This is a genomic window from Mammaliicoccus sp. K-M42, assembly GCF_022386375.1.
Taxonomy (GTDB): Bacteria; Bacillota; Bacilli; order Staphylococcales; family Staphylococcaceae; genus Mammaliicoccus; species Mammaliicoccus fleurettii.
Map to the genome: position 1 here is coordinate 57,672 of NZ_JAJNIS010000003.1, position 57,671 is coordinate 115,342.

Annotated in this window: 53 protein-coding genes and 1 pseudogene (1 of these 54 only partly in view); 17 read left to right on the forward strand and 37 right to left on the reverse strand. The window is 31.3% G+C overall.

Going from position 1 to position 57,671, the window contains the following annotated elements:
* The 4 genes from LQ668_RS03040 to modA all read right to left on the reverse strand — a co-directional run.
* Nucleotides 1-2,309, reverse strand: partial view of a nitrate reductase subunit alpha gene (locus LQ668_RS03040; protein ID WP_239738064.1) — the 5' portion only. 1,363 nt of this gene lie to the left of the window's left edge; only the first 2,309 of its 3,672 coding nucleotides appear in the window; the start codon lies at nt 2,307-2,309; the stop codon falls past the left edge of the window.
* Nucleotides 2,310-2,852: 543 nt separating this feature from the next.
* The gene (locus LQ668_RS03045) at nt 2,853-3,452 is read right to left on the reverse strand and encodes an ATP-binding cassette domain-containing protein (RefSeq protein WP_078356993.1); all 600 of its coding nucleotides are present in this window, start codon (nt 3,450-3,452) and stop codon (nt 2,853-2,855) included.
* A 6-nt stretch (nt 3,453-3,458) separates the two neighbouring features.
* Nucleotides 3,459-4,127, reverse strand: coding sequence for a molybdate ABC transporter permease subunit (modB, locus tag LQ668_RS03050; protein WP_107509234.1), 669 nt, complete (start codon nt 4,125-4,127; stop codon nt 3,459-3,461).
* Nucleotides 4,128-4,138: 11 nt separating this feature from the next.
* Nucleotides 4,139-4,906 carry a molybdate ABC transporter substrate-binding protein gene (gene modA / locus LQ668_RS03055; RefSeq protein WP_078356995.1) on the reverse strand — a complete coding sequence of 256 codons (768 nt, stop codon included), beginning with the start codon at nt 4,904-4,906 and terminating at the stop codon, nt 4,139-4,141.
* 263 nt (nt 4,907-5,169) lie between these two features.
* Here modA and fdhD point away from each other — a divergent pair, with 263 nt between their 5' ends.
* Nucleotides 5,170-5,970 (forward strand): formate dehydrogenase accessory sulfurtransferase FdhD, encoded by an 801-nt coding sequence (gene fdhD, locus LQ668_RS03060; RefSeq protein ID WP_107510153.1) that lies wholly within the window; start codon nt 5,170-5,172, stop codon nt 5,968-5,970.
* A gap of 92 nt (nt 5,971-6,062) precedes the next feature.
* On the opposite strand, the gene LQ668_RS03065 is transcribed toward fdhD, so the two are convergent.
* From LQ668_RS03065 to LQ668_RS03085, 5 genes are all read right to left on the reverse strand, one after another.
* Nucleotides 6,063-6,809 (reverse strand): GNAT family N-acetyltransferase, encoded by a 747-nt coding sequence (locus LQ668_RS03065; RefSeq protein ID WP_078356997.1) that lies wholly within the window; start codon nt 6,807-6,809, stop codon nt 6,063-6,065.
* Between the two features lie 14 nt (nt 6,810-6,823).
* Nucleotides 6,824-7,375 (reverse strand): biotin transporter BioY, encoded by a 552-nt coding sequence (locus tag LQ668_RS03070; protein ID WP_078356998.1) that lies wholly within the window; start codon nt 7,373-7,375, stop codon nt 6,824-6,826.
* Between the two features lie 71 nt (nt 7,376-7,446).
* Complete coding sequence (locus LQ668_RS03075) at nt 7,447-8,307, reverse strand: ROK family protein (protein WP_115337166.1); 861 nt, start codon at nt 8,305-8,307, stop codon at nt 7,447-7,449.
* A 9-nt stretch (nt 8,308-8,316) separates the two neighbouring features.
* Nucleotides 8,317-8,982: a FadR/GntR family transcriptional regulator gene (locus tag LQ668_RS03080; protein WP_239775898.1), complete on the reverse strand. Its 666-nt coding sequence runs from the start codon at nt 8,980-8,982 to the stop codon at nt 8,317-8,319.
* Entirely contained in the window at nt 8,955-9,638 is a 684-nt protein-coding gene (locus LQ668_RS03085) for a FadR/GntR family transcriptional regulator (protein WP_218702852.1), read from the reverse strand. Before LQ668_RS03085 ends, LQ668_RS03080 begins: the two co-directional genes overlap by 28 nt.
* Nucleotides 9,639-9,790: 152 nt before the next feature.
* Between LQ668_RS03085 and LQ668_RS03090 the strand changes: the two genes are divergently transcribed.
* Entirely contained in the window at nt 9,791-10,660 is an 870-nt protein-coding gene (locus LQ668_RS03090) for an N-acetylneuraminate lyase (RefSeq protein WP_078357002.1), read from the forward strand.
* A gap of 30 nt (nt 10,661-10,690) precedes the next feature.
* On the forward strand, nt 10,691-12,199 hold the full coding sequence (locus tag LQ668_RS03095; RefSeq protein ID WP_078357003.1) for a sodium:solute symporter family protein: 1,509 nt from the start codon (nt 10,691-10,693) through the stop codon (nt 12,197-12,199).
* 577 nt (nt 12,200-12,776) lie between these two features.
* Here the strand turns inward: LQ668_RS03095 and LQ668_RS03100 are convergent.
* Together LQ668_RS03100 and LQ668_RS03105 are read right to left on the reverse strand one after the other, a co-directional pair.
* Nucleotides 12,777-13,712: an ABC transporter substrate-binding protein gene (locus LQ668_RS03100; protein ID WP_107510010.1), complete on the reverse strand. Its 936-nt coding sequence runs from the start codon at nt 13,710-13,712 to the stop codon at nt 12,777-12,779.
* Between the two features lie 173 nt (nt 13,713-13,885).
* The gene (locus LQ668_RS03105; protein ID WP_078357005.1) at nt 13,886-14,257 is read right to left on the reverse strand and encodes a YbaN family protein; all 372 of its coding nucleotides are present in this window, start codon (nt 14,255-14,257) and stop codon (nt 13,886-13,888) included.
* A gap of 145 nt (nt 14,258-14,402) precedes the next feature.
* Between LQ668_RS03105 and LQ668_RS03110 the strand changes: the two genes are divergently transcribed.
* A complete protein-coding gene (locus tag LQ668_RS03110) occupies nt 14,403-15,341 on the forward strand; it encodes a DMT family transporter (protein ID WP_078357006.1) in 939 nt (312 codons plus the stop codon).
* A 49-nt stretch (nt 15,342-15,390) separates the two neighbouring features.
* Here the strand turns inward: LQ668_RS03110 and LQ668_RS03115 are convergent, their stop codons facing one another.
* The 16 genes and pseudogenes from LQ668_RS03115 to LQ668_RS03185 all read right to left on the reverse strand — a co-directional run bounded on the left by LQ668_RS03115 (nt 15,391) and on the right by LQ668_RS03185 (nt 29,436).
* Nucleotides 15,391-16,560: an acyl-CoA dehydrogenase family protein gene (locus LQ668_RS03115; RefSeq protein WP_218702850.1), complete on the reverse strand. Its 1,170-nt coding sequence runs from the start codon at nt 16,558-16,560 to the stop codon at nt 15,391-15,393.
* Nucleotides 16,561-16,749: 189 nt separating this feature from the next.
* The gene (locus LQ668_RS03120; protein WP_078357008.1) at nt 16,750-18,141 is read right to left on the reverse strand and encodes an L-cystine transporter; all 1,392 of its coding nucleotides are present in this window, start codon (nt 18,139-18,141) and stop codon (nt 16,750-16,752) included.
* Between the two features lie 258 nt (nt 18,142-18,399).
* The gene (locus LQ668_RS03125; RefSeq protein ID WP_107510008.1) at nt 18,400-19,068 is read right to left on the reverse strand and encodes an ABC transporter ATP-binding protein; all 669 of its coding nucleotides are present in this window, start codon (nt 19,066-19,068) and stop codon (nt 18,400-18,402) included.
* Nucleotides 19,069-19,079: 11 nt separating this feature from the next.
* A complete protein-coding gene (locus LQ668_RS03130; RefSeq protein WP_218702849.1) occupies nt 19,080-20,000 on the reverse strand; it encodes an ABC transporter permease in 921 nt (306 codons plus the stop codon).
* Complete coding sequence (locus LQ668_RS03135) at nt 19,997-21,163, reverse strand: ABC transporter permease (protein WP_218702848.1); 1,167 nt, start codon at nt 21,161-21,163, stop codon at nt 19,997-19,999. Before LQ668_RS03135 ends, LQ668_RS03130 begins: the two co-directional genes overlap by 4 nt.
* Nucleotides 21,164-21,182: 19 nt before the next feature.
* Nucleotides 21,183-22,682 carry a DUF6583 family protein gene (locus LQ668_RS03140; RefSeq protein WP_078357012.1) on the reverse strand — a complete coding sequence of 500 codons (1,500 nt, stop codon included), beginning with the start codon at nt 22,680-22,682 and terminating at the stop codon, nt 21,183-21,185.
* Nucleotides 22,683-22,762: 80 nt separating this feature from the next.
* Nucleotides 22,763-23,371 carry a C39 family peptidase gene (locus tag LQ668_RS03145; RefSeq protein ID WP_078357013.1) on the reverse strand — a complete coding sequence of 203 codons (609 nt, stop codon included), beginning with the start codon at nt 23,369-23,371 and terminating at the stop codon, nt 22,763-22,765.
* 82 nt (nt 23,372-23,453) lie between these two features.
* Nucleotides 23,454-23,810: a transcriptional regulator, SarA/Rot family gene (locus LQ668_RS03150; RefSeq protein WP_239775899.1), complete on the reverse strand. Its 357-nt coding sequence runs from the start codon at nt 23,808-23,810 to the stop codon at nt 23,454-23,456.
* A gap of 340 nt (nt 23,811-24,150) precedes the next feature.
* Nucleotides 24,151-24,504, reverse strand: a complete 354-nt coding sequence (locus LQ668_RS03155) for a hypothetical protein (RefSeq protein ID WP_088368994.1) — start codon at nt 24,502-24,504, stop codon at nt 24,151-24,153.
* Nucleotides 24,504-25,556 (reverse strand): LLM class flavin-dependent oxidoreductase, encoded by a 1,053-nt coding sequence (locus tag LQ668_RS03160; protein ID WP_218703067.1) that lies wholly within the window; start codon nt 25,554-25,556, stop codon nt 24,504-24,506. The genes LQ668_RS03155 and LQ668_RS03160 overlap by 1 nt, the downstream gene beginning before the upstream one ends.
* Before the next feature lie 129 nt (nt 25,557-25,685).
* Complete coding sequence (locus LQ668_RS03165) at nt 25,686-26,051, reverse strand: hypothetical protein (protein ID WP_107510004.1); 366 nt, start codon at nt 26,049-26,051, stop codon at nt 25,686-25,688.
* A 25-nt stretch (nt 26,052-26,076) separates the two neighbouring features.
* On the reverse strand, nt 26,077-26,625 hold the full coding sequence (locus LQ668_RS03170; RefSeq protein ID WP_078357018.1) for a tubby C-terminal domain-like protein: 549 nt from the start codon (nt 26,623-26,625) through the stop codon (nt 26,077-26,079).
* Between the two features lie 33 nt (nt 26,626-26,658).
* On the reverse strand, nt 26,659-27,072 hold the full coding sequence (locus LQ668_RS03175) for a transcriptional regulator, SarA/Rot family (RefSeq protein ID WP_218703068.1): 414 nt from the start codon (nt 27,070-27,072) through the stop codon (nt 26,659-26,661).
* A gap of 33 nt (nt 27,073-27,105) precedes the next feature.
* Nucleotides 27,106-27,219, reverse strand: a pseudogene (locus tag LQ668_RS12460) (transcriptional regulator, SarA/Rot family); the annotation flags it as partial.
* A gap of 21 nt (nt 27,220-27,240) precedes the next feature.
* Complete coding sequence (locus LQ668_RS03180) at nt 27,241-27,405, reverse strand: hypothetical protein (protein WP_218703069.1); 165 nt, start codon at nt 27,403-27,405, stop codon at nt 27,241-27,243.
* A 12-nt stretch (nt 27,406-27,417) separates the two neighbouring features.
* Nucleotides 27,418-29,436: a helix-turn-helix domain-containing protein gene (locus LQ668_RS03185; protein ID WP_239775900.1), complete on the reverse strand. Its 2,019-nt coding sequence runs from the start codon at nt 29,434-29,436 to the stop codon at nt 27,418-27,420.
* A gap of 489 nt (nt 29,437-29,925) precedes the next feature.
* Here LQ668_RS03185 and LQ668_RS03190 point away from each other — a divergent pair, with 489 nt between their 5' ends.
* On the forward strand, nt 29,926-30,720 hold the full coding sequence (locus LQ668_RS03190) for a CHAP domain-containing protein (RefSeq protein ID WP_107509915.1): 795 nt from the start codon (nt 29,926-29,928) through the stop codon (nt 30,718-30,720).
* Between the two features lie 42 nt (nt 30,721-30,762).
* Here the strand turns inward: LQ668_RS03190 and nhaC are convergent, their stop codons facing one another.
* Nucleotides 30,763-32,157, reverse strand: a complete 1,395-nt coding sequence (nhaC, locus tag LQ668_RS03195) for a Na+/H+ antiporter NhaC (protein WP_078357023.1) — start codon at nt 32,155-32,157, stop codon at nt 30,763-30,765.
* Nucleotides 32,158-32,533: 376 nt separating this feature from the next.
* On the opposite strand from nhaC, the gene LQ668_RS03200 reads away from it, so the two are divergent.
* From LQ668_RS03200 to LQ668_RS03210, 3 genes are all read left to right on the forward strand, one after another.
* On the forward strand, nt 32,534-33,091 hold the full coding sequence (locus LQ668_RS03200; protein ID WP_239775901.1) for a CHAP domain-containing protein: 558 nt from the start codon (nt 32,534-32,536) through the stop codon (nt 33,089-33,091).
* 495 nt (nt 33,092-33,586) lie between these two features.
* The gene (locus LQ668_RS03205; RefSeq protein ID WP_218703074.1) at nt 33,587-33,985 is read left to right on the forward strand and encodes a DUF4870 domain-containing protein; all 399 of its coding nucleotides are present in this window, start codon (nt 33,587-33,589) and stop codon (nt 33,983-33,985) included.
* A 239-nt stretch (nt 33,986-34,224) separates the two neighbouring features.
* A complete protein-coding gene (locus tag LQ668_RS03210; RefSeq protein WP_078357095.1) occupies nt 34,225-35,514 on the forward strand; it encodes a cation:dicarboxylate symporter family transporter in 1,290 nt (429 codons plus the stop codon).
* Nucleotides 35,515-35,558: 44 nt separating this feature from the next.
* Here LQ668_RS03210 and gmpC read toward each other — a convergent pair whose 3' ends face one another.
* The 3 genes from gmpC to LQ668_RS03225 are packed head-to-tail and all read right to left on the reverse strand — an operon-like array spanning nt 35,559 to nt 38,117.
* Nucleotides 35,559-36,401, reverse strand: a complete 843-nt coding sequence (gene gmpC, locus LQ668_RS03215) for a dipeptide ABC transporter glycylmethionine-binding lipoprotein (RefSeq protein ID WP_078357026.1) — start codon at nt 36,399-36,401, stop codon at nt 35,559-35,561.
* Between the two features lie 37 nt (nt 36,402-36,438).
* Complete coding sequence (locus LQ668_RS03220; protein ID WP_078357027.1) at nt 36,439-37,098, reverse strand: methionine ABC transporter permease; 660 nt, start codon at nt 37,096-37,098, stop codon at nt 36,439-36,441.
* A complete protein-coding gene (locus tag LQ668_RS03225; protein WP_078357028.1) occupies nt 37,098-38,117 on the reverse strand; it encodes a methionine ABC transporter ATP-binding protein in 1,020 nt (339 codons plus the stop codon). The genes LQ668_RS03220 and LQ668_RS03225 overlap by 1 nt, the downstream gene beginning before the upstream one ends.
* Nucleotides 38,118-38,378: 261 nt before the next feature.
* Here LQ668_RS03225 and LQ668_RS03230 point away from each other — a divergent pair, with 261 nt between their 5' ends.
* Together LQ668_RS03230 and LQ668_RS03235 are read left to right on the forward strand one after the other, a co-directional pair.
* Entirely contained in the window at nt 38,379-38,690 is a 312-nt protein-coding gene (locus LQ668_RS03230) for a DUF485 domain-containing protein (RefSeq protein ID WP_218703076.1), read from the forward strand.
* Complete coding sequence (locus LQ668_RS03235) at nt 38,687-40,234, forward strand: solute symporter family protein (RefSeq protein ID WP_078357030.1); 1,548 nt, start codon at nt 38,687-38,689, stop codon at nt 40,232-40,234. Before LQ668_RS03230 ends, LQ668_RS03235 begins: the two co-directional genes overlap by 4 nt.
* 652 nt (nt 40,235-40,886) lie before the next feature.
* Here the strand turns inward: LQ668_RS03235 and LQ668_RS03240 are convergent.
* The 4 genes from LQ668_RS03240 to fdhF all read right to left on the reverse strand — a co-directional run bounded on the left by LQ668_RS03240 (nt 40,887) and on the right by fdhF (nt 46,647).
* On the reverse strand, nt 40,887-42,014 hold the full coding sequence (locus LQ668_RS03240; RefSeq protein ID WP_078357031.1) for an FAD-dependent monooxygenase: 1,128 nt from the start codon (nt 42,012-42,014) through the stop codon (nt 40,887-40,889).
* A 316-nt stretch (nt 42,015-42,330) separates the two neighbouring features.
* Complete coding sequence (locus LQ668_RS03245) at nt 42,331-43,098, reverse strand: N-acetylglucosaminidase (RefSeq protein ID WP_218702966.1); 768 nt, start codon at nt 43,096-43,098, stop codon at nt 42,331-42,333.
* A 139-nt stretch (nt 43,099-43,237) separates the two neighbouring features.
* Nucleotides 43,238-43,708 (reverse strand): helical membrane plugin domain-containing protein, encoded by a 471-nt coding sequence (locus tag LQ668_RS03250; protein WP_107509908.1) that lies wholly within the window; start codon nt 43,706-43,708, stop codon nt 43,238-43,240.
* Nucleotides 43,708-46,647 carry a formate dehydrogenase subunit alpha gene (fdhF, locus tag LQ668_RS03255; RefSeq protein ID WP_218702965.1) on the reverse strand — a complete coding sequence of 980 codons (2,940 nt, stop codon included), beginning with the start codon at nt 46,645-46,647 and terminating at the stop codon, nt 43,708-43,710. The genes LQ668_RS03250 and fdhF overlap by 1 nt, the downstream gene beginning before the upstream one ends.
* A 205-nt stretch (nt 46,648-46,852) precedes the next feature.
* Here fdhF and LQ668_RS03260 point away from each other — a divergent pair, with 205 nt between their 5' ends.
* The 5 genes from LQ668_RS03260 (at nt 46,853) to LQ668_RS03280 (ending at nt 52,971) form a co-directional block, all read left to right on the forward strand.
* On the forward strand, nt 46,853-48,298 hold the full coding sequence (locus LQ668_RS03260; RefSeq protein ID WP_119634567.1) for a carbon starvation CstA family protein: 1,446 nt from the start codon (nt 46,853-46,855) through the stop codon (nt 48,296-48,298).
* Between the two features lie 152 nt (nt 48,299-48,450).
* Nucleotides 48,451-49,743: a D-serine ammonia-lyase gene (locus tag LQ668_RS03265; RefSeq protein ID WP_218702964.1), complete on the forward strand. Its 1,293-nt coding sequence runs from the start codon at nt 48,451-48,453 to the stop codon at nt 49,741-49,743.
* Nucleotides 49,744-49,745: 2 nt separating this feature from the next.
* Entirely contained in the window at nt 49,746-50,678 is a 933-nt protein-coding gene (locus tag LQ668_RS03270; protein ID WP_107509904.1) for a DMT family transporter, read from the forward strand.
* Nucleotides 50,679-50,702: 24 nt separating this feature from the next.
* Entirely contained in the window at nt 50,703-51,164 is a 462-nt protein-coding gene (locus LQ668_RS03275; RefSeq protein ID WP_078357038.1) for an NUDIX domain-containing protein, read from the forward strand.
* Nucleotides 51,165-51,498: 334 nt separating this feature from the next.
* Nucleotides 51,499-52,971, forward strand: coding sequence for a catalase (locus tag LQ668_RS03280; protein ID WP_078357039.1), 1,473 nt, complete (start codon nt 51,499-51,501; stop codon nt 52,969-52,971).
* Between the two features lie 312 nt (nt 52,972-53,283).
* Here LQ668_RS03280 and LQ668_RS03285 read toward each other — a convergent pair whose 3' ends face one another.
* Nucleotides 53,284-54,486 carry an MFS transporter gene (locus LQ668_RS03285; RefSeq protein WP_218702963.1) on the reverse strand — a complete coding sequence of 401 codons (1,203 nt, stop codon included), beginning with the start codon at nt 54,484-54,486 and terminating at the stop codon, nt 53,284-53,286.
* Nucleotides 54,479-54,916, reverse strand: a complete 438-nt coding sequence (locus LQ668_RS03290; protein ID WP_107509186.1) for a MarR family winged helix-turn-helix transcriptional regulator — start codon at nt 54,914-54,916, stop codon at nt 54,479-54,481. The genes LQ668_RS03285 and LQ668_RS03290 overlap by 8 nt, the downstream gene beginning before the upstream one ends.
* 165 nt (nt 54,917-55,081) lie before the next feature.
* Between LQ668_RS03290 and LQ668_RS03295 the strand changes: the two genes are divergently transcribed.
* Entirely contained in the window at nt 55,082-56,272 is a 1,191-nt protein-coding gene (locus LQ668_RS03295) for a M20 family metallopeptidase (RefSeq protein WP_218702962.1), read from the forward strand.
* A gap of 115 nt (nt 56,273-56,387) precedes the next feature.
* Nucleotides 56,388-57,623, forward strand: a complete 1,236-nt coding sequence (locus LQ668_RS03300; RefSeq protein WP_078357043.1) for an ammonium transporter — start codon at nt 56,388-56,390, stop codon at nt 57,621-57,623.
* The last annotated feature ends 48 nt before the right edge of the window (nt 57,624-57,671 follow it).

Here is a 57,671-nt window from a genome sequence, read left to right on the forward strand (position 1 = left end):
ACGATATCTGCATATAAAGGTGTAGACGTCATTCTGAAGTCTATAGCGACTAATAAGTCTAACTTACCGTTTGTTTCTTCTCTCCAAATAATTTCTTCTGGCTTTTCTGTTTCATTAGGATTTGCTAACAAACCTGATTTAGCTCCTAATAAATGTTTCATAAAATATTCTTGTCCCTTAGCAGAACTTGAAATTAAATTTGAGCGCCAAACGAATAATGTCTTAGGATGATTTTGTTTAGCATCTGGATCTTCTATAGCAAACTTAGTCTTTTTATTTTTCACTGAATCTACAGCATTTTTAATGATTGTTTCGTTTGAATAATCTCCTGATTCTTTTGCTTCTTCACCAAACAATAAACTATTACAATCAAATTGTGGATATGAAGGCAACCACCCTAATCTTGCAGCCAATACATTGTAATCAGCAGGATGTTGATGTTTGAGTTCGTTAGATAAAGGTGATTGTAATTTATCTACACCTGATTCTTCATATTTCCATTGATCAGTAGCAAAATAGAACCAGCTGGTTGCATTCTGTAATCTAGGAGGACCTTGCCAGTCTTTTGCAAAAGCAATCGTTGACCAACCTTCAATAGGTCTACATTTTTCTTGGCCAACATAGTGTGCCCATCCGCCGCCGTTTACTCCTTGACATCCGCATAACATCACAAGATTTAAAATCGAACGGTATATTGTATCAGAGTTAAACCAATGATTTATTCCAGCACCCATAATAATCATCGAGCGTCCATTAGTATCAATTGCATTTTGAGCAAATTCTCTAGCAACTTGTGTAACAACTGATGATTTAACTCCTGTTATTTTTTCTTGCCATTTAGGAGAATACATTGAATTTTCATCTTCATAACTTGACGCTTCAAGTGGATGATCAAATCTTTTGATACCATATTGACTTGTCATTAAATCATATATAGTCGCTATATAAACTTTTTCTCCATGTTGATTTTCAATTTCTTTAGCTAAAATAGGTCTTTCAAAAATACCATTTCCTGAGTTATCAAAATATGGGAATTGTACAGTCATAATTTTTGAATTATAATCTTTTAACGTTAGAGCTGGATCAATAAATGTGCCATCTTCATTTTCTAAATTTAGATTCCACTTAGCACCTTCTTCATAACGTTGACCCATAGTTCCATTAGGTATCACAAGTTTCTCTGTATTTTCATCATAAACAACAGGTTTCCATTCAGCATGTTCTGTTTCCATACCAATATCACTTGATCTTAAAAATCTACCTGCTTTATAACCATCACCATGTTTTTCTAATTTAATAACAAATGGCATATCTGTATATTGTTTAGAATAATTTATAAACATTTCTTCTTTATTATCTTCGTAATATTCTTGAAGTATTACGTGCGTCATAGCTTGAGCCAATGCTGCATCAGTACCAGGATTTGGTGCTAACCAATTATCAGCAAATTTCACATTTTCCGCATAATCTGGTGCTACTGAAACAACTTTCGTACCTTTATAACGTACTTCAGTCATAAAATGCGCATCAGGTGTTCTTGTTAAAGGAACATTTGAACCCCACATAATAATATATCCAGCGTTATACCAATCACTTGATTCAGGTACATCTGTCTGTTCACCCCAAATTTGTGGAGAGGCTGGAGGTAAATCTGCATACCAATCATAAAAGCTCAACATTTCTCCACCCAATAAAGAGATAAAACGTGCACCAGAGGCATAGCTAATCATAGACATTGCAGGTATAGGTGTAAATCCAGCAATTCTATCTGGCCCAAACTTTTTAATAGTATATATAAGTTGTGCAGCAATAAGTTGTGTGACATCTCTCCAATTAACTCTTACGTGTCCACCTTTACCTCTAGCACTTTTATACATTTCAGCTTTAGTTTCATCTTCTACAATAGATGACCAAGCAACGACAGGATCACCATATTCACTTAAAGCAGCTTTCCATAATTTCCATAGTTTTCCCCTAACATAAGGAAATTTCACACGTAATGGACTATATTCATACCATGAAAAAGAAGCACCACGAGGACATCCCCTAGGTTCGAACTCTGGCATATCAGGTCCACAAGATGGATAATCAATCTGTTGGTTTTCCCAAGTTATAACACCATTTTTCACAAAAACTTTCCATGAACACGAACCCGTACAGTTAACACCATGAGTAGTTCTGACCACTTTGTCATGACTCCAACGCTCTCTATACATCTTTTCCCATTCTCTACTTTTCTCTTCTAAAATCGACCAGTTACCATTAAATTTCTCTGTTGGCTTAAAGAATTTCAAACCTAACTTAGACATAGATAGTACCTCCTAATATTTGCCCTTTATAAACTACTTAAATTGTAATTTTTTTCACAAACTTTTTATATTAGGGGATTACCTATACATTGTTACGAAATCCCTATTGTGTTAGTTATGACATTTTATAAAGAGGGACATAATTCCGAGAAATGCCCGTAAGAACTAGTGTCTAAGGAGCATTATTCGGAATTTTGCCAGTTAGCACAGTCTAAGGAGCATTATTCAGAATTCTGCCAGTTAGATCTTTCTAAGGAGCACTATTCGGAATTCTGCCAGTTAGAACTTTCTAAGGAGCATTATTCAGAATTTTGCCAGTTAGCTCAGTCTAAGGAGCACTATTCGGAATTTTGCTAGTTAGAACTTCCTAAGGAGCACTATTCAGAATTTTGCCAGTTAGCGCAGTCTTAAGGAACACTATTCAGAATTCTGCTAGTTAGCGCAGTCTTAGGAACACTATTTATATTCAAAAATAAAAATCCCCAACCCGAAATATCGTTTCGGATTGGGGGATTTGCTTTATTAGATATATACTGATCTATACTATTTTATTTCAATTACTTCATCTGCTAGAGTTTGAACTTCTTTTTTTGAATGAGACACAAGTATAATTGGAATTTGCCATGTTTTAAATATATATTTTATAAGTTCCATACCTTCTTCTTTAGTTTCATCGTCTAAACTTGAAAATGGCTCGTCTAATAAAAGTAAGTTTGGCTTTACGCTGAGCACTCTACATAATGCAACTCTTTGTGATTCTCCACCTGACAACGTTGATGGATATTGGTTTAAGCAATTTGCTATACGTAAATGATTGATTAACTGCTCTGTTTCTTTATTTGGCGACTTCATATAATGTATATTTTCTTGTACGGTCATATGGGGAAATAGTTGATAATCTTGAAATAAATATCCAATTTTTCTATCTTGAACTTTTATAAGATGTTGTTGGTAGCTTAATTTTTCTTTCTGAATTTCAATATTATATTCTTCCGCTTCTTCTAAACCAGCAATAATGTTTAATAACGTAGATTTACCTATACCTGATTTCCCTACTATGGCATAAATTTTAGGTTCTGTAGATTGGATATTTAATGTGATTGTTCTATTTTTAATTAGCTTTTTTATAAAAATTTTAATCATAAATACCTACTCCCACTTATGACTCTTTTGATTTAATAAATTGAGTGAACTGATTACGCATACCGCAAATGCTATGAGTACAATAACCCATAACCAAGCTTTATGTTCTTCACCAGCTTGTACTAAGAAATATATTTCTAAAGGAAGTGTGTTGGTTAATCCTGGTATGTAACCTGCCACCATAAGTGTTGCACCAAATTCTCCTAATCCTCTAGCAAAGCTCATTACAATTCCTGAGAAGATAGACCGTTTTGATAAAGGTAAGATAATTGTTCTAAATATTTTACCTTCACTCGCTCCCATTGTTCTTGCTGAGTTGAGCATTTTCGGATTAATTGATTGAAAGCCATTTATAACATGTTGATACATTAAAGGTAAACTTACGATCACTGCTGCAATTACTGCACCAACCCATGTAAAAATGACATTAATCTGAAACACATCATCTAAAAACTGTCCAAAAATCTTATTTTTAGAAAATACAATTAATAAAACAAATCCCATAACAGTTGGAGGTAAGACAATTGGTAGCATAATTACACTTTCAATAATTGGTTTTAATTTACCTTTATAGTTGAACATCAATTTAGCCAGAATTATACCTAAGATACATACGATGATTGTACTTATTAATGTTACTTTTATCGATATCCATAATGGCGTTAAATCTGGCATAGTCTTATCCCCTAACCTTCAAAGTGATATGCTTTAAATATTTCTTTTGCTTCTTTAGATTTTAAAAATTCAAACCATGCTTTTGCTTCTTTCTTATCTGTAACAAGTCCTGCTCTATATATAATTGGTTCATCTAATGGTGCATCTGCTAACTTAACTACATTATCTACTTTTTTATCTTTTCCTTTATACATATCAGTAGCATATACAAATCCAGCTTCAGCATTTTCTTTTTGGACGTAATTCAATACTTGTTTTACATCTTTTGCAAATACAAAAGTACTTGTCATACCTTCATATAAATCTTCTTTTTTCATATAATCTATCGCATAACGACCTGCTGGTACACTTTTCGCTTCTCCGATAGCTACTTTATCTGGTGAGCTAACGTCTCTTAATTCTTTAACAGTAGAATTCTTATATTTTATGATAATGAGTTTGTTTTTAGCATAATCATAAACTTTAGAAACTTTATTTTCATCTTGTAGTTTATCAATATCTGAAGTATTGGCAGACATCATAACGTCTACATCTGCTCCAGCTTCTACTTGTTTACGTAAACTACCTGAACCACCATAGTTAAATTTGATATTTGTATTAGGATGTTTTTTGTAAAATTCTTTTTCCAGTGCTTTCGTTACATCAGTTAAACTTGCTGCAGCTGACACAGTTAATGTCTTACTTTCAGATTCCTTTTTAACTTTATCTTGATTAGACTCTGTGTTACAGCCAGCTAATACTAATAATAAAGCTATTACTAACATTAATAATCTTTTCATTATTTTGTTCCTCTCTATAGTAAAGAATGTATAAGCTTAATTTACACCTTTCAATATGTTTATGAAACCCTTGTGTATATTTTTTCACAAATACTCCTTAAAATCTATCTTAATTTTTATAAATAGGCATTTCTCATTGATCTTTAAGGACACTCCCTTACTTTGTTATTATATAAAAATTTGCTAAAAGTTCTTTTTCTTTAACTATCAACCATTTATAAGTAATATTAACTTATCGAGAAATATATAAATGGGGAATATATATGAAAAATAATATGACTTATAATCAACCAATTTTAAAATTTAAAAACAATAAATTTATAGATACAACAGATTGTTACGTAAGTGAATTCCCTCTCACAATCATGATTAATGGCGAAGAGTTTGCTACTATTATTTGTTCACCAAATAATTTAAGAGAACTCGTTATTGGATTTATTGCATCAGAAGGTGTCATCATAAAAAAAGATGAAATTAAACAGATCTTAATAGATGATTCTAAAGGCTTTGCCCACGTAGAACTAACTAAAGAAATCAATCCTGATAATAAAAAGTATACACAACGAATGATTTCCTCTTGTTGTGGTAAAAGTAGAGCGTTTTATTTTAATAACGATGCCGTAACTGCTAAAGTATCTCAATCAAACTTAACCATTAGTCCTGAACAAGTTATAAACATGATGGATAAGCTACATACAGAAAGCAAGATATTCAAAGAAACCGGTGGATTGCACAATGCAGCTATAAGTGATGGACATTATTTTTATGAACACCGTTCTGATATCGGTAGACATAATGCCCTTGATAAGTTATTCGGTTATTGTATAGAACATGATATTCCTATACGAAATAAAGTACTTATATTTAGTGGTCGTATTTCCTCGGAAATATTAATTAAAGCAGCAAAAATTGGTGTAGGTATTATTTTATCAAAATCAGCTCCTACTAGTTTAGCAATTAACTTAGCAGAGGACTTAAATATAACAGCAGTAGGTTTTATTAGAGATGATAGCTTTAATGTTTATAGTCATTCAGAGAGAATCAATACAGATAATCAAGATTGAAAAAGCTTAATATAAGCATATTTTAATCTGTCATCTACTCCCAATATAAAGATTAGAGGCTCGGACAATTCATGTGTCCCAGCCTCTAGTCTTTATTCATATTCTTTAAGCGCTTCATATTGATAACCACTATATATATAACCTTGTTTGACGTACATATCTTTAGCAGTATCTTCACCATCCGCCACTAATATAATTGGCTTTTCTTTAGCAAAGTCTGCAACAAAAGCTTGCATCTTTGTACCTATACCTAACTTTCTATAGGATTCTCTTACAGCAAAGCTATCTAACTCTACATAAGTTTCATGATTCCAAATAAGTAATGTACCAGCTGGTTTACCTTTATAATATGCTAATACTTGAACAGGATTATCTTTATTTAATTGTTCTTTACTGACTTCAATTTTTAAATTTGCATAATCTGTACCGTATTTTTTATCATACTCATAAGAAAGATTTAAAAAATCAACAAGATTATCTTCATTAGTTGTTACAACATCAATATCATTATGATTTTTACTTATAAATTGCTTATCAGTATTAATATATAATTCGATCCAACTATATTCATAACCTGTTTCTTTTAAATACGCTCCTAAAGAATCATCTATCTTATGATTTTCAGGGAAGACAAATTTTAGAAACGGTTGTTCATGTTGATCATGTAATTTTTTTAACATCTGTTCATCTTTTTTGAATGTTTCCAAATCAGGCATGAGTTTGTATACTATTTTATTTGAATCATATTGAATATGCTTATCTAAAGTATGATATTGGATATATCGATCTGTTTCATTCAATACATCTCCATCTGTTACTATATCTATAAATGAAACCATGTTATTTCACCTCGTTAATTATTTCTTAACCTTTTAATTTCCGGTATGTTCTTTAAACTAAATAATAACATAGTTGCTAGTATTGCTTTAACAATATCTCCAGGAAGAAATGTAGCTGCTAATATGTATCTTTTTGAAATTGATATGTTCATAAATTCACCCATGAAAAATCCACCAATTAAGTTTAGTAATATTACCCCGATAATAATATTAACTGTTAATGCATATGCAAATGTTAACTTCTTCCACTTAAAATCTATAAATAAGCCAATTAAAAATGCAACAACTGGGTAACCAAATAAATATCCGGCAGATGGTCCGAAGAATACACCTAAACCACCTCTTCCACCAGATAACAATGGTAGACCTGTAGCAACAAGTAATAAGAATATAACAACACTTGTTGTACCTCTTTTATATCCAAGTAAACAACCTGCCAAAATAATACCAATATTTTGTAATACAATAGGAACTGGCATAAATGGTAGTGGTATTGGTGGTATAAATGCCAATACTGAAATAAATGCTGTAAACATTGCTATCATAACGATATCTTTAGTCTTCAATTTCTTCACTCCTAATATTAGATATCGATATTATACCACATTGTTAACTTCATTTAAATATAGGTTAACGATTAGTTGTAAAATGTTGAGACTGCTCCATACAATGCTGAATCATTACCTTTAGATGTTGTTTCAATAATTGCATGACCATAATTTTCAGGAAGATAATCGTCTATAAACGGTTCAATTAATCCAATTAGTCTTTCTTCTTGTTTAGATATTCCCCCACCAATTAAAATTAGTTCAGGATCAAACATGATTTGAATTTGAGCAATACCTTCCGCAACGTGATTCGCCCATTCTTTTAATATTTTCATAGCTTTTTCATCATTTGCGTGTGCTTTATTAAATAATTTTTCAACAGTAATAACTTCCTTATATTGTTCTTGAATGGAAGTTTTCAATGCTGTAGTTGATCCTCTATCTTCATATGTCTTACCCGTATTTTTATCATATAATAAATACCCGATCTCACATGCTCTATATTGTTTACCTTCTAATAATTTATCCTCGTAATACGCTCCACCAATTCCTGTACCTATCGTTAATAAAAATATAGATTTGACATCAGTATTGTAATCAATTAACTCACCTAATAATGCACTGGAAACATCATTGTTAATCTCAACATTTCCAGCGATATCTGTTAATGCTTTTTTAAAATTAGTACCATTATAGTACGGAATTGTCGGGCCAGCATATGTGATTTCCCCTTTTTTTGAATCTACAACACCAGCAGTAGATATACCAACATCAGGATTATTTAAGTTGAACTCTTGTTTATAAGTTTCGATAATTCTTATAACCTCTTTAACAATGCCTCTATCTTTATTATTTGGGGTCTTTACTTTTTGATAGCTATATAAATTTTGTTCTGAATCAATAACTCCAGCTTTTATAAAAGTGCCTCCAATATCTATTGCAATTTTCATAGTATCCTCCTATTTTGACAAATGTTGTGTCATCAACTCTTTCGCCAATTTAACATCTTTATTTGAGATGGCGTCTACAATTTGTTTATGTGTTTCACTCGTTTTGATATAGTCTATATCTTTCCCTTCTTCTTCAATATGATAGAAATACGATTGTATAACTGAGCTCAGTTGTTCAAATAATATATTGCCTGTTGAATGCAAGATAGATTGATGGAATGCTTTATCGTTTTCATAATGATTTTTTACTTCTTCTTTAACGATAGCTTTCATCTGACTTATATCTTTATCTAATTTAACAATCTCTTCGATAGCAGCACATTCAAATATAATTCTTAAGGAAAGTAAATCTTGTTTTGAACCATTAGCGACTTGAAAGCTAAACAAGAAACCTTCTACTAAACTCGAAACATCTGGTGCTTTAATTAAAGTTCCCCTTCCTTGTACTGTTTCTGTTACACCTGTATGTTCAAGATAACTCAAAGCTTCTCTCACAACTGATCGACTTACGCCATACATTTCTGTAAATGCCCTTTCTGTTGGCAATCGATCTCCTTCAGTTAAACCTTTATCTAAAATATATTGCTTAATTTCTTGTAAGACTTGAGATTTTAAACTTTGAACTTCTATTTTATTTAATTTACTCATCATTTTTGCTCCAATTCTTCTATCCATTCAATAACTCGAGACAGATGCCTATTAATAATTGCATGTGCTAAAGATAAATCTCTTGATTCTATCGCTTGTATAATTTCACCATGCTCTTTATAAGACTTTTCAATATCCTCTTTATCAACAATTTGATTAAACTGATTTTTATCGAAGTACTCTTTAATTACTTTACTCATCGTAATTAAAGTCTGGTTGTCAGTAAATAAAATAATCGTTTCATGAAAGGCAGAATCATATTGAGCTAATTTTTGAGATTGCTCAAGTGCATTATAGTAAATTTCGTTTATATTTCTTAGTTTCGTTGCATCGATTGGAATTTTATTCTCGATAATTAATCGTATCGCACCTAACTCTAATATTTTACGGACTTCTAACAATTCTTTTATTTTGAAGCCATGTACTTTCATATGAGATTCAAACAACATAGATAAATGGTTGTTTTTATCAGTAATGAACATTCCACTTCCTGACTTAACTTGTATAAGCCCACTTTGTTGCAATCGACTAATTGCTTCTCTCACTACAGTTCTACTAACACCAAGTTGCTCGATTAGCATTTTCTCTGAAGGCAGTTTATCTCCATTTTTAAATTGATGTTCAGTTATATATTCTTTTAAATTTTCAACTGCTACATCAACTAACGATGTTCTGTTCATCATGATTTACTACCTCCTCTTTAATAATTTATTTTATCATAATTAACTCTACAAATAATAAAAACGATTGACATACGTAATTGTATTCGCTTACAATATGATTATAAATTGGTCTGACAATATTATCAATATATAAATAAAAAGGAGTTTTTAAAATGAAAGGTTTATATTCTGCTTTACTAGTACCGTTTGATGAAGAGGGAAATATTTTAGAATCTGGTTTAAGACAAATCATCCGTCAAAATATTGAAGAACAAAAAATTGATGGATTATACGTTAATGGTAGTTCTGGAGAGAATTTCTTAATGAATACTACTCAAAAAAAGAAAGTCTTTGAAATCGTTAAAGATGAAGTTGGCAATGAAATAACACTTATTGCTCAAGTTGGTGCAATAGATTTAAATGAATCAATTGAGTTAGGTAAATATGCAACTGAACTTGGTTATGATGCTTTATCTGCAGTGACACCGTTCTATTATCCATTTAGCTTTGAAGAAATTAAATACTATTACAATGCAATAATTGAAGCTACTGGAAACGATATGATTATTTATTCAATACCTGCTTTAACAGGTGTTAACTTATCCATTCAACAATTTGAAGAGTTATTCGAAAATGAAAAAGTTATTGGAATCAAATACACTGCAGCTGATTTCTTCTTATTAGAAAGAATTAGAAAAGCTTTCCCTGATAAACTGATACTTTCTGGATTTGATGAAATGCTTATCCAAGCAGCTGTTTCAGGTGTTGATGGTGCAATTGGATCTACATACAATATTAACGGTCAACGCGCGAGACAAATTTTTAATTTGGCAAAAGAAGGCAAAATCCAAGAAGCATACAAAATTCAACATGAAACAAACGACATTATAGAACAAGTACTTGCATTAGGTATCTATCCAACATTAAAAGCTGTTCTTTCAACTAAAGGAATTGAAGCTGGAGCTGTTAAACGTCCATTAGCACCTCTAGATGATGCTTCATTAGAAAAAGTTAAAGAACTCGTTTCAAAATACAACTTATAATTTATTGATGAACAAAGGGGATGTCATACTATGAATGAAGTAGGTTTTGGTACTGGAAACTGGATAGCATTAATCATTTATTTATTAGCAACATTATTAGTCGGCGTATACTTCACAAAGAGAGCCGGACAAGATACAGAATCATTCTTTAAAGCTAAAGGAAGGATCCCTGCTTGGGCTGTAGGTTTCTCAATATATGCCACTACTTTAAGTGCTATAACATATATGGGAACACCTGAAAGAGCATTCAATACGGATTGGTCTTACGCAGCTGGGAACATAGCTATTATCGCTATCATACCTTTGCTTATATATTTCTATATTCCATTTTTCAGAAAGCTTGATGTTACAACAGCTTATGAATATTTAGAAGCAAGATTTGGTATAGTATTACGTGTCATTGGATCATTAGCATTTACTTTATTTCACATTGGTCGTGTTGCAATCGTTATTTATTTGCCAACACTAGCCATTACATCTGTTTCAGATATTAACCCATATTTAATCGCTGCATTAGTAGGATTATTATGTATGGTCTATACATTTTTGGGTGGTATCGAAGGGGTTATCTGGAGCGATGTTATACAAGGTATTATTTTAATTGGTGGTGCAGTTGCTGTTATCTTCCTTGGTGCATTTCAAATCGATGGAAACTTTGCAACTGTAGCTCAAGAAGCGATGCAAGACAAAAAATTAATTTCTGTAGACAACTGGAAATTCGGAACAGCAGCGGCTGCAATTCCAATTATATTCATTGGTTCTATATTTAATAACTTACATCAATATACTGCCAGTCAAGATATCGTTCAACGTTATCAAACAACAGGTTCAGTATCATCAACAAATAAATCATTATGGACAAATGGGATATTAGCATTTATAACAATTCCTATTTTCTATGGAATGGGAACAGTATTGTATTCCTTCTATAATAATGTATCAACATTACCAGAAGGGTTTAACACATCAGCAATCGTACCATATTTCATACTTACACAAATCCCTCCATTTGTTGGTGGATTATTAATAGCAGCAATATTTGCAGCAGCACAATCAACAATTTCATCAAGTTTGAATTCAATTTCAGCGTGTGTCATTGTCGATTTAAAACAACGTTTTTCTAAAAATAATAACTCTGAACATGATGTATTATTTGCAAGAATCGTTATTATCATTGCAGGTATTTTTGGTACAATAGCTTCATTATATTTAATCAATCAAGAAACAAATGAAACATGGGACTTATTCTTGCTTGTAACAGGATTATTCGGTGTACCGATTGCCGGTGTGTTTGCAGTAGGTATCTTTACTAAAAGAGCAAATTCGTATGGCGTTATTATCGGATTAATCGTAGCAGCAATCGTATCTTACTTTATCGGTAAAACAGAAATCACACCATTTACAGTATCAGTTATTGGTTTCTTCATAGCATTTATCGTAGGATATTTAGCAAGCTTACCATTCTCAAAACATAATAAGAATATCGTAGGTTTAACAATCTATACAATTAACGATCAGTATGTAAAAGACACTAAATAAATTTTTATTAATAAATAGAACAAAACAGAGAAAATCCTAGGGTTTTCTCTGTTTTGTTATTTTCTAATATTGGGAGTAAGAAGAATTGTGCTCCTTAGAAAGCTCTTACTAGCAGAATTCTGAATTGTGCTCCTTAGAGTGCTCTTACTGGCAGAATTCTGAATTGTGCTCCTTAGAAAGTTCTTACTAGCAGAATTCTGAATTGTGCTCCTTAGAAAGTTCTTACTGGCAGAATTCTGAATTGTGCTCCTTAGAAAGTTCTTACTGGCAGAATTCTGAATTGTGCTCCTTAGAAAGCTCTTACTAGCAGAATTCTGAATTGTGCTCCTTAGAAAGTTCTTACTAGCAGAATTCTGAATTGTGCTCCTTAGAAAGCTCTTACTAGCAGAATTCTGAATTGTGCTCCTTAGATTGTTCTTACTAGCAGAATTCTGGATTTTGCTCCTTAGACACTACGTCTTACGGACATTTCTCGGAATTATGTCCCTTACATAATACAAAAACGCGCATTCATTAGGCTTAACTAATGAATGCGCGTTAATTTATTTATAAGCATCTCAATTCTAACTTATATTTTTTATTTATCAGCTTTTTTAAGTAACTGTTCTTTCAAGTATTTACGTTGCATTTCTAATGAATATGGATCGTTATACCAGAATGTTTCTGCATCTATTTCAATTACTTTATCATTTTTAACTGCTGGTATAGATTTCCAAGCTTCTGTTTTTGTGAATTCTGGTTTAGGTTGTTCTTTTGATAAAGGTAAGAATAGATAATCTCCTGAATATTTTTCAATTTCTTCTTGAGATATTTTTTTCCATCCGTCTTTCTTAACATCTTTATCTACACTTTCAGGCATTTTTAAATCAAATGCTTGGTATAATACTTCAGTTCCTCTACCCCAGTTTTCACCATAAGTATATATATCTTTTTCAAATGCTTCTATAACTGAAACTGTTGTATCTTCACCGATTTTTTCTCTAATTTCTTTTCCATCTTTTGCTGTTTCTTTTTTCCATTTTTCTACCCATTCTTTAGCCTTGTCTTCTTTACCTACTAATTTACCAAGTTCTACTTGCATATCTAGGTAATTATGTTTTACGTAATCGTATGGAATTGTTGGTGCTATTTTTTCGTATTTCTTCAAGTTCTTATCTGAATTGTATGTAATGATTAAATCTGGTTTCAATTCTGCTACTTGCTCAACATTGTCTTCACTAACTTTCTTAATGCCTTTGATTCTATCTTTAAGAATTGGTGTTTGATCTGTTGAAGCCGGTACGCCTACTGGTTTAACTCCTAAATGTAATAATCCACCTACATATGATGGTGCCAAAACTACAATACGTTTAGGTTCTTTCGGTATATCTATTTTTTTCCCGTCGTCTAATTTATAACTTACTGTTTCTTTACTTGATTTAGTTTTGCTATTGCTTTCTTTATCATCTGATTTGTTACCACAAGCAGCAACTATCAATGCTAAAGCCATAACTAACGTTAAAAGTTTTCTCATAATTGTCCTCCAATTGATAATGAATATCATTCGCATCTTTGTTTATTATATAACTGTTATTATGTTATAGCAATAACATTTTTCAATTTTTATAAAACTTATTTACTAAAAATTTTCAAAAAAAAATCTATCGTAAAGTTAAGTTACACCGCTTCAACGACAGATAATAAAAATTATTTATTTTTAGCTGGCAATGTTTTAACAAATGTAAATAATACAACTGTTTGGAAAAACAGCATAATGCACAAACCAATTCTTATATATAAATGATCAATCATCCAAATTGAAAAGCCTACTACGATATATACACTTATTAGTAGTTCGAATTTTTTCTTTAATGTATACCCTTTATATTTTTGAAAATCTTCTACATATTCTTTATATACTTTCGTACTTACAAGCCATTTATGGAATCTATCTGAACTTTTTGCAAAGCAAAATACTGCCAATAATATGAATGGTGTTGTTGGTAATAAAGGCATAACTGCACCTATAAAACCTAAAACTGTTGCAATTGTACCTACCGATATTAACACGTACTTCATGTGGTAACCTCTCTTCAAACTGATACCTTCATTATAAGAATGTGGTATCTATAATTGCAAGTAAAAAAATCGCAACTTATTGTTTATTAATATCCCAAATGCTAAAATTAGTTAATTAACATCATTCAGAATTGAGGGACCATAATTGCAAAATAATCAGTTAAAAGGTACCATGCTCGTTATGTTTGGTGCTACATTTTGGGGGTTAGGTGGCACTGTTACAGAGAAACTATTTACTGAATATGGCTTACCTATTTCTTTATTTGTAGCAGAGCGTTTAATTTTGAGTGGCTTTTTCTTATTATTAATTGCTAAATTTATTCAAAAACAGCATTTAACACATATTTTTAAAGTTAAACATTCATTATTACAACTCATCATATATGCATTATTTGGCATGTTAGGGGTACAATACACATTCATGGCTACGATTGATAAGGGAAATGTTGCTATTGCCACACTATTACAGTTTTTAGCGCCAGTTGTTATATTACTTTATTTACTAATAACTAGAAAAAGTAAATTTAGATGGGCAGATATTATTATAATTGTATGTTCTTTATTCGGTACTAGCTTACTTTTAACGAATGGTGATTATTCTACATTATCTGTTCCACCAAATGCAATTGTGTGGGGATTGTTAACAGCTTGTGCTGCTGCTTTTTACACTGTTTACGCAGTGAAATTATTTTTAAATTGGCCATCACTTGTTGTTATTGGCTGGTCAATGTTTATAGGTGGAATTGCGTTATCTTTAATCAACTTAGATTTTTCTTTTCCATGGCATTTACTAGATTTGAGAGGTGCTATTTACTTTGCTTTTGTAATTACTTTCGGAACGATGTTTGCATTTTGGATGTATTTAGAAAGTGTAAAGTATATAAGCCCTCAAACTACTGCATTATTTGGTGTACTTGAACCTGTAACAGCTGTTATTTCTTCTGTTCTTTGGTTAAAGGTTCCATTCGGGATATATCAACTTGCCGGTATGATTGTAATTCTCGCTGTCGTTCTTTATATGTCAATTGGAATGAAACCTAGACGTAAAAAAAGGATAAAAGCACAACAAAATAGTGACTTTTAATAATAAAAAAGACGAAAAATTATCTAATGTTAATTTTTCGTCTTTTTTATTATTGAATGTTATTTCTTTCTTCTCGTGCTTTCTTAGCTAATTTTGTAATAGTGACATCATCCATTGGCGGATTATGTAATCCAGCACGAATATCTCTATAATATCTTTGTAATGGTCTTTCCATTTGTAAGCTTTTCGCACCAACGATTCTCATTGCAATATCTATAATTTTGATTGAATGATTTACGACAACATGTTTAGCTACACCGAGTTCAACATCTATTTGCGCATCAGTTATTGAAGGATTTAAATACTTATCTATCACACTATAAATATAATGTCTTGCTGTAGTAAGCTCTAATTCCATATTTCCGATATTTTGTTGTACTGCTGGAATATCAGCTATAACACCTTCAATACTTCCAGGGCTATATTCATTTGCAAAATCGATTGCATAATCACGCGCCGCTTGACCGATACCTAAATAAACTGCAGGAATATGAAGATTCCACGGATTTATATTATTTCCTCTCGGTCCATTAGCAACTTCTACTAAATATTTTTCATAAATTTTAACATCGTCTAACACTAAATCATGGCTTTCAGTAGCACGCATACCTACCATATTCCAATTTTCAGCAATAGATAAGCCTTCTGTATCTCTAGGAATCAAGAAAAATCCAAGCGCTTCTTTTTCTGGGACATATGCTCCTACTAAAAAGTGTGTTAATCTTTGACTCATTGTAGTAAAAGTTTTAACACCATTTATAATATAATGGTCTCCTTTATGTTCAGCGTTTGTACTTGGTCTCGCACCTCTTGTAGGGCTACCTGTCTCCGCTTCACTTACGGCTCTATTTACAATCGCACCATTCACAACTTCTTTTGCAAATTCGTCTAATAATTCTTTAGTCCATAATTTTTCTTGATAGATTTGGCCAACTACTCCCATATGCCATCCAATTGCTAAAGCTGTTGCACCGTCTATTTTACCTAATGTTTCTTGAAATAATACGACATCTTCTGGAGTTGCACCTTCTCCGCCGTAAGATTTTGGAAGTACAATTTTAGTATATCCTTCTTCAATTAACCAATTAATATTTTCATATGGAAATTCTGAATTTAAATCATTTTTCTCTGCATACTTTTGCAATGATTCTTTATGATCTTCTATTTTATCTATCCATTTTTTCTGGAATTCATTTTTAATAAATAAATCTCTACTCATTGTGTCCACACTCCTTAATAACACTTTATCATTGTACTTAATTGCTTTCAATATTAATCCGACTATATTGATAAGTTTTTAACAAAAGAAAAACTGCCAACTAAATCGGAGACTTTGTCGACAGTTTAAAACAAAGCTGATGATTCATGTGATTATCAGACTTTGCGTTTTATTTTAAGTGATTAAATATTAATAAGACTCCCCTAATTCATTAAAGTCTTGATCATTATATACATCTTCATCTAATTGACCTGTCATTTTAGCAGTTGCTGTACCAGCTAACATGGAATCATTGACATTCAATGCTGTTCTACCCATATCTATAAGTGGTTCAACAGATATTAACACACCTGCTAATGCAATAGGTAAATTCAATGTAGATAGGACAAGTATAGCAGCAAATGTCGCGCCACCACCTACACCGGCTACACCAAATGAACTAATTACAACTACACCTATAACTGATAGGATAAATGGTAAATCTATATCTATACCAACACTTGGTGCAATCATCATTGCTAACATAGCTGGATAAATACCTGCACATCCATTTTGCCCTATAGATAAACCAAATGAGCCGGCAAAGTTTGCTACGCCTTCTGGAACACCTAAACGAGTCGTTTGAGTTTGTACATTTATTGGTAAAGTTCCTGCACTTGATCTAGATGTAAATGCAAACAACAATGCTTCACTTGTCTTTTTAACGTATGTCACAGGGTTCAACCCAACAACTGACACTAATATTAAATGAATAATATACATTGTAATTAATGCGGCATAAGAAGCAAGAACGAACTTACCTAATGTCCATACTGCTTCAAAGTTACTTGTCATTACAGTTTTAGTCATAATCGCTAAAATACCATAAGGCGTTAATCTTAATACAAAAGTAACAATACCCATAACTAATGCATAAATCGCATCAATCCCTCTTTTAAGCAAGCTACCTTTTTCAGGTTCTTTTCTCATTACACGTAAGAAACTAAATCCTACAAATCCTGCGAATATCACTACAGCTATCGTTGAAGTGCCTCTAGCTCCAGTGAAATCTAAAAATGGATTTGCTGGTAATAATTCTATAATTTGGCTTGGTAAATTATTTGCTTCCATATCTTTAGACGTTTGTTCGATTTCTTGTCCACGACTATTTTCTACATCGCCTAAATCAATTTGTGAAGCATCCAAATTGAATAGCATTGCGTATATAATACCTACTAAAGCAGCAATAGCTACTGTTCCTATTAAGAAAGTAAATATCCAAGCTCCAACTTTAGCAAAATTTTGTCCAATCGTTATCTTTGTAAACGCAGATACTATTGAAATAAATATAAGTGGCATTACAATCATTTGTAATAGTTTCACGTAACCAGTACCAACAATATCAAACCAAGACGCTGTTGTTTCAGTAATTTTAGAATCCACACCATATATCAAGTGTAATGCTAAACCAAATACAATACCGATTCCTAAACCGATAAGTACACGTTTAGAGAACTTCACATGTTTCTTTGTTAAATAACCTAATAAACCTATAAATAGTAAGAAAACAATAATATTTATAACAATCCAAAACGTTTCCATTACTTGACCTCCCAATCCTTTTAATTCCGATACATTAAATAAGAATACACGTTAAAAATTTTATTTGCAATACGTTTTTATATTTCTAAATTTTTAGATAATTCATTAAAGACTCACGATTTCTTATCCTTAAATCTGAACTGAAATAATAAATCAAATTTAAGCATACAATTTTAAAATACAAAAAATAAAATACTCCCAATTCGTAATTATGAATTACGGCTTAGGAGTACTTTTCAGAACGTGAGTATATCATATTCAATTATGCAAACTATCTTCAAATTCCCATCCTTTTTCAGATAAAATATTTCGATAAAAAGAATCTTTTCCTATTAGTTTAATTTCATCTGCTAAACTTTCAACTTCATCCAAATGATGCGTAGTCAAAATAATAAGTCTCGATTCTTTTAAACTATTTAATAATTGGTGAATGTCATACCTAGATTTTAAATCTATCCCTACTGTTGGTTCATCTAAAATTAATATACTAGGATTACTTAATAATCCAATTAATAAATTGACCTTCCTTTTCGTCCCACCAGATAGTGCAGAAATTTTAGCTTTTCTTTCAAATAAATTAAGTTTTTCACAATAGTCTTCTATAAGATTAGAAGAAATTGATTGTTTACTAAGCGCTTTAAAAAATTCAATATTTTCATTTACAGTCAGATGCTCAAACAAAGCTATGTCTTGAGGAATATATCCAATTTTTTCTTTAATTTCTCTATTACTTAATCGTTCTCCAAAGTACTTAACTGTACCACCATTTGCTTTTTCTAGAGCAGTTACGATTCTTAAAAGTGTTGATTTACCAGCACCATTTTCACCGAGTAATACAGTTAGTGTCTTGTCTTTAAAAGTCGTATTAAAATTTTGAAAGATTTGTTTATCCTTATAGCTTTTTGATAAATTTTCTATTGTAATCATCAAGACACCTCCTATATTTGGATATATAAATACAGACAACTAATCGCAATTGACCACATAATAGCCATAAATAACTTGTGGCTAAGTGTATTAATTTTAAATAACAATATACTTAAGCCAAACTCATATGCTATAAGGATACATAGTGTTGTTACATAAAATAAAATACTAAGTGACCATGACAGTATTAAACTTACAGACAAAATGATTAAAAATAACAAAATAACATGTGTCATGACATAAAAAGTATATAGCTTTAATTTTGTGCCATTAAACATCATTAATCTGTCTAATGCTGCATTTTGCTTAAGACGTTGATGCAATACCACTTGGCTACAACTCACTATTAATAAAAGTGCAATTATTGCGCCAGCACTAATAGAAACATCCGCATTCTTTTTAACAGCATGGTGCTCCATTTTCGAGTGAGGTGTATCTTTTTTATATTCTTGTTTAATTTTATCCATGCTTACTTTATGGTCAGCTTTTTTTAAGTGATCTTGAATAATAACGGGTATCTGTTGTTTATACAAAGATTTACTAGTAACTTCTAAAGCAATTTCACCAATAAAATCATCTTTATAATATAGCAATAAGGCATCTTTTAATCGATTTTCTTTTAATCTATCATTGAAATCTTTTGGAATTTGTAAACTTACAATTGCTTCTTTCTTTTCAATAAAATCTTCAATATATGCTTCATCTTTCGAAATATGGATCACTTCTAAATACTTTGTTTGTTCTAAATTATGAATCAACTCTTTGGAAGATGCAGATTGATCCATATCTTGAACAGCAATAGGCATTTTGAATAATTTGTTTGATGTTGTTTGAGCCATTAAAACTACAGAAATTGTCAGAACCAATATTAACAGTAATACCACATATTGTTTCCATTGTTTCAAAACAACTAGATTGAACATTGGTTTCATTGGCGATACCTCCAATATATCGAGGTTGTCAGTAAGCCTATCATAATTAAAATATTCCAATAAAACATTGGGTGCAGATCAATAATGTAATTATTTAAAAATAGCTCAAGCAATTGATTATACACAATTGTAAAAGGTAAACTTTCAATCAAACCCCCACTTAAACCTTTTAAATAAATAATAGGAATGATCGCACCTGAAAAAAGCAAAATTACTAACGTTAATCCTATCTTCAATATATAGTTGATTGCATTTCTAAAAGCAATATCTATAAAGATAAATGAACAAGTTAAAAAGAATAAATAATATGACAAGCTCATAATAAGTGCATTTAAATTATACATTTCAAACTCCGGTTTAAGGAATTTAATTATTATCCATAAACCCACTACACTCCATAAAATTGTATAACCTAAACTAAATATACCTCTTACGATTGTGAGCTTTTCATACGAGAAATGGAACATGCTTAATCTTTCTTTCAATGCATCCTTTTGATTCATTTTTAAAATACTAAAAATAGAAAAGAAGAATAAAAATATAGATACAAAATAAATTGAAATCGTATAATAACTTAATGTATCAAATACTTTTACCGGTTCTTCATCAAAAGAACCACTTCTATTTAGCCCTGTAAATAACATATCCGTCATCATTGTTAATAATTCATTCTCTGTAGCATTTGGATAAAGTGAAGCATAAGACATTGCCCCACCCATAGATAACATTAACCGACTGTAAACAGAATCTGTTAGCTGTAATATGATAATACTTTCCACTGATTGTGTATCAAAAGTATTAACTACAATTGGTAACTCTCCATTTTGATAAAAAGCTTTTGTCATTCCGTCCTTAAATATAAAATACCCATCAATTTTCTTTTTTTCTAATAAATTATGTGCTCTTTTCTCATTAAAATGCTTTATTGAAAGATCATTACCTAATGACTGACCATCTCCAATAGCATTTAAAATCAATTTTGTTTCTTTAGACTGATCTTTATCAACTATTCCAATTGTAAAGTTGTCATCTTTTTGATTCATCTGGTTAACACCAATCATAATCGCTAACACAGCTATAAATAACAATAAAATATAGACAATTAAATACCACTTTTTAATTAAAAAAGAGTGGTATATGTTGAACAATTTGATTGTCGACATATTACCACTCCTCTCTTAACTATTGAAGTTCTTTAGCAAGATCTTCACCAATTTTTTCAGTTTTATCTTGCATTTCTTTTGTTAAATCCTCAACTTCTGAATCTGATAAACTATTAAAATCAATTGCGCCATCTTTTTTGAATTTAATGTCTTTTTTCAGTTCAGTATTACCATCCATAATTAACTTGATATTCTCTCCATTAACATCGAAATCGACATTTAATTTTTGCTTTTGCTGATTATTTTTAGTGTCAGTTGTCAAATTATGGTCGTAGTTAAGATCAAACGGTTGACTAGTTGCATCACTGAACGTTAATTTACCTTTGTCAGTACGTTTATCTCCATCTACTTTAGATGTGTTATCTAATTTTGCAGTTGTCTTACTGTATGAATTTTCTTCAATTACTAAATCATATTTATCTTTAATTTCATCACCATCAGTTGATTTACCTTTTAATGAAAGTCCACCATCTTCTCCTGGCATTGAAATTTTGTAATCTACTTGAACACCATCATCAATAACGTTTGTACCTTTGATATTAACTTTTTTATTATCTTGATTTGTAATTGTTAAATCACGTTTTAATATTTCTTTACCATCTACATAAATAATAGAATTGACTTTAGGATATTTTGATTCCTTTTCATCCTTAGCGTCTTTTAGTAAATCATTAATTTCTTTGTCGTAATCTTTGATGTTACCTTGTTTTTCAGCAATATTTTTGATGTCTTCATCTTTTTTAGCTTCTTCAAGCATTGCTACAGTGATTTTTTTAGTATCTTTAGAACTTAATTTCATTGTTAATTTTTTCAATTCTTTTTCATCATCGAAAATTTTAACTTTTTCTTTATCTTTTTTAAAGTTATCATCATCTAACTGATCAACGAACAAATCGCTATAACGTTTAGATATTTTATCAATATCATCTTGAGATATTTGTGAACCAGATAAGATTGTATTTAAATTTAAAGAATCATTTGTGATCTTTTGTCCTTCAGTAGTTTCTAAAGGTTGACCTGATGCTTTTTCAACACCTTTTTTAATTTCATTATTTTTCACTTTGTAAACATCGTTAAATAATGGTGATTCTACATATTGATTATTTTTATCAGCACTCCATTGGAAGTTTCCAATTTTATTATCTGCAATTGTTGGTTCAATACCTAATTTTGAATTTTCTTTTTTAGGATCATGCCCTACATTTAACACTAAATTAGTAGAATCAACTACTGATTTTGGAACACCTAACTGTGAAATTAACGATTCAGGTAGTTCCGCTCCAAATTTTAATGAAGTTTCATATGACTCATCTTGCATTTTTTCTTGAAATTCAGCTTCATTTTCAAATCTATCATTGAAATATTCTTTCCATGATTTTGCAGATTCTTGTTCACTTAATAAGTATGTATTCTTCGGCGTATTTGTTAAAAAGTAATATGTTGCTGCTCCACCAATTCCCACTATTGCAATAAATGCTACTACAATTCCTACTATGAGTAACTTTATTTTAGTAGACATATAAACACCTCTTTTTTTTTATATTTATAATAATATCATAACAAATATTACAACTATATGGCATAATAATTTTTAAATATTTATATTTTTTTGAAAATACACATTTTTCCTGGTTTATTATAACTTTCAATCATTTTATTTTTATTTATTTTGATAATTTGTAATTTTGATGGCCACAATGCTGGAACGACCATTTTATTTTTGATACTTTTCCATAATGGATCTATATAGTAATAATGATTATCGTCAAAGCCTATTAACAATGTAACATGTATATTCGTCACAAACTCTTTTTCTTTATTTCCTAACTTGAATGTTTTATTTATCGGAGTCTGTCCTAAAGTTGTATGATAAATAACAACAGGGTTACCACTTTTAATTATTTTCTCTAAATCTTTAAGTTCTGTTCCAGTGCCATCTACTATATCAGTATCATATCTATTTAAAAATGAGGCTAATACATTAGGAAATATCGTTTGATGGTGACCAAACTTAATAAAAAAATGATTCCCTACATATCCTTTCTTTGGATCATAAGGATGAGTTGGCCAATCTCTCATAATGGTCGTCGCATCAACCTTTTTATTATAGTAATTTAACAACATTGAACAAGAAGTACCTTCACATCCCATCATCATCGGAATAGGAAACAACTGACTTTTAGGTTTTACATTTAATAGTACTTTCATAACAGGACTCCTTATTTATAAATAACTATATAGTATAAATAAAATTAAAGTGCACCATAATGATGCACTTTACACAATAAATTTATAATATTTCGGCTTCGATTTCCATCAATAAATTCTTTATCTTTTTATGTTGTATTTTTGATACTTGGATGGCTACTGTTCGCTCATTTTTATCATTTCTTTTTTTAGAGATAAGACCTTTTTCTTTTAAATTTTGTACTGCTTTTGAAATATAATAAGGCTTGAATTTAGATTGTTTAATAATGTCTTTTACATTATAACAATCTTTCTCTCCTTTATATATATACACAAGTATATATATTTCTTCAAAAGACAATACAAACTCACTCTTAATTTTAGAAAGGTGGTCTTTCGCCTTTTTACTAATAAGTACTAACTCAACAATATTTCTGATTGATACTGATACTGTTTCCATTGCAAGCAACTCCTCAAGTTAAAATAGCTAGTTGTTGAATTGGTATATTGTGCAATCTTTAGAGTCTATAGCATATTTTTCCTTTTCAACACAATGAATTAATAATATTTATTATTTTATAATGAGTTATAAAAATATTCAATAAATTTTCAATAATTGACTTTTCAACATTCATATTTTTAGAATAAATGCTTTAGTATCAAAGGTTAAAGCGTTCAATCTTTAAAATGATTACCTATGTTCAATATTGGTTTTTATTATATTTTAAAAGTTTATTACTTTCCAAATATAAAAAGAGCGTACATTTAAGATCTAAATGTACGCTCTTTTTATATTGCTATTATTTTTTCTTACCAAGTGTATCAACAAAACTTAATGCTGATAAACCTAATAGTGTTAATGCATGTTTAGCACCTTTAAAGCCATGACCAGCTTCATAATGTTTGTATGCAGCTACGCCCATAACTGAACCTACAATAACTGAACCTAATCTAGATAATGATTTGCTGCATGTACTTAAGAATAAGAAAATTGATCCTACTAATTCAAGTCCACCTGCTATTTTCATTGAGTTTCTTGAAAGACCAAATCCTTCTTCAAATTGTTGAGCCATACCGTCATCATCTTTTACTTTTGGTTTACTTGCATCAAAAATTTGTTTACCTACATATACATTTAATAAATATCTTAACATTACTTAATTTCCTCCTTATTTTTCATATATTCATCTACTATCGGTTTTACCTTTTCTCCTAATAGTTGAATAGACTTTAATACTTTTTCATGTGACATTGAACCTACTGGTAAATGTAACATAAATCGATTAACACCAAGATCTTCATGCAGTTTAATAATTTTTGCTGCAACTGTTTCAGGACTACCTACAAACAATGCACCGTGGACAATTTCTTGTTCGAATTTCTCCATTGAATAAGGTGGCCATCCACGTTCTTTACCTAATTGATTAATAACATATGAACTAGATGGATAATATTCTTCTTTAGCTAATTCATCAGTATCGGAAACATAACCCCATGAGTGAGTCGCGATAGGTAATTGTGATGTATCAAAGCCATTAGACTCTGCTACAGCTTTATACATTGCTACATTACGCTTAAAGCGACTTGGCGCACCCCCAATAATAGCATAAGTAATTGGCAATCCCAATTTTCCTGCTCTCATCGATGATTCTGGATTGCCACCTGTAGCTAACCAAATTGGTAATTTATCTTGTACAGCTCTAGGAAACACTTGTAAATTATCAATTGCAGCTCTAGTTTGACCTTGCCAGTTCACTGTTTCATTTTCATTGATTTCTAGTAATAAGTCCAGTTTTTCTTTATAAAGTAAATCGTAATCTTTTAAGTCGTAACCAAATAACGGAAACGATTCTATGAACGATCCTCTACCAGCCATTATTTCTGCTCTACCATTACTTATAGCATCTAATGTAGCAAATCTTTGATATACTCTTACAGGATCATCAGAAGATAATACGGTTACTGCCGAAGATAATCTAATATTACTTGTCTGACTTGCTGCTGCAGCTAGTACAGTAACTGGATCAGAGACCGCATAATCTTCTCTATGGTGCTCGCCTAACCCATATATATCAAGACCAACTTTATCTGCTAGTTTAATTTCTTCAACTACTTGATTTATTCTTTCATGTGCAGAAAATGGTTCTTTCACACCATCAATAGGTGATATTTCAGCAAAAGAGGATAATCCTAATTCGAATTTCATATTCTCACCTCGATATAATTATTATACTAGGTATAATTATAGTACTAAAATAAAAAATGTCAACATTTAAATTCTAAAAAAGTAGCAGTGGTAAAAGCTATTGTCTTTAGCTTTTATCACTGCTACATATTAAATATCATTTTCTAATTCACAAAACCTCATGATTGCAGATTTTAATGGCATTTCTTGTTCATATATTCTAATCTGATCAATTGTTTCAGGATTTAAATAAATATATTTAACTGGTTCATCATTATTAAAAGCAACTATGGCTTCACCATCATCTGTACCTTCAAACATTCTATCTACATCTGAAAAGAACTGACCCAAAATATAAATTAATGCATCACTATATCGTTCTCTATCTCTTTTATATGCTTCTACTTGGCTATCTTGAATATAATATGCATCTACAATGGTCATACCATCTATATTAATAGGTTCATTTTTATTAATATTTTTTAAATGATGTTCTTTTTTAAAAAATTTAAACATCGCCAATATCCCCTATCACAGAAATTTAATTTGATTTACTTCTTTGATATTCTTGATATTCAAAGAATACTTGGAACAACATAATCAACATTGCAGGATGGTATTGGTTACTTATAACATTAATACCATGATTAGAAGCCACTTTAAACCTTTCAGACTTTGTTTCCATAACATCTTTACCATCTTGATCCGTAACTTTAACTGAGCGAGAGATAAATCCAGACTCAAATATTAAAGAATCATTTTTTGTTCCATTAAAAATGATTTTTGGCTTAAATCCAAATCGCGTTTCAAACGTACCTATCTTAGTATCATTTTTAAAAACTTCCCATACGTTTTTAAAAGGCGTCTTAAACTTACCTTCTAATGATCGCTCTTGCAAAACTTTATACGATCCACCGTCAAATTCGATTTTGAAATTATGCTTTTTTCGTCCTAGTAATGCAAATGTTTCTTGTCTACTAGATGTATAGTACAAACTCAAAACAAAAGCTGGATTATTTTGTTCGTCGTAAATTTCAATTGGCTTTGTTGATGCTCCCCAAAAATTTTCCTTAAAATGAAAATGAGTCATAATAGCCTCCAAAATTACACTTATTTAATAACTTCATTTTACCATAGCTAAATTTTGTTCACCATAATTATTGATATACTCTGCTAGCACTTCCTCAATAATTTTGTTTACTTCTAATTCAACATTTTTATAAATATCCACTAATACAACCCTTTCATCTTTTTCATTTCTTTTTTTACTGACATATTTTAATTGAACAAGTGTCTTTATAGATTTGTTAATTTTAACTAAGTCCCATCCAAATTTATTTTTTATATCTTTTAATGTACATGTTCGTTGATTTCTTTGTTGAATAAATAACAAAATCATAAAGTGATCTATATTTATTTTGTATTTATTACTAATGGTATTATGCATTAATGCCATACACGCATTTAATCTCAAAATATAATCTAACAAATTATTTTCTGTAATGTTAAAATCGATTGTCCTTAAATCATTATGCATACTCATTTCTATATGGTGAATTAATTGATTAATTTTGTTTTTGTGACGAGTTTCTACTATTATAAGGACTTTTCTCTCATCGATCTTTGATCTCTCTTTTTTAAAATAGTCCAAGTTATGTAGATATGAAAGAACATGAGTTAACATTGTTTGATTAATAGCAAGTACTTACTTGATTTCTGATGAGTTAAACTCAGTTTTCTTTTTGTTATCATCTATATATTTCAAAACTTTTAAATGGTAAATATTTAATGCATATTCTTTTTTTAAAATTTTCTTCGCTTGAATATTTAAATAATGTAAGTTTAGTAAATTTTTAATTTGTTTTTCCATTGTAATACCACCTTAGTTTATTTTTTGTTTTATATAAATATGCTTAATAACATCTGGAGAAGTATAAAACTGAACAATTAACTTCCCAGTTTCTTTTTTAAAACTTACTTCGGTATCCTTATTGTTACCTTCACTTTCGCTATTTTGATTAATTAAAATTCGATTATTTTTGATAAAGATGTCATGATGTCTATATTCAATTTCACCTAACTTAAAACCATTGATATTTAGCCTTTGATGCAATCTATTAAAAACTTTCATATTTGGGAAAATAATAATTTGATATTCATTAAGATAATGTGTCATCAGTATCAAACCATTGAAGTAAACAATATCTCCTCGCAAACGTTTTAAAGTTAGTATCAATTCAAATAGTTGATACTGACTTTCCTTATTTAATTGTAATTCTTTAATCATGAGATGGCTGCTTTGTGAAGGAATCATACTATCTATCCATGTATCATCAATAATCATTGAAATATTTTGATTAAATTCGATACTCCATTTAAATATTGATATTAGTGACTCAATTCGATTAGGGATTTTAGGTTGATAGAAGATATTTAACGAGGGATTATTTTTCAATATAGATGTTATATCTTTGTCGGAGTCTATTTCATGATGTACTTTACATGCTATTTGGTTTTTGTCACCCATTTTATGAGACATTCGCTTTGCTAAATAGTTGTTTTGTTTGTTAAGTATCAATATCACATTAGATTCTTTTAAGTATTCTTTTATGATTTTAGAAATACGATTATATTGGTGATACGATGCATCGATATAGAATTGAAAACTGCGTTGTCCATAAAAATATGTGCAATCTGTTAAATAATTTAATAATCTCTTAAAAAACATTATAATTTCTTCTAAATTTTCGTTTCTTGTTAAGTTTACCTCGAATGAAATATCAAATTGGTGTTCTAATGAAAAAGAAAACATTTGATGTACAAGTTTATTATTTTCAAAATTCGACTGAAATAGCTCATAAAATAGCTGATTTGAAAATAACAATCCATATAAACCAATTTCCCTTCTCATAGATAACAACTTTGATTGTTGAAAATTATTAGTAAGTGATTCTATATTTCTAATATAAATTAGTAAGTTTGGAGTTGTAATTTTTGAACTTAGTTTATTTTTAAAATTTATATCCATATTGACATAGTCAATATCACTATCTGTTAAATATTTGATCTGTTCATTTAACTGCTCAAAATTTTGAAATAGTGTCGTGTTTTTATTATGAAATGGATAGTATTGATCATTTTCAAGTTGTTTTCTAAATTTCCCTGGGGTAATTCCATATTTATTTTTAAAATGGCCAATAAATCCTGATTCATTTGTAAATCCATTATCATTCGCTATTTCAGATATTAATTTTTTAGAATACATTAAATCAAATGTACTGTAAGATAAACGAATAGCACTTATTAAATCCCAATAACGCATACTCGTTACTTCTACAAGCCTGTCAGAAAACCACCTTACAGATAATAATGATTTTGTCGCTACTTCCCCAATATACAACTTATTTTTATAATTATGATACATATAATCTATAGCTTTATTTATGTCATTAGTCATGCTATATTCAACTGTTTCATCTAACTCTCTATATAAACGTAGTGTCATAACTAACTGGTTAAGATGTTCAAATACTTTATTTCTCTTTTCTTTTTTACGTTTATTATTTAAGTAATTTACAATCAACTTATTCATATAGAATCTGAGCATACTCGAATCAAGTTTATCTTTGTTAATGTAGTACCTTTTATTAAATTGAAAGAAATAATCAAGTTCTACTCTTGATAAACACAAACTTGCAATGACATTTTTCTTAGCCGATAAAATACGGTAATGATCTAAGTCATTTATAATAATGAAGTCTTTCGATTTATATTTTTTAGTTTTACCATTTATAGAAATATTACTACTTCCTTCTATTATATATAGTATTAGTAAACCTATATTAAATTCTGATTGAACATTTAAGGTTTGATAAAATTTCAAATTACAATCAATCAGCATTTTAAACACCTCTATTCAACTTGAAACATCTTTATTTATAAGTAAGGATAATTATAATTCAACAAATAATATTAAAAATACTTTATTCTTGACTTTTTATTATGAAATTTTGTACTTATTTTATTTCCTTAAAAGCTATAACTTTTATATAAATCAAATATAAATAATATTATTAATTAGCAAAGTCAAATATTTTATTATGTCTTAAATATTACAAACGTGTAACAAAGAAATAGACTTTCTTCGATTTTACACCTAGAAACACCGTTGCTACAGCATTTCTTAATCATTGCGAAATGTTCGGAATTATTACATGAAATCATTAGATATTTAAATTAAATTACAAAGCTTTAACATTCAACACAAAGTAATTCATTTCTGATAAAGTAGATTTTGTTGATAAACAGCAGAGAAAAAAACTTATTAGAAAAAAACATAAAACATATACGAAAAAAATATTTTTAAATTATCTAGGAGGATTTACAAATTATGAAAAAATTAGCAACAGCAGCAATCGCAACAGCGGGAATCGCAACATTTATGGCACATGACGCAGACGCAGCAGAAAACAACCAAGGATATAACCCAAACGATCCTTATTCTTATTCTTACAATTATACAATCGACCAACAAGGTAACTACCATTACACTTGGGAAGGTAACTGGAATCCTTCATCTCAATATGGTAACCAAGCTCAACAACAAGTAGCTAACACTACATCATCAAACAATACAGCTTCTTCAAATAACGAAGCAGCTTCAAATACAAATTATTCACAACCAGCATTCAATGCTGCACCAAATGGTGGTGGTTTAGGAGATTCAAATAATTCTTCTTCAAACCAAAATAACGTACATGTTACTACTACACAAGCACCATCATCAAGTAACAATGCAACTACTACATCAAACTCAAGTTCAAACGTTAGCACTACATCTACATCAACTTCACGCCCATCAACTGGCGGAGGAGCTAACTTATACACTTCAGGTCAATGTACTTATTATGCATTCAGCAAACGTCCTGACTTAGGTAGCACTTGGGGTAACGCAAATAACTGGGCTAGCGCAGCAGCTCAATCAGGTTACACTGTAAACAACAAACCAGCTTCAGGTTCAGTTTTACAATCTACAGCTGGTGGATATGGTCACGTAGCTTACGTTGATAAAGTAAACTCTGACGGTTCTATCCAAGTTTCTGAAATGAACTACCAAGGTGTTGGTGTTGTTTCAAGTCGTACTATCTCAGCTTCAGCAGCTGGTTCTTACAACTACATTCACTAAGAATAATATATAAAAAAGAGCAATCATATGATTGCTCTTTTTTTATGCTTTTATTTTTTTAATACCTATACCTGTGATACCATAAAATGCTGCGAAGAATACACATAAATAGCATGGCACTGCCCACCAGAAGAAATCTCCTAACGAAACATGTAATAAATCACGGTAATAAATACCTGATGTCCCCCACGGAATAAATGGTAATACCATCGTTCCACAATCTTCTAATGTTCGAGATAGATTTACACGATCCAACTTTCTCTCATTGTACATATCCATCAATAATACACCAATCATAATAATCACAACTGATGCAACACCGGCAGCAAATACAAGTATTAAACTTCCAGCTATTGTCACTAATATAAGATGTGAATCTTTTGAAACTTTGCTAGATATAGTTGTTAATATAACCTTCAAACTACCAGAAGCTTCAACTATCCCTGCAAATGCATAACCACAAAAAATAGTAACAACTATTTCAGTCATACTCATAATGCCACCACGTTTAACGAGATCTAGCATTGAATTCGATACTTCATTACTTGATAAACTCGTCATACCTATATCGAATCCGTTCATTGTCACATTAAACGCATCAACTATTTCAAATCCATTGTTTATAACACCTACAAACATGGCTACTAAACTTGATAACAACATCATTGGTACTGTTGGTTTTCCAATACTAATACCGGCAACAATAACGATTACTGGTAACCATACCCAAAAATTTAAATTAAAAGCCTCACCTATATTATTTAATAAAATATTCATACGTTTATTTTCAATATTTTCAGAGCTAAATTGCAATCCTGCAATAAACCATACAATTAATCCAATTATTGATGCAGGTATTGTTGTCCACATCATATGTTGAATATGTTTAAATATATTAACTTTAGTTACTAAGGCTGCTAAATTAGTTGTATCAGAAAGTGGTGACATTTTATCTCCAAAAACACCACCAGCTATTACAACACCTGCAACCATACCTGTTGGAATATTCATTTCACTAGCAATTGCAATTAAAGCAATCCCTGCAGTTCCAACCGATCCCCATGCAGTTCCTGTTGCTACAGATGTAACTGCTGTAATAATAAATGCTGTTACTAAAAAATATGTCGGATTAATCAATTCTAATCCATAATAAATTAATGCTGGAACAGTGCCGGAAAACATCCATGTCCCTATTAAAATACCTACTGAAAAAATTATGTATATAGCTGGCATAGCTGTAGCGAGTCTTTTTGTAATGCCATCTTGTAAATCTTCCCATGATAAACCTACTCTAAATGCTATAAAACTCGCGTATACCGCTGCAATAATTAATAATGGTTGAATTGGATAATGCAATATACCAAAACCAACCAATACTACTAGTCCCATTACTACAATACTGGAAATCGCTTCAAACAAAGTAGGTAGTCTCTTCATATAATTCCTCCTCTACTTATAAAAATAGACAAAAACTTCATTTTATATAGTAAAAAAGCAGTTGCAATTTATGCTAACTACTCATCATCAAATTATTAATAACGTAAATATAATATTACAAGAAAATGACAGTCGTTTTCTCACAATTTAACCAAAACCCTATAATGATAATGCTAACCCCATATTACTAGTTGTCATAATTTCTCAAGAATATTACTAAAAGATTGAATAGCATTATGATTAAGTAACAACTGTATGAAAATCAACACAAAGCTAAATTCATCTGTTAAAGTAATATTTGTCGTCGGAAAACGACATAACTAAAACTCAAATTATAAATTAAAACATATACGAAATTCACGGAGGAATATTTAAAATGAAAAAATTAACAACATTAGCAGTACTAACTACGGGATTAGCAACAACAGTTATAGGAAGTGGAGAAGAAGCTTCAGCAGATACTTATAATAACACTCAAGCTTCTCAACAAACTCAAAACTTTAGTTCTAACTATACTAATAACTATAGCCAAAATTACAACACTTCAAACATGAGTCAGTCATTTTCTTCATCAGTAACTCAAACTGCAACTCAAACATCAGGTTCATCAGCTAACTTATACACAGCTGGACAATGTACTTATTATGTATTTGACAAAAAACAAGCTGACGGAGACCCAATCAGTGCAACTTGGGGTAACGCTAACCAATGGGCTTCAAATGCAGCAGCTGACGGCCATACAGTAAACAATACACCTAAAGAAGGTTCAATCTTACAATCATCAGCTGGAGCATTCGGTCACGTAGCTTACGTTGAAAATGTAAACTCAGACGGTAGTATCGAAGTTTCAGAAATGAACTACCAAGGTGAAGGCGTAGTATCATCTCGTACAATCTCAGCATCAGAAGCTGGATCTTACAACTACATTCACTAAAAAATAATGAATTATAATATTATAAACTCTACCAATCCTTTAGATATAATTTAGGATAGGGAGAGTTTTTTTATGTGCGTTTTTATAATGTAGATTTCGGTTATGGTTAGTGGCAGAATTCTGGATTATGCTTCTTAGACTGCGCTTACTGGCAGAATTCTGAATTATGCTCCTTAGATTGTTCTTACTGGCAGAATTCCGAATTGTGCTTCTTAGATTGTTCTTACTGGCAGAATTCTGAATTATGCTCCTTAGACTCTTCTTACTGGCAGAATTCTGAATTATGCTCCTTAGACTCTTCTTACTGGCAGAATTCTGAATTATGCTCCTTAGACTCTTCTTACTGGCAAAATTCTGAATTGTGCTCCTTAGATAGTACTTCTTACGGACATTTCTCGGAATTTTGTACCTAAGCACCACTCTTACCACCATTTTTTATAATTGGCTATTTGCTTTGAAAATTGTATACTTAAATTAATCAAGGAGGGAAAAGTTATGAATAATAATGAACAAAATCCATTTCAACAGTCAACTTTAAATGACGATAATGCTCAATTGCATCAAAATACAAATACTACTGATGATGATAGATTATTCGGTATGTTGATATATCTTACAAGTTTCTTTACATCTCTATTTGGACCACTTATCATATGGTTAATTAAAAGAGATGGTTCACCTTTTGTCGATAGAGTTGGTAAAGATTTCTTAAACTTCTTTATTTCATATACTATTTGGAGTATTGTTGCTGGATTATTATGCTTAATTTTAATTGGCTTTATTTTAATACCTATTTTAACTGTTTTACTATTCGTATTTACGATTATAGGTGCTATGAAGTCTTATAACGGTGAAACTTATTTACCACCGTTTTCAATTAGAATCATAAAGTAATATTTTTAAGAACACTTTTACCCACAAAAGTGTTCTTTTTCTTTTTTAGAGAAAAACTGATTAATTACTATAATAACTAATGATGATAAAATTACGTATACTCTTATACTCAAAAGAGAGTACTAAATTTGTAAATCCCCTTTTCAAACGTTCTTTGTGCACTTCCATAGAAGGAAGGCATAATTTTTTTTGCATTTTAACTACAGTGCTTTAAAGGAGGAGTTTTTTTGGATCAAAAATTGAAAAAACCAAGAAGAAGATATATAAGCTTACCTACACAAATATTAATTGCTTTAATATTAGGTGTTGTTGTAGGTTATTTTTTAAATGGACAAGATCAATTAATTAAATTTATACAACCTGTTGGTGATATATTTTTAAACCTTATTAAAATGATTGTGATACCTATCGTATTCTGTTCACTGGCATTATCAATATCTAATGTTGGTGACATGCATACAGTTGGTAGATATGGTTGGAAGACGATTTTGTATTTCGAAATTATCACTACTATCGCAATTGGATTAGGTATCCTGTTTGGAAACCTGTTTAAACCTGGTTTAGGAATAGACGCAAACAAACTTCCTAAAGGTGATATTTCTAAATATGAACAAACTGCTGATGCAGCAGAGAAATCTACTTATGGGAATCATATGATTGATACTATTGTTGGAATTATCCCTACAAATATATTCGAAGCGTTAACTGCAGGAGAATTACTTCCTATTATTTTCTTTGCTGTATTCTTTGGATTAGCAATAGCAGCTATAGGAGAAAAAGGTCAACCTGTCAAAGATGTTTTAAGTGGTACTTTAGAAGCAGTGTTCTGGATGATACATAGAATTTTAAGATTAGCGCCTTATGGTGTCTTTGCTTTTATTTGTGTAACTATCATGACATTCGGTTTATCTGCGTTAATTCCACTTATAAAATTAATGGCAGTTGTAGTTGGAGCTATGGCTTTCTTTATTATTGTCGTATTAGGAATAGTAGCAAAAATTTGTGGAATTAATATATTCTCTATTATTCGTATATTAAAAGATGATTTATTATTAGCATTCTCTACTTCAAGTTCAGAGACAGTACTTCCATCTGTTATGGAAAAAATGGAAAAGTTCGGTGCACCAAAAGATGTTGTATCATTTGTTGTACCAACTGGATACACGTTTAATTTAGATGGTTCTGCATTATACCAATCAATAGCAGCATTGTTTGTTGCACAGATGTATGGTGTGCATTTAACACTTGTAGAACAATTGATATTAATGTTTACTTTAATGATTACTTCTAAAGGGATGGCAGCAGTTCCTGGTACTTCAATAGTTGTTTTAATCACAACTTTAGGATCTATGGGCCTTAATCCTGAAGGTTTAGCATTAATTATAGGTATAGACAGATTATTAGATATGATGAGAACATGTGTTAATGTTGTCGGCAATGCACTTTCAACAGTCGTTATCTCTAAATGGGAAAATAAATATGACGCTAAAAAAGGACAAGAATATCTTAAAACATTTAAAAAAGCTTAAAAAAAAGATTCGGCTAAGGGGAGCCGAATCTTTTTTATTTTGTTTTATTTTAATGAATCTTGAATTTTTTTAATTTCATCTTGTTTTAAATCTACAATAATTTCTCCATCCTTAGTATCTTCTTTTAAAGCAACTTTAGCTTCTTCAGAATGATATAAGTCCGCTATTTTTTTGTAAGTTTTGTTGTCTTTATCTTTCGTATTTGCTGCAATAAAGTTAATGTATGGTTTAGCTGCATTTGCATCAGGATCTTCTAAGTATATTGGATCTTTCTTAGGATCTAGCCCTGCTTTTGAAGCAACACCATTATTAATGATAGATATATCTACTTCGTCTATTGCTCTTGCTGTTTGTTGAGCATCTACAGCTTTAATATCTAAGTTCTTTTTATTTTCAACAATATCTTTAGGACCTCCATCTAAACCAAAATTCTTATCAAGTTTAATGTACCCTGCTTTTTCGAGTAGCTTTAAAGCTCTAGCTTGGTTTGATACGTCATTTGGAATAACGACTTTAGCTCCGTTCTTCAACTTCTTGATGTCTTTAATTTCTTTAGAATAAATCCCTAATGGCGCAAAGACTGTGGTTCTAATCGGTGTAATATCCGTTCCTTTATTTGCTTTTTCAAATTGATCTAAAAAGGCAAAGTGCTGGAATGAGTTTAAATCAATATCTCCATCAGATAAAGCTTTATTTGGAACATTGTAATCGGAGAATTGTTTGATTTCTATATCTATTCCATCTTCTTTAGCAAGTTCCTTCACTTTATCCCACACTGCTGTATCATTTGAGGCAATGCCAATTGTTACTTTTTTATCGTCTTTTTTGTCTCCACAAGCTGCCAATATCAATACTAATGCCACTATCAATGTTAAAACCTTTTTCATTCAAAGCACTCCTTTAAATTTATGAATAATTAATAACTTAACTTCTTCTAACAAGTCTAGATAACACATTACCTAAAGATTGGATGAGCTGTACCATAATAACTAGTATGATAACTGTAATTATGATAACGATCGTATCAAACCTTTGATAGCCGTATGCAAGTGCTAAATCACCTATACCGCCACCTCCAACAGCTCCTGCCATTGCTGTAGCACCAATCAATCCTATAATTGATGTTGTTAATGCTAAAATCAATGAACCTAAAGCTTCTGGTAATAAAAAATATCTAATTATTTGAATTGGTGATGCCCCCATAGAATGAGCCGCTTCAATAACACCAGCATTTACTTCTAATAATGAATTCTCCACTAGTCTAGCTATGTATGGTGCTACATATATTGTTAATGGTACAATCGCAGCCGATGTACCTATGGATGTACCTACAATTAATTTTGTGAATGGTACGATTGCAATTAATAAAATAATAAAAGGTAAAGATCTAAAAATATTTATAATTGGATTGAGAACATAATAGATAATACTGTTCTCCCAAATACCATTCTTTCTTGTTATAACGAGTAATATACCTAATGGAATACCTATCAAAGCACCAATCACTAAAGATACTGTTACCATATATAACGTTTGATATATCGAATCTAATAATTGGGATGAATCTAATGATGAGCCAAACATTATGCTTCAACCTCCTCAAACTCAATATTTAATTCATTTAAATATTGAAAACTATTTTGAATTGCTTTTTGCTCTCCATTTAAGCGTAATGTTAAATACCCAACTGGAATACCTTGAATATCAGACATTGAGGCAAATAAGACATTAATTTGAACGTGATACTTAGTAATTAAATCATTAATTATAGATTGTGTGACTTGCTCTCCATCTATATATAACTTAATGTCTGTTGCATTCTGATTCTCTGGAATTAATTTACGTAAATTCGGCGAAATATCTGTTGTAATTACTGTCGAGACAAAGTTCTTTGCAGTTAGTGTCTGAGGATGACTGAAGACGTCTAATACCGGTCCTATTTCTATCACTTTCCCATTTTCCATTACTGCAACTTTATTACATATTTTTTGAATAACACTCATTTCGTGAGTGATTAATAGTATCGTAACGCCAAATTGTTCATTGACTCTTTTTAACAATTTCAAAATGGAATCCGTAGTTGCTGGATCAAGCGCACTAGTTGCCTCATCACATAATAGTATTTTTGGATCCGTTACCAGTGCTCTAGCAATTGCTACTCTTTGTTTTTGTCCTCCTGATAATTCATTTGGATACTGCTTTCCTTTATCCTCTAATCCAACAAATTTTAATAACTCATCAACTTTTTCTTTAATTTTGCTTTTATTTGTTCCTTGTAAAACTAATGGCATCGCAACATTATTAAATACAGTTTTAGAATTTAATAAGTTAAAATGCTGAAATATCATACCAATATTCTTTTTTACACTTTGCAATTCTTTTTTTGAATATTGATTGATGTCATGCCCATTTACAATAACTTCTCCTGATGTTTTTTCTTCTAACACGTTTACAAGCCTTACTAAAGTACTTTTACCGGCGCCACTATACCCTATAACACCAAATATATCTTGTTCTTCAACTTTAAAACTTACATCTTCTAATGCTTGTATTTTAGAATTCTTTTGTTGGAAAACCTTATTAACATTTTTAAACTCTATCATATGCAATTATCCCTTCGAATTCTTATTAATATGATAAGAATTATATTGATGTTTATCATTGTCGTCAACACTAAATTTCAAATTTTTCTAAATATTCTTATTTTAAGATAGTATTTTTACTCATAATTTATTGAAATCCAATTACTATATACTTTTTAATTAATGTAAGCGTTAACAATATTTTATTGACAATTTTGTGACATATTAATAAAATGAAACCTAAGATGTATTTTTACATTTAAATAAAAGGGGGTTATTTTAATGGCAGAGCATGATTATAAACTTTTAGCGAATGATCCGAAATTTAAAGAACTTGTTAAAAAAAGAAATGCTTTTATTTTTCCTATTTCTATCTTCTTTATTATTGCTACACTTCTTTTCCCAGTATTAACCGGTTATACAACATTCTTAAATAACATCGCATTTTGGAATATTTCATGGGCATGGATTTATGCACTATTGCTTTTTATTATGGTTTGGACACTTGTAACTTTATATATGCGTAAAGCTAAATCTTTTGATAAAGATGCTGAAGCATTATTAAAGACATATAGAGAGGAGCAACAAAGATGAATCCAATAGTAGTTATAATGTTTTTAATATTTGTCAGCATTACATTATTTATTACATATTTTGCATCTAAAAGAACTCAATCGACTAATGACTTTTATACAGCAGGTGGAGGCCTTACAGGATGGCAAAACGGTTTAGCTATTGCTGGTGATTACTTATCAGCAGCATCATTTCTAGGTATCGCAGGTGCAATTGCATTATGGGGCTTTGATGGTTTCTTCTATAGTATCGGTTATTTAACAGCTTATCTAATCGTATTGTATATTGTTGCTGAACCATTAAGAAACTTAGGTAAATATACATTAGCTGATATGATCGCAGCAAGGTTTGAACTTAAGAAAGTTAGAGCAATGGCTGCAGTTTCATCAATCACAATCGTTATTTTTTATATGTTGGCACAGTTAGTTGGTGCTGGCGCGCTTATTCAATTACTGTTTGGTATTCCTTATATACTAGCTGTCATATTAGTTGGAATTATGATGACTATATATGTACTTTTTGGAGGTATGACTGCAACAAGTTGGGTACAAATGGTTAAAGCTGTGTTATTGATGATTGGTACAGTTATTATCACGTTTTTAGTTTTACTTCATTTTAATTTCAACATATCTACAATGTTCGGAGAGATGCAAAACATCAAATCCGCCGACTTTAAAGGAGATTTTATTAATCCAGGTTCACAAGGTAAACCTCCATTAGATAATATATCGCTAATTATAGCTTTATTATTTGGTACAGCAGGCTTACCACATATTCTTATGCGTTTCTTTACAGTTAAAGATGCAAAAACAGCTAGATCCTCTGTAATGTGGGCAACTTGGATTATCGGTATTTTTTATATATTAACTATATTCTTAGGGTTCGGTGCTGCAGCTTTATTAACTCGTGAAGAAATCATTGCTGCTAACCCTGCAGGTAATATGGCCGCACCGTTATTAGCTGCTAAATTAGGTGGAGATTTCTTAATGTCATTTGTTTCAGCAGTTGCATTTGCCACTATCTTAGCTGTAGTTGCAGGTCTTGTACTGACTGGGGCATCTGCATTTGCACATGATATTTATGGGCAAGTTATTAAAAAAGGGAAAATAACAGAACGTGAACAAATGAAAGCCGCTAAATTAGCTTCTTTAGCTGTTTCAGTAATATCAATTGTATTAGCACTATTTGCTCAAAACTTAAACGTTGCATTTTTAGTATCACTAGCATTCTGTGTTGCAGCTAGTGCAAACTTACCAGTAATCGTATTTACAATATTCTGGAAGAGATTTAATACTCAAGGTGCAATTGTCGGTATAGCTGTAGGTCTAATTGTTTCATTAGTACTTGTTATACTAAGCCCTAATGTCATGAATCCTGATGGAACAGCATTTATTACAATGTCACCTATCTTCCCGTTATCTAATCCTGCTATTATTTCAGTACCAGCAGGTTTCTTAGGAGCATTCCTAGGTACCTTCTTAGGCAAGACTGAATCTCATGATAAATTCAGAGAAGTACAAGTTAAGGCAGCTACAGGTATATCTACTTCAGATATTTCACATTAAGATAGAAATGATTTTTATCAAAAAACAGACGAGGCTGGGACAATTAAATTGTCTCAGCCTCCATTTTGTAGTCAAATCCGCTTTTACTGTATCTCTTATCAGCAATTTTACCTAGAATTGCTTTTAATGGACTTCTTATCAGCAATTTTACCTAAATCTGCTTTTAACGCACCCCTTATCAGCTATTTTACCTAGTATTGCTTTTAATGGACCTCTTATCAGCTATTTTACTGAGAATTGCTTTTAACACACCCTTATCAGCTATTTTACCTAGAATTGCTTTTAATGGACTTCTTATCAGCAATTTTACCTAAATCTGCTTTTAACGCATCACTTATAAGTATAATCGTAGAAAAAATGCATATAAAAATAGATCATTAGTAACGATTTTGTAGTGCGGACGCCTGAGGGAATCGTATGCGTGAGAGACTACAGGCTCGAACCATACCCCTAGGCAAGCATGCACGTACAAAATCGTAAAGTATTATAAAAAATAAGCATATCACTATAAACTTTTAAAAAATCAGTTAAGTGATATGCTTATTTATTTTGAGTTAGAATTTATGTCCCAAAATCGTCTGTTTTAATTACAGTTCTATATCGAAGTGTTCTCTCTATAACTATATTTAAACAAATAGCTTCAGAGCAGATTTTATTCTAATTTAGCTTTCTGCAGAAATTTCACTTTTTTACTTAATGATTTTGATGATAATCTTTTTAGCATATTATTTCTTATTTTAATCTTCAATGTACTTGAAGTTTGTGCTGATTTACCAATCTTTCTTGATTTTAAAATCACCTTTTTAGTATGCTTCGTTCTTAATTTATCGTAACGTTTCAGTGCTGATTCAATATCTCTATCATTTATTAAATTAGTTAATGTCACTGCATCTTCTATAGATTGTCCTGCCCCTTGTCCCATGTTAGGTGTAGTAGCATGTGCAGCATCACCTATTAGAACAACTCTTCCTGATATAAATGATTTTAATGGTGCTAAATCATACATATCATGTTGCAATATACCTAATTCTTCTTGAGCATCTAATACTTTCCTTACTTCATTAGGGAATTGGTTAAAGTAAGCTTGTAAGTGTGGTTTTTCAAATGATTTAAATTTCAAGTCATTTTCTTTAGCATTCATTGTACAGAACCAATAAAGTTCATTATCTTTTAGAGGAACAATTCCAAATCTCCCTTTATGACCCCAATATTCTAATGCTACTTCTTGCTCAATATCTAAATTTTCATTTACAACACCTCTAAAGCAAGTGTATCCAGCATATTTAGGTATTGCTTTCGGATAAATATTCGTTCTAACTTTCGAGTGAATACCATCAGCAGCAACGACTAAATCGAACTTTTCTTCAACGCCATTCTCAAAATATAGACGAACCGTGTCTGCTGTTTGTTTAAATTCTTTTAATTCATGATTTAAATATATACGATCTGATGGTACATAAGTTTTTAAAATTTCATGGAGTACATTTCTATGAATCGTTATATTTTCATGCTCATCTTGATTCATTATTAATGAATTTAAAAACACATCTAAGTCAGATCTAATTTCTATTTTTCTTAAAGATGCGCCTTCTTGTTCAATAGCATAAGCCATTTTGTATTGTTTCAGTGCTTTTAGTACATTGCTTCCAATTCCTAAACCTGCACCTACTTGATCTAAACTATTTCGTTTTTCATATACTGAAACATCATGCCCAGTTTGGCAAAGTAATCCAGCAGCAGTCAGTCCACCAATACCTGCTCCAATTACAGCAATTTTCATTTTGTTCACTACTTTCTTTGAAATAAAAATTAATTATATAACTACATTTTAACATGAACAAGTATATAAATGAGGCTAAGACATAAATTTATCCCAGCCTCTGATCATTATATTAGCAGTAGATAACTGGATTGAAAGTTTGATTATATCAAGCTTTTTCCTGTCACTTTAATTGTTATGCACATGCTTTACCCAAGTGTGCTTTTAAGTAATGCAGTATAAGCAATTTTCAGCAAAATTGCTTATAAGAATAGTCATAAAAGTAGATTTGAATACAAAATAAAGGCTGAGACATAAATTTGTCCCAACCCTAATGTTATTTGTAGTAATCTTTATATACTTTTGATTTTTTTAAATTATGGTCATCATAATAACTTTCCATAATTTTACCTATACTAGTTGCCCAGCTTACATCAGTTGCATATAGATGTTGCCCTGGATTATATGGGTTCCATCTCATTTTATATAATGTATTCTGACCATTACTGATATAGTCTTTCTTCACAAATTCAGCTCCACCAAGTATTGCTTTCTCAGGTGAAGTCCATCCTTTTTTACGAGCATAACTACTACCTGTTTCAACTGCATCTTGGTCAAAAGCACCAATACCATAAAAGTTATAAAATTTCTTTCCGTTAGACATTTTAACGCCACTTGCTAATTCTGAATTACCGTTACCAGTTTCTATAAAAGCATGGCTAAGTAAATAAATTATATTCACATCATATTTTTCTTGAGCATTCATAAAAGCTTTTTCTTTACCTTTAAGTACACCCTTATCTTTCAAAATATCTTTAACTTGTTTTTCAGATATATCGACTTTCTCTGAAATATCAATGAATTGAAAATCAGTTTTACTTTTTTCAACATCCATATATTTATCTATCTCTTTTTCATCAGCATACACAAATTTATTATCTTCTTGCGTTACAGCAGGCGCGTCACTCTGTACTTGAATTTCAAGCGCTTCTTCATAAGTATGTGTTTGGTGATCTTTAAAAAAAGGAGACTCAAAAATAAATAGTAAAACAATAAATATAATAATAATAATGAGCCCTAATATTAAAGAGAACCTATCTTTCAAAAAGTTAATGATACTCACACCTTTTCTATTTATATAAGCAATGTTACTGTTTAAACTTATCTTATATTTTCTCAAATTTCAATCAAATAATATTTAAGATAAAAAGAGGCTGAAACAATTAATTGTCTCAGCCTACTAATTATTCACTTCTACTCATACCTCTTAAGAAGTTAAGTAGTAATGTTACACTTTGATTAATTTCAGGATCTTTTAATGCACCAAGTAAATCAGTTATAGATGTTTTCTTATTTGGATTTGCTCTGTTGGCTACTTTCATGCCATTATTAATTTTTTTTACGAATGTAGAAGTCTCTTCTATATCTAATTCTCCTAGTAAAAATAACATTTGCCCGAGATTACCTACAATTCCTTCGTATTGTTCTTTATTTAGTTCACTTACTAAGTTACCTGTTATAACTTTTCTTTGTACAATTGCGGCATGAAATGCATCTAGTGCTTGAGCTTCTTCAAGTGCATCAAGGATATCTATCCCTTTTTCGATTGCTAATTTACGATCAGCTAATCGTTCTTTTAGTTCATTCATATTTTCTTCTATTATATATTCTTTACGCTTATTCATACGTTTTATGACTTTTACTCTTTCACCCATTATTTATCGCCACCTTTACCTGGGAAAGTGTATCTTGATTGTTCCCATTTATCTTGGACTCTTACACTAATTTGTGGTTGTCTATGACCAAATCGTGAATTATGCTTAGGAATTGGTGATTCCCCTTTTTTAGTAATGACTTCTAGTTTAGCGTAATTATCTTTGTATGCTGGTGTATTCGTATCTTTATCTACATCACTGTCTGTTACAAAGTTTGGAGCACCTTCATTTTGGTCATTTAATGGAATATAAATGTAATTTCCTGTCACTCTATCCGTTACTTGAACATTCACTTCAGTAGTACCTACTTTAGAAGTTATTTTTACTCTTGCACCATTTTCTATACCATGTTCTTCAGCCAGTTCTTTCGAAATTTCACAGAAGTTTCTTGGTAATTTATATTTTAATCCTGGTACTTGGTAAGTCATATTGCCTTCGTGGAAGTGTTCAAGCACTCGTCCATTATTCACATGTAATGACATTTCTTCTGTTTGTTTAGATTCAACATTAAATTCTAATGGATAAAGTCTTGCTTTTCCATCTGGGAAATTAAATCTTTCTGTATATAACAATGGTGTATCTGTACCATCATCATTCATTGGCCATTGTAAACTATCAAAGCCTTCTAATCGATCATAAGTTACACCTTTAACTAATGGCATTAATTCTTGTGCTTCATTCCATATTTCACTTGGATGCTTATAATTCCAATCTGCACCAAGTGATTGAGCAATTAATTGTATAATCTCCCAGTCAGGTTTAGAATCCCCAAGCGGTTCTAATGCTTTGTTAATTCTTTGAATACGACGTTCTGTATTCGTAAAAGTACCATCTTTTTCTAATGATGGAGAGGCTGGTAATACAACATCAGCAAATTCTGCAGTTTTTGATAAAAATAAATCTTGAACGACTAAGAAATCAATTTTTTCAAAAGCAGATCTTACGTAATTGATATTTGCATCGACTACGCCTGTATCTTCACCTTTAATATACAGTGAGTGCAGCTTTCCTTCATGAATACTATCTATCATTTGATGGTTATCTAATCCTCTTTCAGAGTCTAAGGAAACATTCCAAGCCTCTTCAAATTTATGTCTAATTTCATCATCTGATACATCTTGATATCCAGGGAATGTATTTGGCATACTTCCCATATCACTACATCCTTGAACATTATTATGTCCTCTCAATGGATACGCACCTGTACCTGGTCTCATGTAATTTCCTGTAATTAACAATAGATTAGAAATAGCTGTACTTGTATCACTTCCAACACGATGTTGAGTCACACCCATTGCCCAACATATCGCTACCGAATTAACGTCAGTAATTTGTTTGGCAATATGTTTTAATTCATCTTGGCTAATACCCGTTTTATTTTCAGCATATTCTAAAGTAAATGAATCTAAACTTTCATAATATGATTCAAAGTCATTTACCCATTTTGAAATAAATGCTTTATTATGCCAACCTTGGTCGATTATATATTTCGTCACTGCTGAAAGCCATATTAAGTCTGTACCTGGTGTAGGCTTGTAAAATTTATCTGCACGTTCAGCCATTTCATGCTTTCTAATATCAAATACATAGAGCTTTTGACCTAATAGTTTATGTGCACGCTTAATTTTACTTGCTATTACTGGATGTGCCTCTGCAGTATTCGTACCTACTGTAATAACCATCTCTGCTTTTTCTAAATCTTCTATTGATCCAGAATCTCCACCATAGCCTACTGTTCTAAATAAACCTTGTGTTGCAGGTGATTGGCAATATCTAGAACAATTATCTACATTATGCGTACCTATAACTTGTCTAGATAACTTTTGCATTAAATACGATTCTTCATTTGTACATTTAGATGAAGATATAAATGCTAAAGCATCTTTACCATGTTGATTTTTTATTTGAGAAAATCTATTGCTAATTACGCTTAATGCCTCATCCCATTCAACTTCTTGGAAATATCCTTCTTTTCTTACGAGTGGTTTTTTTAATCTTTCTTCAGAATTCACATAGTCCCATGCAAATTTCCCTTTAACACATGTTGAAATATGATTTGCAGGTGAATCTTCATGAGGTAAAACTCTTAAAATCTCTCTATCTTTCGTCCAAACATCAAACGAACATCCTACACCACAATATGTACATACTGTTTTAGTTTTCTTAATCGTTTCTTCTCTCATTGCCGCTTCAGAATCAGATATAGCAAACAATGGTCCATAACCCGTTTCAGCTTTTTTAGTGAGTTCAATCATAGATCTTAGCAGTCCAGGTTTTTGGTCGGTCATATAACCAGTTTTACCTAACATGTTATTTTCCATTAAAGCATTACAAGGACATACTGTTACACATTGACCACAATTCACACAACTTGATTCATCAATCGCTTTATCGTTATCCCAAATTACTCTTGGCTCATTTCTCTTCCAATCAATTGTTAAAGTTTCATTGACTTGCACATCTTGGCATACTTCAACACATCTACCACATAAAATACATTGATCAGGATCATATCTATAAAATGCACCATAGTCCTTTTCGTAGCCTTTTGAAGTAAAAGGCGTAGATTGATGTTCTAAACCAAATTCACCCATAGTATTATGAATTTCACAATCACCATTATTATAATCACAAACTGTACAATATAATTCATGGTTTTCAAGCACTCTGTCCAATGCTTGCTTTTGAGCCGATTTCACTTTCTCAATTTGTGTATTCACAACCATACCATTTTCAATCATAGTACTACATGCACGTTGAAGCTGCCCATTCACTTCAACAATACAAGAATCACAAGTTTCTACTGGTCCAAGTGACTCGTTATAACAAATAGAAGGAACAAAAGATAGTTTCTCTGCTTTTATAAAATCTAAAAGTCGCATCCCTTCTTCTATAAGAAAATCTTTACCATCAATAGTTACTATTTGATGCTCTTGCATATTGATTTCCCCCTTTATTTAATTCTGCCCATAAAAGTCATATTCATACGACTTATCTTTGATTATAATTTTGTAATTTTACAATTGCAAATAATACTAAGGGTTATCATTTTTTTAAATTATCAGAAATTTCTAAATTCTTATTGATTGATTCCCCGTTTTTTGATAATCTATCAATATTCTCATCTTGAAAGAAGGTTTACATATGATTACTTTAATCACGAGCATCATCATACTGATTTTAGGTTATGTTTTTTATGGAAAATACATAGAACGTGTATTCGAAATATATCCTCAAAAAGAAACACCTGCATATAGTAAGCAAGATAATATGGACTTCACTCCATTGCCAGCTTGGAAAGGATGGATGATTCAATTACTTAATATTGCTGGCCTAGGTCCAATCTTTGGAGCTGTTGCAGGCGCTTTATATGGACCTGTAGCATTCATATGGATTGTAGTAGGATGTATCGTCGCTGGAGGTGTACATGATTACTTCTCAGGTATGCTAAGTTTACGTCATGGCGGTGCACAATTCCCAATGCTTGTGCAACATTATTTAGGAAAAGTTACAAGAGCATTTACTGATGTCGTTTCAGTAGTATTGATGGTATTAGTTGCTGCAGCATTCGTTGCTGGACCAGCACAACTTTTAGCTAGTAAAACACCAATATCATTTTTGGTAGCTTTAATTATTATATTTACATACTTTATACTTGCTGCAATTTTGCCTATAAATAAAATTATAGGTAGAATTTATCCTATTTTTGGAGTTATTTTAATAGTAATGGCTGTAAGTGTAGTTGTTGCCTTAATATTCAGTGGAAAACATATACCAGAAATTACAGTTCATAATTTACATCCAAGTGGTATTCCTGTATGGCCATTACTTATGGTGACTATATCATGTGGTGCTATATCTGGATTCCATTGTACTCAAAGTCCAATTATTTCTAGAACAATTAAAAATGAGTCAGAAGGTAGAAAAGTTTTTTATGGTGCTATGATTTCTGAAGGTGTAATTGCATTGATCTGGGCTGCTGCAGGGATGACTTTCTTTGGTGGCACAGAAGGATTAGCTGCAAAATTACAATCAGTCGGACCAGCTGGAGTAGTCGATCAGATTTCAGTAGAACTATTAGGACCATTCGGTAGTATACTTGCACTTTTAGGTATCATTATACTCCCAATTACTACTGGTGACACAGCACTTAGAAGCTCAAGAATGATTATAGAAGATTTTGTGAAAGATAAAGTAACTATCAAACCAAAAGTACTCATGATTTCAGCAAGCTTTGCAGTAGGTATACCCGCATTCTTCCTCTCAACTATTGATTATTCATTCTTATGGAGATATGTAGGATTTACTAATCAAATAGTAGCTACCGTGATGCTCTGGGTTAGTGTTAGTTACTTGTTGAGATACAGTAAAAATCATTTAGTAGCAGGAATACCCGCCTTATTTATGACTGGTGCCATAAGTGTATATGTATTATATGCTCCAGAAGGACTTTCACTTCCTTACCAAACTTCAATAATAGGCGGAGCAATTGTATTCTTAGTCATCGCATCATTATATGTTAGAGCTATTTTAAAACAAACAAATCCAAGTACAATCCCTTCACCAACTAGCGACTTATATACATCATAAATAGATAAGAGGCTGAGACAATTAATTCGTCCCAGCCTCTTATCTGGTTATAAAGCTTATTAGTATAGCCTTTCCAGTCATTAATCTATCAATAAAATCAAAACAATTGTACTATTATAAAGTAAAGCACTTTTAAATAAGGAGAGATACTTATGACTATAGATGTTCAATCATTAAAAAATATATCCCCTATTATTTCAAATATTGCTCGTGGCGAAGAAATGTTTTGGAAAAATCCAGACTATCTAAACAAACAGTCTTTTCCATTTACATTGGACGATGTGATTGATGCTGAACAAAGATTGACTCGTTTTGCACCATATATTGCAAAAGTCTTTCCTGAAACTCAAAATAACCAAGGGGAAATTGAATCCCAAATTTTTCAATTAAACCATTTTAAAAAGACTCAATTTCCACATTTAAAGGGCAATCTTTTATTAAAAGGTGACCATGCGTTACCTATTTCAGGTTCTATTAAAGCACGTGGTGGTATTTATGAAGTGTTGAAATTTGCTGAAGAAACTGCCATTAAAGAAACTGATTTCACTGTAAATAGTGATTATAGCCTTTTAGCAACAGATTACTATCAAGATATATTTTCTAAATACCGTATTGCTGTTGGATCTACTGGTAACTTAGGTTTAAGTATTGGTATTATGAGTGCACAATTAGGTTTCAAAGTTACAGTACATATGTCACAAGACGCAAAAGAATGGAAAAAGGACCTCTTAAAATCAAAAGGTGTTGAAGTTGTAGAACACATTCAAGATTATGGTTATGCTGTAAAAGAAGGCAGAAAAATCGCTATGAATGATCCATACTGCCACTTTGTTGATGACGAAGCTTCTAAAGATTTGTTTTTAGGTTATTCAGTGAGTGCTTTAAGGTTGGAAAAACAACTTAAAGAAGCAAATATTAAAGTTGATCAAGACCATCCTCTATTCGTATATTTACCATGTGGTGTCGGCGGAGGTCCTGGCGGTGTTGCATTCGGTTTGAAGTTAATCTTTGGTGATAATGTACACCCTGTCTTTATAGAACCTACAGAAGCGCCTTGTATGGCATTAGGTATGATTACAAAGTTACATGACGGTATATCCGTTCAAGATGTCGGATTATCTGGTAAAACTATTGCTGATGGGTTAGCAGTTAGCCGTCCTTCAAAATTAGTAGGTACTATAATGTCCACACTTTTATTTGGCTCTTGTACAGTCGAAGATAATCAATTATACCGTTACTTAAAAGCTTTAAAAGATACTGAAAATATATTTATCGAACCTTCAGCTACTTCCGGATTTCATGGCTTGAAATATATTCATGATTTAAATTATGATTCACAACATGCTACACATATCGTCTGGTCTACAGGAGGAAATATGGTTCCAGATAAAGAACAATCTATTTACTATCAACAAGCAATTGATATAGAAAGAAGGAGTTATTAATATTGATACTACTTATTATATTAGGTGTTGTAGCTGGATTATGTGTACCGTTACAAACATCGATAAACACTAAATTAGGCAGCTATACTAAATCACCAATCCTTTCATCTTTTTATTCATTTCTAATTGGAACCATCGTTCTAATAATAGTCAATTTAATAATGAATCCACAAAAGTTATCACCATCATTTATGATGAATCAAGATTTTTCTTATGTATGGTTTACTGGAGGATTACTTGGTGTTGTATTCTTAACAGGTAATTTACTATTGTTACCTAGAATTGGTGCAGCTTTAACAGTTGTCATGACTGTATCAGGTCAAATTATTATGGGAATATTCATTGACCAATTCGGCTTATTTAATGCTGATATACATCCAATAAATTTAGAAAGAATTGCTGGCGTAATTATTATGTTACTGGGTATATTATTAATGAATTACAAAAAATCATCTGACCGAATTATTACGACTAAATCACAACATACAAATTATTGGATGGTATTAGGTATCTTTACTGGTTGTCTTCCCCCTATTCAAACTGCAATCAATAGTGCACTCAGATATGAAGTTCAGTCATTCTATTTTTCTGCATTAATTTCATTTGCTATAGGGACTATCGCTTTATTCATACTTTCATTATTACTTGTTAGAAGAATTCGTTTTAGCTTTCATCACCCTGATCAAGGGACAATTAAGCCTCTTTACTTTATAGGAGGCGTATTAGGAGTAGTATTTGTTACAACTAATATTCTTTTAATGCCTGAGCTTGGTGCAGCTTTAACACTAATGGTTGTTATTTTCGGACAAATGTTAATGGGATTATTGATTGACCACTTCGGTTTATTCAATACACCTAAGTTTAAAATTACAGCAAGAAGACTAATAGGTGCGACATTAGTTTTCATAGGTATTGTAATACTTAAGTTATTCTAATCTATTTATAAAGGAGGACTCTGAATGGATCTTTCAATAAAATCTGGAGACGGCATGCTGAACATACGCGTTGGTGCTATTATTAAAGATAAGCACGGTTACTGTTTTCACTATGATAAAAAACATGAATACTACACATTAATTGGTGGCAGAGTGAAATATTATGAAAGCTCAGATTCTGCTATTAAACGTGAAATCAAAGAAGAATTAGGCATAGAATGTGATGATATTTATTTTGTATCAACTATACAAAACTTTTTTGAATATGAAAGTACGTCATACCATGAAATTTTATTTATTTATCATGTCACATTAAAAGAATCTTTAAATGATTTAAACATTCCAAACAACCCAAAAATAGATTACGTTTCAGTCGGGATTTCAAATATTCCAGAAATTAATCTTCATCCTAGAAAAGCAAAAGAAATTATTTTAAAGAAAATTGATGTCCAACCCTTATTTATAAATAGAGATAATCCGAAATAAAATTAACAAAAAAAGAACGCATATTTTAGCGTTCTTTTTTTGTTAATTATAGTTCTTATAATCAATTAATCACTTAAATTCTCATTTTACAGTAAAATAATTAAAATAAATCCTCGAGATTTTTCAGCATGTATAATGGTTAAAGTATAATAAATTAGCTATTATATGTTTATAAATTACACTTTTCGGATATTTAGTTTAAATATAGCGCGAAGTATTAAAAATAATCTTTGATGATTGATTGTTCTTTTACTTGTCACTTTGCTCACTTTAAATTATAATAAGTATGAAATTAGAATTATTATAATTAAGAATTCTTGAGGAGGATTATGATATGAGTAATAAATCAAAACTTACAGGACTATTTGGTGCTCCTGTATCTGATCGTGAAAATACAATGACTGCTGGCAAACGTGGTCCTGTATCAATGCAAGACGTATATTTCTTAGAACAAATGGCACATTTCGATAGAGAAGTTATTCCTGAACGACGTATGCACGCTAAAGGTTCTGGTGCATTCGGTACTTTTACAGTAACGCATGATATTACACAATATACAAATGCTAAAATATTTTCTGAAATTGGTAAACAAACAGAAATGTTTGCTCGTTTCTCTACAGTAGCTGGTGAACGTGGTGCTGCTGAAGCTGAACGTGATATTCGTGGTTTCGCACTTAAATTCTACACTGAAGAAGGTAACTGGGACTTAGTTGGTAACAACACACCTGTATTCTTCTTCCGTGATCCTAAATTATTCGCAAGTTTAAATCACGTCGTTAAACGTGACCCTAAAACGAATATGCATAACCCTCAATCTAACTGGGACTTCTGGACACTTTTACCTGAAGCATTACACCAAGTCACAATATTAATGACTGACAGAGGTATTCCAAAAGGTTTCCGTAACATGCATGGTTTCGGTTCACACACTTATTCTATGTATAATGATGCTGGTGAACGTGTATGGGTGAAATTCCATTTCAGAACTCAACAAGGAATTGAGAACTTTAGTGCTGAAGAAGCTGAACAAGTAATAGCTAAAGACCGTGAATCAAGTCAAAGAGACTTATTCAATGCTATTGAAGAAGGCAACTTCCCTAAATGGAAGATGTACATTCAAGTGATGACTGAAGAACAAGCAAGAAATCATAAAGATAACCCATTTGACTTAACTAAAGTTTGGTTCAAAGGTGATTATCCATTAATTCCAGTTGGTGAATTCGAATTAAACCGTAACCCAGAGAACTATTTCCAAGATGTTGAACAAGCTGCATTCGCACCTACAAACATCATTCCTGGTATAGACTTCTCACCAGATAAAATGTTACAAGGACGTTTATTCTCTTATGGAGATGCTCAACGTTATCGTTTAGGCGTAAACCATTGGCAAATTCCAGTAAACTCAGCTAAAGGTGCTGCAGAAGTTTGTCCATTCTCTAGAGATGGTCAAATGAGAGTTGATGGCAACTTAGGTGGAGGTATTAACTATTATCCAAATAGTTACGAAGCACATGAATCTCAACCAGAATATAAGAAGCCAGGTTTACCAGTAGAAGGTGAATTATACGAACACGACTACCGTGAAGATGACGATAATTACTATGAACAACCAGGTAAATTATTCCGTCTACAATCACCAGAAGGACAACAACGTATATTCCAAAATACTGCTAACGAAATGCAAGGAACTACTGATGAAGTAAAACACCGTCATATCCGTAACTGTTACAAAGCTGACCCAGATTATGGTAAAGGTGTAGCAGACGCATTAGGCATCGACATTAATTCAGTTGATTTAGAAGGATAATATATAAAGAAAAGATCCTAGGACATAAATGTCCTAGGATCTTTTCTTTATGGTGTTTATTGTGAATTTGTCTTAGATTAACTTTCGAGTTAATCTACAACTTGGTCTATCTCTTCGATTAACTTTCGACTTAATCTACAACTTAGCCAATCTCTTAGATTAACTTTCGACTTAATCTACAACTTAACCAATCTCTTCGATTAACTGCCGAGTTAATCTACAACTTAATCAATCTCTTCGATTAACTGCCGAGTTAATCTACAACTTAATTCATTTTTTGCATTTTACTTTATCTCTTATTAGCACTTTATTTTATGAATTATAGTTTGCTTCTTTTTTAGCTTTAAACATATGCAAGAAGTAGAATGCGACTAAACCTAATAATGCAACTACTGCCATTGCCATGTATAACCCAGAATAGCCGATAGAATTTGTGAAATTACCTAATACATATGGTCCAAATCCTAATCCAAAGTCTAAACCTATGAAATAAGTAGATGTTGCTAATCCCATGGCTTCTACTGGTGATACTTTAACTACGAGTGCTTGGAAGATAGATTGTAAGTTACCAAATCCTAGTCCTACAAATGCACCTGCTATAAGTAATACTACTCCATTACTTGCTATACTAATTAAGAACAAACCTATTACTAAACAAATAAATGCTGGTATTGTAACAATATTTTCTCCACGTTGATCCATGATTCTTCCTGTAAATGGTCTTGTTAGCAATACTGCAATTGCGTATACAACAAAGAAGAAACTTGCTGCATCAACTAAATGATTTTCTTGAGCAAAGAATTGTATAAATGACAATACTGATGAATATGCAATACTTACAATCACTACTACAATTGCAATTGGTAAAGCTTGTACTGAGTAAAAGTCAGATAATCTAAATCCTTTTTTCTCTTCAGTTTGTGCACTTGGCATTACTGGTGTTTCAACTTTCATAAATAGTGACATTACAAATGCGATAACGATTAATAACGTACAAATTGTAAATAGTCCAGTCATTGGAATATGTTGATATAATAATAAGCCGATAAATGGTCCGATAGCAGTCCCTAGAACCATACTTAAACTATACATACTTATTCCTTCGCTACGGCGTTGTGCTGGCGTTATAAATGCAGCAATTGTTCCTGTAGCTGTACTTGCTACCCCACTTGCTACCCCATTTAAAATTCGTACGATAAGTAATAATGCAAATGATGATGCTGATACTAGATATAATCCATTCGTAATTACAAGTAAGATTCCACCAATAATTAACACTTTCTTAGTCCCTACTATATTGATATATTTACCTGTTAAAAATCTTCCGACTAAAGATCCTACGATGAAAAGTCCTGAAGCTAAACCAGCCAGACTATCAGAAACACCAAATGTTTCTTTACTATATCCACCTACTGTTACTAATAATAAGTACATAGATAAAAATATGAAAAAGCTAATGACAAAGTTAAATATAAAGTCTTTTGTCCAAATTGGCTTTTTTAATTGATCAGCCATTATTTATTACCTCCTCTATTAAATGATTTCTAAGTTTTTCTAATAATTTCTGTGCTTTTTCAAGCTCTGCATCATCTGCTTCAACAGCTTGAAGACAATTATTTTGAAATATTACAATGGATTCATGTATTTCATTAAATTGCTGTTGGCCTTTTTCTGTTAATGTAAGAAACTTTTCTCTTTTATCTTCTTTACTATTAACAGCTTGAACAAGTTCAAGATCAATCAATTTTTTGATAATTTTACGAGCAGTAGGTTTTTCAATAAAAGAACGTTTAGACACTTGCACAAGTGTTGTAGGCTCGTTGTTTGCAATATCATGTAACACTTTATACTGAGCAGCATATAAATCATAGGGCTCTAATATGGCATTAATATGATGAATATACGGTCTATACAAATTAGTATATGTAAATAAAAAGCTCTCCATTTTTTGTCACCTTTTCTCATGAAATAAAGTTAGCTTTGCTAACTAATACTTGACCATTCTACTCTCGTTTATATGTAGTGTCAATATCAAATTTATTCTTGAAACAAGATATTTTTGACTTTTTCTATTATAATTAAGTTAAGTATTATTAAGGAGGAACGTAATATGTTAAATGATTTCTATGAAAAATTATCAAAAAAAGAAGACAAAATGATTGAGATTAGAAGATATTTACATGAACATCCTGAACTATCTTTTGAAGAAAAAGAAACAGCACAATATATTGAAGATTTTTATAAGGATAAAGATGTTTCACTCCAAACACATATTGGCGGAGAAGGAATTTATGGTATCAAAGTAACAATTGACTCAGGAAAGCCAGGTAAGACTTTGGCACTAAGAGCTGACTTTGATGCTTTACCAATTAAAGAAGATACAGGTTTGGAATTCAGTTCTAAAAATGAAGGTGTTATGCACACATGTGGTCACGATGCTCATACAGCTTATTTATTAGTTCTTGCAGAAACTTTAATAGAAGTTAAAGATCAACTTAAAGGAAAAATTGTCATTATCCACCAACCTGCTGAAGAAAAACCTCCTGGTGGCTCACAATATTTAATTAAAGACGGTATTCTTGATGGTGTCGATAATGTAATCGGCGTTCATGTAATGAGCGCTTTAGAAAGTGATCATGTTTATTACAGAGAAGGCAATGTTCAATCTGGTCGAAATATATTTAAATTAAAAGTAACAGGTAGCGGTGGACACGGATCATCTCCTCATTTAGCAAACGATCCAATCGTTGCAGCGAGTAGCTTTGTCATGTCTCTACAAACGATTGTTTCACGAAGACTTAATCCGTTTGATATGGGCGTCGTTTCAATCGGTTCATTCGATGGAAAAGGACAATTTAATATTATTAAAAATGAAGTTACGCTTGAAGGCGACGTTAGAGGTATGAACGAAGAAACTTTACATCTAATAGAAGATGAAGTTAAACGTCTATCTAAAGGTTTAGAATCAACGTATGGTGTTCAATGTGACTTAGAATATACTAGAGATTATCCTGTACTATATAATGATCCAGAATTAACGAAGCAAGTCGCTAAAGCGATTGAGGAAGCAAATATTTCTGAAGTTAAAAGTGTTGAACGTTGTGAACCACAACCACCTTCAGAAGACTTTGCATATTATGCTAAAGAATTACCTAGTACTTTCTTCTATGTAGGTGCAAGTCCTAAAGACAAAAAAACTTACCCACATCATCATCCTAAATTTGATATTGATGAAGGTTCTTTACTAATTGCAGCTAAGTCAGTCGCTGCAGTTACATTCGATTATTTAGGTGTAAAATAGTTCAACTACAAAAGTGTGTTAACTAACATTACACATAGTGTAAATTTACCTGACTCATATTTCTTTTTTCTTATTTTATATTTTATACTTTAAAAAAATAAGGAGATGATGGAAGATGAGTCAGACAGATACACTTTTATTATTTGGATGTACTTTATTAGTTTGGTTAATGACACCTGGTTTAGCACTATTCTATGGAGGATTAGTTCAATCAAAAAATGTATTAAATACGTCGATGCATAGTATTTCAGCAATTGTAGTTGTTACATTCACTTGGGTATTAATTGGATTTTCAATGAGTTTCGGAGGAAACAACTTATTTATAGGTGATTTCTCCCATGTATTCCTAAATGGTGTAGGTTTTGAACCAAACGGTAATTTTAGTGAAACCATACCATTTGCCTTATTTATGCTTTTCCAATTAACATTTTGCACGATTGCGGTATCCATTCTTACAGGATCAGTTGCAGAAAGAATGAAATTTGGTCCTTTTTTAATATTCATGGCTTTATGGGTATTATTAGTCTACAGTCCTGTAGCACACTGGGTTTGGGGAGGCGGCTGGATTCATAAATTAGGTGCGATAGATTTTGCTGGCGGTACAGTCGTCCATATTTCATCTGGTGTATCTGGCCTTGTTCTTGCCCTATTACTTGGTTCTAGAAAACCTAGTAACAAAAAGCCTCCACATAATTTAGTTATCACGCTAATCGGCGGTATACTAGTATGGTTTGGGTGGTTCGGTTTTAATACGGGTTCCGCGCTAACATTTGATTCCGTTGCTATGTTAGCCTTTGTAAATACGATTTTAGCTTCTTGTGCTGGTATAGCCGGTTGGTCTATTTTGGAATATATGCAAAAGAAAAAAGTGACTTTAATTGGTACTTTATCAGGAATGTTAGCAGGGCTTGTCACAATCACACCAGCAGCTGGCTTTGTTGGATATGGTAGTTCAATGATACTAGGGATATTAGGTGGATTTGTATGTTACTACGTTATAACACATTTAAAAGTATTACTTAATTACGATGATGCATTAGATGCATTTGGATTACACGGTTTTGGTGGAATTGTCGGTGCAATAGGAACTGGATTATTCCAAAATTCAAATGTAAATTCAAGTATCTCTGACGGTGTTTTCTTCGGTGGCGGATTTATGCCAGTAATAGTGCAAATCGTAGCAGTAATTGTAACGATTGCATTCAGTGGAGTTGTCACATATATTATAGCTAAAGCAATAAGTATCTTTACAACTTTAAGAACAGATGAAAAAGCAGAACTAGAAGGCTTAGATGTAGCTTTCCATGGTGAAACTGCTTATCGATATGAACTTAAAGAAAAAAGAGCCTAAACAATACGCCCCTAATCCAATTATTTTGGATTAGGGGCGTATTGTTTT

Coding starts and splice junctions, on each gene's coding strand:
- LQ668_RS03045 (WP_078356993.1), bottom strand. CDS start 3,452: ATGATTAAAATTTTTATAAAAAAGCTAATTAAAAATAGAACAATCACA.
- modB (WP_107509234.1), bottom strand. CDS start 4,127: ATGCCAGATTTAACGCCATTATGGATATCGATAAAAGTAACATTAATA.
- modA (WP_078356995.1), bottom strand. CDS start 4,906: ATGAAAAGATTATTAATGTTAGTAATAGCTTTATTATTAGTATTAGCT.
- fdhD (WP_107510153.1), top strand. CDS start 5,170: ATGAAAAATAATATGACTTATAATCAACCAATTTTAAAATTTAAAAAC.
- LQ668_RS03065 (WP_078356997.1), bottom strand. CDS start 6,809: ATGGTTTCATTTATAGATATAGTAACAGATGGAGATGTATTGAATGAA.
- LQ668_RS03075 (WP_115337166.1), bottom strand. CDS start 8,307: ATGAAAATTGCAATAGATATTGGAGGCACTTTTATAAAAGCTGGAGTT.
- LQ668_RS03080 (WP_239775898.1), bottom strand. CDS start 8,982: ATGGATAGAAGAATTGGAGCAAAAATGATGAGTAAATTAAATAAAATA.
- LQ668_RS03085 (WP_218702852.1), bottom strand. CDS start 9,638: ATGATGAACAGAACATCGTTAGTTGATGTAGCAGTTGAAAATTTAAAA.
- LQ668_RS03090 (WP_078357002.1), top strand. CDS start 9,791: ATGAAAGGTTTATATTCTGCTTTACTAGTACCGTTTGATGAAGAGGGA.
- LQ668_RS03095 (WP_078357003.1), top strand. CDS start 10,691: ATGAATGAAGTAGGTTTTGGTACTGGAAACTGGATAGCATTAATCATT.
- LQ668_RS03100 (WP_107510010.1), bottom strand. CDS start 13,712: ATGAGAAAACTTTTAACGTTAGTTATGGCTTTAGCATTGATAGTTGCT.
- LQ668_RS03105 (WP_078357005.1), bottom strand. CDS start 14,257: ATGAAGTACGTGTTAATATCGGTAGGTACAATTGCAACAGTTTTAGGT.
- LQ668_RS03115 (WP_218702850.1), bottom strand. CDS start 16,560: ATGAGTAGAGATTTATTTATTAAAAATGAATTCCAGAAAAAATGGATA.
- LQ668_RS03120 (WP_078357008.1), bottom strand. CDS start 18,141: ATGGAAACGTTTTGGATTGTTATAAATATTATTGTTTTCTTACTATTT.
- LQ668_RS03125 (WP_107510008.1), bottom strand. CDS start 19,068: ATGATTACAATAGAAAATTTATCAAAAAGCTATAAGGATAAACAAATC.
- LQ668_RS03130 (WP_218702849.1), bottom strand. CDS start 20,000: ATGAAACCAATGTTCAATCTAGTTGTTTTGAAACAATGGAAACAATAT.
- LQ668_RS03135 (WP_218702848.1), bottom strand. CDS start 21,163: ATGTCGACAATCAAATTGTTCAACATATACCACTCTTTTTTAATTAAA.
- LQ668_RS03140 (WP_078357012.1), bottom strand. CDS start 22,682: ATGTCTACTAAAATAAAGTTACTCATAGTAGGAATTGTAGTAGCATTT.
- LQ668_RS03145 (WP_078357013.1), bottom strand. CDS start 23,371: ATGAAAGTACTATTAAATGTAAAACCTAAAAGTCAGTTGTTTCCTATT.
- LQ668_RS03150 (WP_239775899.1), bottom strand. CDS start 23,810: ATGGAAACAGTATCAGTATCAATCAGAAATATTGTTGAGTTAGTACTT.
- LQ668_RS03155 (WP_088368994.1), bottom strand. CDS start 24,504: ATGTTAAGATATTTATTAAATGTATATGTAGGTAAACAAATTTTTGAT.
- LQ668_RS03160 (WP_218703067.1), bottom strand. CDS start 25,556: ATGAAATTCGAATTAGGATTATCCTCTTTTGCTGAAATATCACCTATT.
- LQ668_RS03165 (WP_107510004.1), bottom strand. CDS start 26,051: ATGTTTAAATTTTTTAAAAAAGAACATCATTTAAAAAATATTAATAAA.
- LQ668_RS03170 (WP_078357018.1), bottom strand. CDS start 26,625: ATGACTCATTTTCATTTTAAGGAAAATTTTTGGGGAGCATCAACAAAG.
- LQ668_RS03175 (WP_218703068.1), bottom strand. CDS start 27,072: ATGCATAATGATTTAAGGACAATCGATTTTAACATTACAGAAAATAAT.
- LQ668_RS03180 (WP_218703069.1), bottom strand. CDS start 27,405: ATGGAAAAACAAATTAAAAATTTACTAAACTTACATTATTTAAATATT.
- LQ668_RS03185 (WP_239775900.1), bottom strand. CDS start 29,436: ATGCTGATTGATTGTAATTTGAAATTTTATCAAACCTTAAATGTTCAA.
- LQ668_RS03190 (WP_107509915.1), top strand. CDS start 29,926: ATGAAAAAATTAGCAACAGCAGCAATCGCAACAGCGGGAATCGCAACA.
- nhaC (WP_078357023.1), bottom strand. CDS start 32,157: ATGAAGAGACTACCTACTTTGTTTGAAGCGATTTCCAGTATTGTAGTA.
- LQ668_RS03200 (WP_239775901.1), top strand. CDS start 32,534: ATGAAAAAATTAACAACATTAGCAGTACTAACTACGGGATTAGCAACA.
- LQ668_RS03205 (WP_218703074.1), top strand. CDS start 33,587: ATGAATAATAATGAACAAAATCCATTTCAACAGTCAACTTTAAATGAC.
- gmpC (WP_078357026.1), bottom strand. CDS start 36,401: ATGAAAAAGGTTTTAACATTGATAGTGGCATTAGTATTGATATTGGCA.
- LQ668_RS03220 (WP_078357027.1), bottom strand. CDS start 37,098: ATGTTTGGCTCATCATTAGATTCATCCCAATTATTAGATTCGATATAT.
- LQ668_RS03225 (WP_078357028.1), bottom strand. CDS start 38,117: ATGATAGAGTTTAAAAATGTTAATAAGGTTTTCCAACAAAAGAATTCT.
- LQ668_RS03230 (WP_218703076.1), top strand. CDS start 38,379: ATGGCAGAGCATGATTATAAACTTTTAGCGAATGATCCGAAATTTAAA.
- LQ668_RS03235 (WP_078357030.1), top strand. CDS start 38,687: ATGAATCCAATAGTAGTTATAATGTTTTTAATATTTGTCAGCATTACA.
- LQ668_RS03240 (WP_078357031.1), bottom strand. CDS start 42,014: ATGAAAATTGCTGTAATTGGAGCAGGTATTGGTGGACTGACTGCTGCT.
- LQ668_RS03250 (WP_107509908.1), bottom strand. CDS start 43,708: ATGGGTGAAAGAGTAAAAGTCATAAAACGTATGAATAAGCGTAAAGAA.
- fdhF (WP_218702965.1), bottom strand. CDS start 46,647: ATGCAAGAGCATCAAATAGTAACTATTGATGGTAAAGATTTTCTTATA.
- LQ668_RS03260 (WP_119634567.1), top strand. CDS start 46,853: ATGATTACTTTAATCACGAGCATCATCATACTGATTTTAGGTTATGTT.
- LQ668_RS03265 (WP_218702964.1), top strand. CDS start 48,451: ATGACTATAGATGTTCAATCATTAAAAAATATATCCCCTATTATTTCA.
- LQ668_RS03275 (WP_078357038.1), top strand. CDS start 50,703: ATGGATCTTTCAATAAAATCTGGAGACGGCATGCTGAACATACGCGTT.
- LQ668_RS03280 (WP_078357039.1), top strand. CDS start 51,499: ATGAGTAATAAATCAAAACTTACAGGACTATTTGGTGCTCCTGTATCT.
- LQ668_RS03285 (WP_218702963.1), bottom strand. CDS start 54,486: ATGGCTGATCAATTAAAAAAGCCAATTTGGACAAAAGACTTTATATTT.
- LQ668_RS03290 (WP_107509186.1), bottom strand. CDS start 54,916: ATGGAGAGCTTTTTATTTACATATACTAATTTGTATAGACCGTATATT.
- LQ668_RS03295 (WP_218702962.1), top strand. CDS start 55,082: ATGTTAAATGATTTCTATGAAAAATTATCAAAAAAAGAAGACAAAATG.
- LQ668_RS03300 (WP_078357043.1), top strand. CDS start 56,388: ATGAGTCAGACAGATACACTTTTATTATTTGGATGTACTTTATTAGTT.